Source organism: Streptomyces sp. NPDC003011 (assembly GCF_053591515.1).
This window is the reverse complement of sequence record NZ_JBSFTY010000044.1, coordinates 1-57671: the sequence shown is the minus strand read 5'-3', so window position 1 is coordinate 57671 and position 57671 is coordinate 1. Positions and strand designations below refer to the sequence as shown.

Below are 57671 nucleotides of genomic sequence, written 5' to 3'. Positions count from 1 at the left end.
CGGCACGCGGGTGTGCCCGATACGAGTCACTGCCCATCATCGCAAAGTGACGAAAGAGCTTCCGGAATGTTCCGTGTCGGCATACCCTGCGGGAATTACCGCACGTCAGACCGCGGCGGTCTGAAGCGCGGCGGAGGTGTCATGGGTGGGGACCCGTATGTATCAGCAACGGTTGACGAACGTGGGGGGCCGGGGGTGTCGTCGACGCTCCGCGACAGGGCACAGGTGCCTGATCCGTACGGTGACCGGCCCCTGTTGACCTCTGCAATGACGAAAGGCTATGACGCCGTACCCGACGAAGAACGGGATCGGTTGCGGCGCTATCTGGAAGCGGTTGTCGTGGCCCGCCCGGCGCCCGTGCACACTGCAGTCGCCTTCAACGCGGTGTACTTCGGGTATGACCTCGGCGGCGACGGCTACGGCGGCAGCCCGCTCTGTCTCGACGACTTCCCTGTGATCACCTTCGGCGAGTGCGCCCCCGTGCTCCCGGTCGGTGCAATGGTGTGTGTCGCCACCGGGTCGGACCCGTTGTACGCCGAGATCGTCTATCGGGAGGGTTCCCATCCAGAGGTGGGCACCCTCGGTGACGTACCCGCCTGGGTGTCGGGGGCGCCTGCAGGGGCCGAGGGCCCGGGGAGACCGGGAGACGGCGTCGCGCCACGGCGAAGGGAGCTCCTGGTCCCGGATCTCCATGCCTTCGGCCCGGCTCTGAGCCTGTCATCGGCCCAGCTCCTCCGCTTACGCACGCGCCGGCGCTGGATCAACGAGGACGGGCATGTCGTCGTCGACGTCCGCTACCCGTCTCCGGAGGCGGCACTGCGCGACGACCTGACGGCCTATGCGGAGCATCTCCTGACGACGGCACGGGAGCAGCTGCTCAGTCCTTTCGTCCCCGTGTCCCTCGCTGCACTGGTGGGCGGCACGCACGACGACGACCTGCGAGCGGGGCTGAGCGGTCTCCTTGGGACGGTGAGGGGTGTGCTCAACTCCAGTGCGGTCTGGCGTACATGGGGTGACTACACCATGACCCGGAGCTCCCTCGCGGACTGCTGGCGGGACACCGGGCCGCTGGGCGGCGACGACCTCAGGTCGCTTGCCGCAGCGGTCGAACGCGCGGCCACCCCGGGGAGGCGCCGTTACGGTCTCACCACGCCTGTCACCGTGTACACAGCGGTTGGACCGCGGCTTCGCGGGTTCCCGGGAGCTACGGAAGTGCTCAGGGGAGTGGGGTACGCCGCAGCGGTGTGCCGGGCGAACGTGGCGCTCGCCGACGTCGTCCAAGGGGACAGCGATCAGGGCCTGTTCGAGAACGGCTCCCGGATCACGCTCGACGACGCCTTCGAGGGCGGAGGCGTGTGGCGGTCCCATCATCCCGGTGACGCAGAAGCGCACGGAGATCCCCTGGCCCCGGCCGGACGAGGCTGGACGTCCACGTTGTCCGCGACATCGGAGCCAGAGCCGGAAACAGAGTTGAACCCGGTCGATCTGCCTCTGGGCGACGACGCCTCTCTCGGCTCCGGTGAACTCCTGCGGAGTGACGCACAGGAGATCGTCTGGCGGGCGCCCCTGCGGTTGTCTCAGCTCATCGACGGCTGGTTTCCCTTACATCCGTACGTCGTCGAGGAACTTCGCCGGTCTCACGGTGAGCGCCCCACGGTTCGCCTCGAACTCGACCATGCCGGCCAGGCGTTGGAAGAGAAGGAGGCAGTGCAGGACGTCATCGCCGAACTCGGTGACACGTCGGGCCGTTTGACCGGGATCGTATGGCCCGGCGACTTCTTCCCCGGCCTGATGCTTGAGCTGCGTAGCCTCCGCGGCGGCTCGGTGATCCGCATGGCCACGATGCCGCTCGAGGAACGCGTGCTGGTCGGCGACCGTGACACCGGGCATTCTTACGACCCTCGTGTGCTCACGAGGGAGGACGTCCCGGGAAGTGGCCGCCACGGTGACAGCGCGGTCGGGCTGGGCCCCCGGCAGCTGGTGATGCGCACGGTGCGCCGTTGCGGTCTGCTCACCCTGGACGGCCATGCTCTTATGGACCGTTCCGTCCTGCCGAGCGCGGTCTACGGGCGTCGGCCGGCCCGGTCACAGGCCGCCGCCCTGGAATCGGCCGTTGCGGAACTGCTCGCGGAACGGCTTCTGGAACCGGCGCTCGGCAGCCGAGACGCCTGGGGTCAGCCTCATTTCCCGCCGCGCGACGGACAGCGGACCATTCCCCTCATCGGCTACTGCCCCGCGCGGCTGCGGGTGATACGTCCCTGGGGCGGCACCGAACCGGGCGACGAGGGGCTTCGGGGGATCCAGTTCGTCCCCGGTCATCTGCGCCGCCTGCGACCGGGGTGCTCGCCCAGCGTCGTTCAGCGTGCGGCCTTTCGGGAGCACTGCCGCAGGCTCGGCAAAGCGGACGGCTGGGAACTGCCCTACGGATACACGTTCGTCACCGAGCACACGCGCGGCCGCTGATTCATCACGCGGGTCTGGCCAGCCTCTCCCGACTCCTTGGTGTCCACAGAAATGGAGTACGCGTACATGCAGGACCGCTACCGCGTCGTCACGGGGCCGCCGTGGTCCCCGTCGAGCGTCTCGGCCCAGGACCTCGAAGGCCTGGCCGCCGCGCTCAACGCCTTGGACCACCCAGCCGTCACCGCCCTCAACGACCTCACGGCCGACATGGTGGAACTGGCCTTCAACTCCCTGCGGCCAAAGGACCGGCAGGAGTTGCTCGGCCGGCTGGGCATCCGCATAGCGGCCCCTCGACGGGTGAGCAAAGCCCTGTGCCAGGACGTTCTCGCCAGGCTACGGCGTGAGGCACGGCAGCACACCTGCACATGCGGAATCAAAGAACTCACGGTCACTGTGAGGAATCAGGTGGGCAACTTCGTCGTCGCGCAGGACGGCGAGACGGTTTCCGACCCCGTTACCCGGTGGGGTGCGACGCTTGTCCGGGCCGCGGTGTTTGCGTCGTGCAACGCCTCCGTCACCGACGCCCACATCCTTGCGTGGGCGGCGGAGCAGGACTGGTTCGCGGTGACGGCCGACGACAAGGAGACGGCTCAGCTCGCCGCTGTCGGTGCCGCGGCGCGCTCCATCGTGGAGGCGAACCCGGACGTCACCCCCAGAGCAGTGGAAGGCGACGAACCGCCGGTCGCGGGCGACGGGAATCCTGTGCGTGCGGCCGAGGCCGACCGGCCAAGCACTCATACCCCCACTCCCGAGATCGTGGTATCCGACCCCGGCACCTCTCTCGAGGCGACCGCTACGGCGTCCGACAGCGCCGGAACCGATGAGGGGACGGATCCGGAATCGGCCTGCCGACAGTTGCAGTCAGCCCTCGCGCAAGCCCGGCAAGCCGCGGAGAAGGTGACCAGTGCGGTCCGGGACGGCTGCCCCCCGCAGGAGGAGGACCTGGCCCCGCTGGCCGCGCTAGGTGCCGTCTTCGACAGCGTCGACGCGGTGCTCCGCACGGCGGGAATCGAGGGGGTGCCTCGCCGCCTGGAGGATATGACGTGCGCCGTACGCGCGCACTGGGCTGCGCACGAGCGTGACCTCCGGGCACGGGAGCCTCTGCGGGAACTGTTGGATGTCGCCTCCCGCCCGGACAGCTCCGCCGCTGCCGCCTCTGCGGCTGAGGCCGTGCGCGGCGCGGCCCGCCGCTTGCTGGACACACCGGTGTGGGAGGAGCCGCAACGGGAGGAAAGCGCAGCGCTCGCCGCCTTGGCCCGGCTCATGAGGCTGGGCCGGCAGGCGGAGGCCGCGGCGGAAATCCTGGTTCTGCAGGAGCAGGTCGTGCGGGTGCTGCCCACGTGTGCCATGGCGGTGGTAATGGCCCCAGAGCTGACGTTGGCTCAGCCGGAGGACGCCGACCGCGAGCCCACCGGGGCCGGGGCGGACGGAACTCCTCAGCGTGCCGACGCAGAGACGACCGTGGAGTATGCGGCCGCGCAAACGGCGGAGAGCATTGGCCAAACCAACAAGGAGACCGCGCCCGAGCGTGCCTCCAAGCCGGAAGCTGCGACGGTCCCTGAGCCGGCCTATGCCCACGACGCAGAGGCCGCCCCACCTGCGGACACCGACCCGGTACCGCTCACGGACCCGGATGTGCCCGCCCTGACCACGGCCCGGAAACCGGTCCACGCTGCCGATGCGCATGCCACGCCTCCTGCCACGAGCGCCCCGGCACCCCCCACGGACCCGGGCGGGCCCGTCTCGGTGTTCGCGGCACCTACCATCTGTCTCAAGGAGGACACGCCCGCCCGGGAAGCGGGGCCAGCCGTGGGTGACGCCTCCGACGACGCCGTAGCCGAGCGGGCGTTGGCGCAGCTGGTCGCGGATCGACGCTTCGGACTCGCCCACCATCTGGCGCGGGCCACCGGCCACCCCGAACCCCAGGTGGCGGCGCTCCGCCTGGCAGGTGCCGCCGCGCTGCTCACATCCGGTGACAGCCAGGGCGCCCGGCTGACGGCGGACCTGCTCCAGCAGTACGGCGGATACGCGGGCCACCACACCGAGGGCAGCGAACTCCTCGTGCTGCCTGCCCTGCTGCGTACCGCGCTGATCACCGGCGACCACTCGGCAGGCGCTCAGCTCAAGGCGCTGGCACCCCGACTCCCGGACCGGCTCGCGGAGGCGGCGACCACCGTCGCGGACCGTGCCCTCAGCGGTGCCCTGCTGATCGCTTCCCCGCTGGTCGCCGACGCCTCCGAGACGGAGGTCCGGCTGCGGGAGCTGCGTGAGCAGAGCCGTGCCCTGCTCGTGCCACAAAGGCTGCGGTTCGCGCGGGCGACGGAGATCGCCAAGCGCTGGCTCGCCCCCGACGACGGGATGCTCGGATCGCTGCTCATGACCGTCGTCGGCGACAATCGCGACGCGATACAGCAGGTGCGGGAGCAGGCCGAGCGGCTGGCGAAACTGGCCGAGGTCAACAGCGAGATCGACCGCATGGACCGCAGACACCGCTCGTCCAGCGGCAAGCCGCTGCAGGGCTCAGGACGGCAGGATCTGGTGCACCTGGTGGAGCGAGCCGTCAGCCTGGTCAAGGAGTGGTGCCTGGCGGTCGAAGGTATCCGTCGCGGCGACCGTTTCGACGGCAACCGGGCGGCCAATGAGATCTCCTCCCTGCGCCAGTCCCTGCTGGACGGCAGGGTGGCTGCGCTGAGCGAGCTGGAGCAGATGGCGCGGCGCTCGGACGCCATCGCCGCCGCGACGGCCTGGGCGGCCCGCGCATCGATGGAGGAACTGTTCGCGATGCTGGCTGGTGGCACCGTGACCAGGCGTTCCGGCGCTCCGGTCGACCCAGAAATCGTCCTGGACGCGGAACTGCTGAAGGTGTGCGACACCTGTGACGAGCGGCCGTCGCTCAATGCGCTGCTGACCGCGGTCGACCGGAGTTGGCAGGAAGCCCTCGACGAGCGACTCTCCCACGACGCCTTCACCGCGGCCCGTGGCATCGTAGAGCTGGCCGGACAAAAGTTGCTGCCCGCCGCCCGGGCTGGTGAGTTCGTCCCGCCCGCGGACGCTGAGATCGACGACCGGGAAGCCGTCCGGCGCACTGAGTTGCGGAAGACACACGCCGATCTCGTCGCCGAGGTGCACCGCGCGCAGGCCGACGGTGCCGTGACCGAGGATCAGGACTTGGGCCTGCAGGAGCTGCTGGCCGACGCCCATGACCGCCTCGAAGGCGGCGACCGGCACGACCTGCTGGACGTGCGGCGGGCGCTCGACACGGTGCGAAGTGACCTGCCCGCCTTCCGGCAGCAAGCGTCCGACCGGATCCGCGCCCGGCTCGATGCCCTGGACCCCACCGCGGAGGAGCGGGCCCAGGTGCTGCGGCGCCTGGAGACGAACGACCTGGCTACCGCCGCCGACCTCGTCTACTTCCTGGAAATCGGCGAACCCGTCCCGGAGATCGAGGGAGGCGAGTCCCACCTGCCCGACTTCTTCCCGGCTGTGCCCGACGGCCTGCCGGGAGGCATCGACCACGACCTCATCGAACTGGTCCGGTCCGGCGGTAAGCATCCGACGCTTCCCGTCCTGGACTACGGCGGCCTCTCCACCGACGAGGCGGCACTCGCGGCCGAGGTCCTCGACGAGTGGCGCGCGCTGGCCGCCGTCGAGCGGAAGGACCGGCTCCAAGTGGCTCCGACGAGACAGGTGCCCCCGCTCCTTAAGCTCCTCGGGTACGACGCCAAGAGCGCCAGGCCGCTTGACGACCGGTCCCAGCACCGGCGGGAGTACCGTCTCTTCGAAGCGACCGGAGTGGAGATCAACGGCAGGGCGAAGGCGCCCGCGTTCGGCTCGCAGATCAGGGAGCAGGGCGGCAACCTGCGCGTGATGATGGTCTGGGGCAGACCGCCTGCCAAGGTCGTCATGAGCTGGGCAGAGCGCGACACCAGCGATGCGAGCCTCCTCGTCGTCTACTTCGGCACGCTGAGCCGCGAGGCCCGCGTCGAACTCGCCGTCGGCTCAAGCCGGTTGCAGCCGCTGCTGGTCGTGGACGACGCCGCCCTCGCCTATCTCGCTGCCCGCGGCAATCGCCAGGTCAGCACCGCCACGCAGACGCTGCTGCCCTTCTCGGGCGTCAACCCGTACATCAGGGAAAAGCGCGGCCGGATCGGCGGCGAGATGTTCTACGGCCGTGACGCCGAACGCAAGAGCATCCTCGACCCACGCGGCACCCAGGTCATCTACGGCGGCCGGGGACTCGGTAAGTCGGCACTGCTTGCCGACGCCGGGGAACGGTTCACGGAGCAACGCCCCGGCTACCACCAGGCGGTGTACGTCAACCTCGACCAGGAGAACATCGGCAAAGGCAGCTCGTTCGGTCCGGTGACGCTGTGGAGCGTCCTGGAGCGGGAGCTGACCGAGGCTCAGGTACTCGACGACCGGCCGCAGGGGCGAAGGAAACGGCAGGAGATCTCCGACCGGGTGCGCACCGGCATCCGCACATGGCTGGACGGGGATTCGCGCCGCCGTCTGCTGGTCCTGCTCGACGAGTGCGACCAGTTCTTCGAGGCGGACGCCCCGCGCTTCGACCAGACCAAGAAGCTCAAGGGCCTCGGGTCCGACACAAAGGACCGCGCCAAGGTCGTCTTCGCCGGACTGCACTCCGTGCAGCGCTTCTCCAAACTCGCGAGCAACGGGCCGTTCGGCCACCTCGCGCAGACCCCGAAGGTGATCGGTCCGCTGGCTCCCCAGTCCGCGGCCGAGCTGCTGGTCGAGCCGATGCGGGCGCTCGGCTTCGAGTTCAAGAACCTGGATCTCGTCAACCGGGTACTCGGCTACTGCTCCTACCAGCCCTTCCTGCTCCAGATGTTCGGGCACCGGCTGGTCGAGCTGATGCAGCGCAAGCGGGCGCGGCGCGGAGCCGAGGGGCCCCCTTATGAGGTGGAGGTGACCGACATCGAGGTCGTGGAGTCGGACGCCGCGCTCAGAGACGGCATCTCGGCGGCTTTCAAGGACACGCTGAGCCTTGACCACCGCTACGACGTGATCGCCAACGTGCTGGCGTACCACGCCCGCCATCACGGCCTTGAGGTGCGGCTGAGCGACACCGAGCTGCGCGAGGAGTGCGAGACGTACTGGCGCAAGGGGTTCGAACAGCTCGACACCGAGGGTTTCCGCGCGTACCTCTCCGAGATGGTCGGCCTCGGTATCCTCGCGCCCAACCACGACGGATTGGGCTGGCACCTGCGCGGACCCAATGCCCTGCGCATGATCGGGACCTCCCACGAGGTGGAGGCCCGCCTGCTCAGGGCCGAACAGGACTGTGAACTCCAGGAAAGTATCGTGCAGGAAGGCCGCCCAGAACTCCCCGACGGCCAGCCGGCTCCGCTGACCAACACTCAGCTCGACGACCTTCTGGGCGAGCGGTCCAGCCGGACCAGGGTCGTCCTCGGCACATCTGCTACCGGAGTCACCGACGTCGCCCGGACCTTGCGGACGATCGCCGGACCGATCGATGGCTGGACGCTGCCGCCCGTCGGTAAGCCCAGCGTCTACAAGCAGGAGCTCACCGGAGGACGCCCTCGCGAACGACGTGTCGTCATCAGTGACTTCGTCAACTATCGGGACCCGGTGCGGCCTGATACCTGCCGGGAGGCCGTCGACCTGGCCGAGACGCTGCTGCCCGTCACCCCGGGAGTCACCCGAGCGGTCGTCCTCGTCACTGACACCACCCAACTGGCTCTGTGGCGGACCTTACTGATGGGAACCGAACCCACCTCGGCAGCCCCGGTGGTCCTGCGCCGTCACGACCGCCGCAGCCTGCGGGGCTGGGCTCAGCGTGTCAACGTGTTCCACACGGAGGACCGTCTGGACCGTCTCCACGCGCTGACCGGTGGCTGGCCGCTCTTGGTCAGCCGAGCACATCTCCTGCATGGCGAACTGGGCGATCCCGACGAGGTGTTGTGCCGCCTGGCAAACCTACGCACGGACCGGGCCGAGGCCCGCGCCTTGGCCGAGGCGACCGGCGTGTACGCGGACCCGCTGCTTGCCGCTGGGTACCGGGCCCTCGACGACGAGTTCAAGGACGGCCCTTTCGATCTGGAGGGCGCGGTGACCGCTGTGGCGCTCAAGATCGAGGACGAGGACGAGGGGCGGTGGATCGTCAACTGCCTCGACGCCCTTCAGGTGTTCGACCACGAGAACACCCAATTGCGCCTGGAACCGCTGTTGCGCCAGTGCGTGGCGCTCCGCATGTGACGGTGCGTGACACCGGACCGGCCGCCCGCATGTCCGGGTGGCCGGTCGCCTGTCACGGTCACCTTGCCGATAGCCGACCAGACGCGGCGTACGTATCCCGGCGGCGCTCCGCCCTGTTCATGCCGCCTTCTCTGCAGCCGAGGCCCTGGAGACCAGGTTCATAGGAGCGCACGAGGGATGACCCCAGTTGGTCACCCGCCCCCGATGGGGCCGCAGCTTGCCTGGCGTGCTTGGTGTGACAAGCTCGCGACCTCGTTTGCAGCGGTGATCTCGTCCGGACGCGATCAGTCGACGTCCGGATCACCGGCCTCTTCAAGGAGCCGGGTCGCGAGGTCGTCGGCCCACCCAAGGCCCATGTACGGAGGGCACTGATGGTGGCCTCGTCCAGGCCGTAGGCAGTGAAGGCTTCGTCGTCGGTCCACTCAGCGCCCGTGAGGTTCGACTGCAGGTCCTCACGCTCGAAGCGGCCACGCGCGTGACGCCGACCGAACTCCTCGAGCTCGGCATTGCTCCAGCGGCGGGAGGCCGCGAACACGTCGATCAGGTCGCGGGGCGCCCCGCGGTCGGCGAGCGCGCGGACCTTGGTCCCGATCACGTCCTCCTCGCGAGGACGGGCCCGTACCGGCTTTGGGTGACCGGTCGCCAGAAGATCTCCTTGAGGATGTCGACCTCGCATACCTGCCCGGTGGGCGGGTCGGTCACGGTGAAGCGGGCGGACAGCGGGGCGGTCTCCAACGCGTGCACCTTCCAGCCGCGGGCTTCCAGGCCGGCGCGGAGCGTGGCCGCGATGTCGGCCATGGGCGCCGGGTTCTCGGTGGCGACATCGAGGTCCTGGCTGGGGCGGTTCACGAGGCGGTGCGCCCGCACGGCATACCCGCCGGTTTGAACCAGGGGGTATGGGGAGCCGAGGGCGATCACGTCCGCCAGGAGCCGCGTGTGCAGCTCCGGCATGTCCGTCACGCGGCTGCCCGGGTGCGGGAGGCGAGCTGGGGGAAGGTGTCTTCCCATACGGCGCGCACGGTGCGGCCGGCGAGGGTGCGCAGCACCGGCCACAGCTGGAGGAGCAGGTCCCGGTTGAGGTACCGGGGCAGGTCATCGCGCAGGCCCTCGTGCAGGACGGTGCGGTACAGGCCCATGCACTGGCGAGGCTTGCCCAGGTCGTACGACGTCATCCCGGACCAGGCCATGTGCAGCGGAAGCTCCACGACCCCGTGGGTGGGGCCCTGCAACTCGTCCAGCGACTCCGGCAGGCGCCGCCGGAATTTCTCCCGGTAGAGCGCGAGGTCCTCGGCCTGCGCCCCCGAGAGGTTCTTCGGCGTGGATGCGGGGTGCTGTGTGCTGGAGGGCATGGCTCCATTATCGCGGCCGGAGAAGTCGCGACTGCTCCGGGTCTGGTGGGTCAGAGAGACGTAGGAGGGTGACGGTGGCTGCGCCTGTGATCCAAGCGACAGGCGATTAGGTCGGTGGCCGTGCGAGTACGGTGGAGTGGCCTGCCCAGGTGGACTTGGGGGAATTCATGACGTTCGAGCAAGAGTGGGCCGAACTGCGCGCGGCGGCGGCCGAGCGGACTGCCATGCAGACCAACAGCATTCCGGCCGACGGCGGCGGAGGCGGTGGTGGCGGGAACGGCCTGGTGGTCAATCGGGACGACCTCGGCGCTATCGGCAATGACGCGCATGACCTGCTGGGACGGCTGGCGAAGGAGGGCGACATCGCCCGTTCCTCCACGTTCGACGCGGCGACGGCGCTGACCAACGGGAACTTCGTCAGCGGTTCGGCCGTGCTGAAGGTGCATGACTTCTGGCAGACCCACCTGAAGACGCTGCTGGACGCCTGCGCGCAGATCTCGAATCACCTTGATTACAGCAAGGCCCAGCATGCCAAGGACGAGGCGAAGATCGAGGGAGATCTGATGCGGATCTCCGTGCTCACGGAATACATGAAATAGGGCTCGGGGGAGCGCGCAACATGCTGAAGTACGAGGACGTGATCGACGCTCCGGTGGCGAAGCTGAAGGCCGCCGCCGACGACTGGTCGGAGATGGCGGGGAAGCTGGACAAGCTCGCCACCGACGCCGCCGACGGGATGAAGGCCAAGGCGGACGGCGCGGCCTGGGAGGGCGTGAACGCAGGGGTCACCAAGGCGTTCATCGGCAAGACGGCCAAGGAGTTCGCAGACGCCGCGGCCGAGGCCAAGGGTGTGCAGCGGATCCTGGAAGAGGGCTACGCGGCCATCAAGAAGGCCAAGGACGACCTGGTCAACATCCGGGACCACGAGGGGCCCGCAGCCGGTATCCGCGTGGACGGCAACGGCAAGGTCGCGGCGCGGAACCCGTTGTCCGAGAGTCCCGCGGCGCGGCACGACCCCGACTACAGCGAGTTCGTGCGGGAGGAGAGGCGGAACATCGAGTCGTGGCAGAAGAGGATCGACCTCATCGTCGACAACTGCAACGACACCGACCTCGCCCTCAAGAACACCCTCGAGACCAACGTCACCGACCGCAAGGACTTCAGCGCTCCGACGTACACCAAGCTGGACCAGGAGGAGGCCGCCCGCGCCGCCGCTCTGGCAGCCAAGGGTCGGGACATCACACACGCCGAACTTCAGCAGCTCAACGAGCTGCTGAAGGACAACAGTTCGTCGGTGGAGTTCTCCAAGGGCTTCTACGAGAAGCTCGGCCCCGAGAAGTCGCTCGCGTTCTTCGGCCAGCTCTCCATGGACACGTACGAGTACACCAAGGTCGACGCGGAGCGCCTCAAGGACGTCCAGGAGCTGCAGAAGAACCTGGGCCTCAATCTGGCCACCGCCTCCCACGACAAGGAGTTCACCGACAAGTGGGGTCCGGAGCTCCGCAAGTTGGGTACGGAGCGCATTCCGCTGGCCAAGCACGACTACAGCGGGCCGTTCGGATACCAGCTGCTCGGCGGGATCATGCGGTACGGGAACTACGACGCGAAGTTCCTCAACCCGATCGCCGAACACGTGGCGCAGCTGCACCAGAAGGACCCGGGCATGTTCGCCGACAGCAAGGTGCTGAACAGCCCCTATAAGAACCCGTTCAACCCCTCCGGCGTGAACGGAGCCGGCTACGACCCGGCCACCGCCATGCTGGAGGCGCTCGGCAACAGTCCGGAAGCGGCCAAGAAGTTCTTCGCCGACCCCCCGACCGCGTACAACGAGGACGGTACGGTCAACCACGGCGCCACGGTCGACCTCGGCAAGGACAAGGACGGCGAGCGGATCGACAACTACCTCGACTTCTTCGGCAACGAGAAGTGGGAGTCCTTCCCCGACGTCAACTCGCTCGACCAGAAGGAGCACGAGGCGTCGCTCAGCCAGATGCCCGACGCCCTCGGCCACGCCCTGGAGGCGGCGACCCTCGGCTACCCGGCAGGGCATCCGGACGCCGGCGTGGTGCGGGACGCGGACAACGCCGCGGTCATGCAGCAGGTCATGGAGAAGTACGGTGCGGACCCTGGTCTGCTCAAGAAGCACGAGGTGATGGCCGACAGCCTGGGCGTCATGGGCGCCGGCTACATCGACGACATCAACTGGGCCTTGGCCAAGAACGATCCGGACAGCGTGTTCGCGCCGGGGAAGAACCCGGACGGGCACGTCGACTTCGCGGACACCGCGGACGGGAACGGACGGAGCATCGTCCGGGGCTTCCTCAGCACCCTGGGGCAGCACCCGGACGCCTATGCGACGGTCTCGACCGCGGAGCAGGTCTACACCCGCAGCGCGCTGGAAGAGACAGTGGGCCCGGACGGAAAGATCCACGACGAGGGCGCTGCCAGGGCCAGGGCGACCGTGCGTGTGGGCGCCGAGGTGCAGGGCATGCTCGACCAGTCCCGGGCCGACCAGGTGGAGGCGACGAACCTCAAGACCCACGAGGACTACGAGAAGGCGGTCGCCAAGCGGTCGGGCTGGATCGAGTTCGGGGCCACGGCGGGCATCGCGGCAGGCGTCGCCTTCCTGCCCGTGACCGCGGCCGTGGGCACGGCCGCGGTGCTCATCCCGCTGGCGACCGATACCGCCAGTGGTGCTGCCGAACAGGTTATCGGCCAGATGATCGGCGACATGTCCGACAAATCAGTGGACGAGCACAAGGAGAAGATGGAGGACCTTACTGACAAGGAGAAGGACAAGATCTACTCCGCCGGTGAGAGCATGGCCGAGGCCCCGATGGAGGGGTTCCTGGAGCTGCACGGTGTGGGCGAGGATGACGAGTTCAGACAGGACCTACAGGAATCGATGCTGATCGGCTACGGGGTCGGCAACGACCGGGAGAACCAGCAGGGCAACGACCCGGAAACGGGCTGAGGCCGGTGGACGGCCGAGGACACGTGAGGATGCGGACAGTGATCAGTCGTAGGTCGGTACGCGGGGGACTCCTCGCCGCGGCCGTGGCCGGCTCGTTGTTTCTCGGGGCCACGGGTTGTGGAGGGGACGGAGACGTGGACGGAACTCCGAAGACTCCGAAGGACTACAAGGTCGTTGCGGGGACACAACTGTGCGGTGGCAGGGCGGTGTCCGCCGACGCGTCCCGGGCGCTCAAGGTGATCACGGGGTCGTCGCGGTTCGAGGCGTCGGCGGAGGAGTACACCGTCGCGCAGGCCGCGACGGACCTGGTCGAGGCGTTCCCGGCCCCCACCGTCGGTAGAGAGGACGCCTGCCGTGTCTACACGCCCATCGGCACGCCGGATTTCAATCTCAGAATCACCTGGAGTCTGGAAGACGGCGCCCCGACGGGCGCCTCGGCCCCGAATTTCACTGTGCTGAAGATGGGGGAGCGGGCCGTGGCGGCGGCGGACAAGGCGTACGTCTTTTTCGCGTGCCGGAGCCCCAGATTGTCCGACTCGTCGAGAGTGGCCCACATCGTCATCGGCGTGGAGCATTGGGATATGCCGAAGGAACCCGAGGGCGACGTCGAGGCGTTGAAGGACGCCTACGCGACCGTGGCCCACTCCGTCTCGCTGGCCATGGCCAAGGAACTGCGCTGCGAGAAGAACGGCGGGCTCCCCGCGCGGCCCGTGCTGGATCCCGCGTAACCACCGGCGTGTGCGGGAACGACCATGATCAGGCGGCCCTTCCTGTCCGGAGGAGGGGTCATCCGCTGTATGCGGTCCGCCGCGGATGAGCGGTGCACGGACCTTGTCTCCAGGGGAGGGGGGAGCCGACCTCGCGCGTACCGGTCGCCCTACCCCTCGCCGGCCGGGCCGTGTTGACCCGCCAGGACCTGATCGGTGAACGCTGGGGCACCCCTGGCCGACGGTGGCGAGTGCGACAGTGGGTCCTGCTGCCTATGCGGACCGCAGTCGTGACGGCATCACCACCGCCGAGCGGAGCCTCTTCGGCCAGATCCTCACCGGCGGCATCCGCCGTCACCTCGCCGCCTCAACCGCGGCGGCGAACGTCAGGCCAACCACGCCCTCTACACCGAAAGGCAGCGACCACCATGCCGTTCATCACCGTCGGCCAAGAGAACTCCGCCTCCATCGACCTCTACTACGAGGACCACGGCACCGGGCAGCCGGTCGTGCTGATCCACGGCTACCCGCTCGACGGACACTCCTGGGAGAAGCAGGCCGCAGCCCTGCTCCAGGCCGGCTACCGCGTCATCACCTACGACCGGCGTGGCTTCGGCCGGTCCAGCCAGCCCACCACCGGCTACGACTACGACACCTTCGCCGCCGACCTGAACACCGTCCTGGAGACCCTCGACCTCAACGACGCCGTCCTGGTCGGCTTCTCCATGGGCACCGGCGAAGTAGGCCGCTACCTGGGCACCTACGGCTCCGCCCGGATCGCCAAGGCCGCCTTCCTCGCCTCCCTGGAGCCGTTCCTGCTCAAGACCGACGACAACCCCGAGGGCGTCGACGGTGGCATCTTCGAGGGCATCGAGCAGGCCGTCACTGCCGACCGGTACGCCTACTTCACCGCGTTCTACCAGGACTTCTACAACCTGGACGAGAACCTCGGCACCCGGATCAGCGAGGAGGCCGTCCGCAACAGCTGGAACGTCGCCGCCGGTGCCTCCTGGTACGCCTCGCTGGCCTGCGTGGCGACCTGGACCACCGACTTCCGCGCGGACCTTCCCAAGATCGACGTACCCACGCTGATCCTGCACGGCACCGCCGACCGCATCCTGCCGATCGAGGCCACCGCCGAGCCGTTCCGCCGGGCGCTTCCGCAGGCCGAGTACGTCGTCGTCGAAGGCGCCCCGCACGGCCTGCTGTGGACCCATGCCCAGGAGGTCACCGACGCCCTGCTCGCCTTCCTGGCCAAGTGACCGGCGGGCGGCCGGCCGCTTTCCGCCGGTGACGGACGCGGCGGGCCCGGCGGTGGCCGTCGCCCGCCCCTCTCCGGAGTGTGCGGCCGGCCGCCGAACGGGCCCGCCGATGCCGCCCGGCATGCGCGTCGGGGACGGGGAGAAGGCGGAGTCCGCGCGCCGGCGGACATGTCCGGCCGGCGCCCCGGCGCAGCCCCGGGACCCGCTAACCCGCCCTGAGGAACGGAGCTCGCGCGCAGGATCGCCACTCGCCGGAGTCGGCATCCGATGGCTGCCGACGGCCCTCTCCGGCGTGACGGGCAAGGCGTCCGCTTCCGGGTCCAGGGCGGCGAGCCGGTCCCGGCGACACCCCGCAATGGCGCCGCGCCGAACTCGGAGCCGTCAACGGCCACGGCAACGCACGAGGCGTGGCCTGCGCCCTCTCCGTGATCTCACGACGCGGCGAGGCGAACGGCCTGCGGCTGCTCTCCGCGGACTCGGTGGACAAGATCTTCGACGTCCAGGCCGACGGAATCGACCTCTTCCTGGGCGTTCCCGTGCGCTGGGGCGTCGGCTACGTGCTCGCCGACCCCCGGACGATGCCGCACATGCCCACCGGAACGATCTGCTTCTGGGTCGGCCGGGGCGGCTCGATCGTCCTGATGGACCTCGACCGGCGCATCACGTTCGCGTACACGATGAACCGCCTCGGCGACGGCATCCTCGGCTCCGAGCGCACACACGACTACCTCAAGCGCGTCTACGAAGCTCTCGGCGCCGCGAACTGAGACGCGCGCCCCCCGAAGGCCCGCTCCATCTCGCGCGGGTCGCTCAGGTCTGTGACTCGGTGATGATGTCGACCATCCAGGGGATGCCGAAGCGGTCCGTGCACATGCCGAACACGTCGCCCCACATCTGCGTCTCCAGCGGGACGGACACGGACCCGCCGGCGGACAGCTTCTCCCAGTAGCCGCGCAGTTCCGTGCCGTCGTCGCCGCTGAGGCTCACGGAGAAGTTGGTGCCCGGTGTGTGTGGCATGTCCGGTGGGGTGTCGGCGCCCATCAGGGTGAAGCCGCCCGGGGTCTCCAGCATGCCGTGCATGATCTTGTCGGCCTGCGGGACGTCCGGCTGGCCGAACTCCCCGTACGTGTTGAGTTTCAGCGTGCCGCCGAAGACCTCCTGGTAGAACTCCATCGCCTGTCGGGCGTCGCCGGCGAAGCTGAGATACGGGTTGAGGCGCGAGGCCATGACTACCTCCGGAGGGGGTGGACCGTCACTCCTGCGCACGCTAACGCCAGACCCAGACAACGGCCTGCTGTGTTCCCCCGCGCAACCAGCGGCGCGGGCGGCAGGACCGGGGCCGGACGGACGAACACTGACGAACACTGACGAACACTGATGGGTGCCGCGCAGGCACACCCTGACCATGGCCTTCGTACGCATCGGCGCCGGGGCCGACGCGTCGACGGGGCAGGCCGTGGCGTGGTGCGGGACGCGTGGTGCGGGACGCGGCGGCCTGGCGCCGCGGGCCGGCCGGCGGCGGAGCCGTCACCTCCGTCGAGGGCCGCCCCCCCCTGACCGGGAGCCGAAGGGCGGCTGAGAGGCCGGTGAAGCCGGGGTCCGTCAGGCGTGCCGGCGCATGTCGCTGCGCGTGGACCCCGGCCCGCCCGCTCGTGTCAGGCGGGGACGCCCGGTCGCTGCCGTTCCGTCTCGGCGAGGCGTGCCGAGCGGGTCAGGGGGCCGAAGACGGCCAGGGCGATCGCGCCGACCATCCAGGTGCCGGCGATGAAGTAGAAGACGCTGCGGTACCCGTGGCCGTTGTAGAGCGCCGCGACGATCAGGGGGCCGGCGGCGTTGGACAGCCGGCCGAGGCCGTAGGAGACGCTCGTGCCCAGGGAGCGGCTGCGCGTGTCGAAGAGCTCGGGGGAGTAGGCGTAGGCGAGGGCCGTGTAGCCGCGCTCGAAGAGGTTCACCAGGAAGCCGAACACGATGATGAAGACCGGGTCGAAGGTGAGCCCGTAGAAGAGCCCGCACACCGCGATCACCGCACCGAAGGCGACCAGGCACCACTTGCGCTCGAACCGGTCGGTGACCAGGGACGCGAGATAGCAGCCGAGGGGTGCGCCGACCGTGGTGAGCGCCACGTAGAAGACGGACTTCTCGACGCTGAAACCCTCCTTGGCCAGCAGGGTCGGTGCCCAGCTCGAGTAGCCGAAGAAGCCGATGGTCTGCGTCATCCACAACACCGTGAGCAGCAGGGTCGGGTACAGGTACTTCTTCTGCAGGAGCAGGCGCAGCGGAGCCCTGGTCGACGGCGTCTCGGCGACGGGGGGCGCGGGCTCGGGCAGCGGGCCCGTCTCCGCGGCGACGCTCGCCTCTATCTCGCGCAGGACCGCGTCCGCCTTGGCGTGCTCTCCCCGGCTCTCCAGCCAGCGGGGCGATTCCTTGAGGTGCCGGGTGAACAGGACGAGCAGGACGCCCAGGGAACCCCACAGGTAGACCAGCCGCCACGACCAGTCGCTGAGCGGCACGACGGCGCTGGCGATGAGGTTGGTGACGGGCGTGCCGCAGATGCCGATGACGATGGCGTACGCCTGGTACTTGCCGCGGATCGCCGACGGGTACATCTCGTTGATGTAGACCACCCCGACGACGGTCATCGCCGACAGGCCCGCCGAGGTCAGGACGCGGAACACGCCCAGGGACACGAGGTCCCAGGAGAACACCGCCGCGAACGAGGAGAGACCGAAGAACAGCGTCGTCCACAGCAGGGCCCGTTTGCGGCCCCACCGGTCGGAGATGCCCCCGGCGGCGAGCGCCCCGATGAACATGCCGACGAACGACAGCGACGTGACGTAGGCGACCTGGTCGACCGTGATGCCCCACAGGTCGATCAGTTTCGGCGCGGTGGTGGCGAAGCTGTTGATGTCCGCGAACTCGAAGAAGTAGGCGAAGGCGACGGCGAGCATGGTCGTCTTGTGGAACCGGGAGACCGGGAGCCGGTCCAGCCTGTTCAACGCGTTGGAGGTCTGCATGAGCGGCCCTTTGTCGAAGTCGGGGAGCGGGGCGGTGCGGGGACTGGGGAGCTGGGGAGCTGGGGGTGGGCAGGTGGCCGGCCGGTGGCTCAGACGTCCTCGCCCGGCCAGTACAGGCGCATGGGGTTGCCGACGAGCAGCTTGTGCTGCTCCTCGGCGGTCACCGCGACCTGGGGGACGTGGTCGACGAGGAGCCCGTCGTCGGGCATGTGGCCGGTGAGGTTGGGGTGCGGCCAGTCGGTGCCCCACAGGACCCGGTCGGGGAACTCCCGCACCACACGACGGCCGAACGGGACGACGTCGGCGTAGGCGTGCCGCTCACCGTCGAGGGCGGCGGGGCCGGTCAGGCTGAGGCGCTCGGGGCAGGTCACCTTCACCCAGACGTCGCCCGCCTCGACGAAGCGCAGGAACCGGGTGAACTCCGGACCGTCCACCGGCCGGGTCACGTCCGGCCGGCCCAGGTGGTCCACCACCAGCGGGGTGGGCAACGAGCGGAAGAAGCCCTCCAGTTCGGGCAGGTCGGCGCTCTCGAAGTAGAGGACGATGTGCCAGCCCAGCGGGGCGATCTTCCTCGCGATCGTGCGCAGGCCGTCCTCGGGCGAGGCGTCGACCAGCCGCCGGACGAAGTTGAACCGCACCCCGCGCACACCCGCCGCGTCGAGTGCGCGCAGTTCGGCCGCGCCGATGTCCGGCCGGACGGTCGCGATGCCGCGTGCCCTGCCGCCGGACGCCCGGACGGCGTCGGCCATCGCGGAGTTGTCCGCGCCGTGGCAGGTGGCCTGCACGATGACGTTGCGGGCGACACCCAAGTGGTCGCGGAGCGCGAACAGTTCGTCCTTGCCGCCGTCGCAGGGCGTGTACTTCCGCTCCGGCGCGAAGGGGAACTCGGCCTGCGGGCCGAAGACATGGCAGTGGGTGTCGACGGTGCCGGGCGGCAGCCGGAACGTCGGCTTGGAGGGGTTCCGGTACCAGTCCAGCCAGCCGGGGGTCTTGGGGGAGAGGGGAGACGAGGGAGACGAGGGAGACGAGGGAGACATGGCGGAGGGGATGTTCACGCGGCTCACCGGCCCTGGCGCTTCAGCAGTGCGTCCAGGCGCGGGTACGCGGCACGCGCGTTGTGCTCCTGGATCGCCGCCAGGTCCTGAGCGGGCAGCTCGGCCGCCTCCGCGTAGCGACGGGTGTCGTCGAAGTGGTGGCCGGTGCACGGGTCGATGTCGCGGACGGCGCCGATCATTTCCGAGGCGAAGAGGATGTTCCTGGCCGGGATGACCTCGAACAGCAGGTCCGAGCCGGGCTGGTGGTACACGCACGTGTCGAAGTAGACGTTCCCGAGGACGTGTTCCTCCAGCGGAGGCCTGCCGAGCGCCATCGCCAGGCCCCGGAAGCGGCCCCAGTGGTACGGGACCGCGCCGCCGCCGTGCGGGATGACGAACCGCAGGGTCGGGAAGTCGGCGAACAGGTCACCCTGCACCAGCTGCATGAACGCCGTGGTGTCGGCGTTGAGGTAGTGCGCGCCGGTGGTGTGGAAGGCGGGGTTGACGCTCGTACTGACGTGGATCATCGCCGGGATGTCGTACTCCACCATCTTCTCGTAGACGGGGTACCACGAGCGGTCCGTCAGCGGCGGGGCGGTCCAGTGACCGCCCGACGGGTCGGGGTTCAGGTTCAGGGCCACCGCACCGAACTCCTCGACGCACCGGGTGAGTTCGGGAAGACAGGTCGCGGGGTCGACGCCGGGCGACTGCGGGAGCATCGCGGCGGGCACGAACCGCCGCGGGTACAACTCGCTGACCCGGAAGCACAGTTCGTTGCAGATCGCCGCCCAGGCGGCGGAGGTGTCGAAGCCGCCGATGTGGTGCGCCATGAACGACGCGCGGGGCGAGAAGATCGTCACGTCGACGCCGCGCTCGTCCATCAGCCGCAGCTGGTTCGACTCGATGCTCTCGCGCAGCTCGTCGTCGCCGATGCGCAGGTCCGCGCGGGCGGGGGCGGCCGAAGGGTCGGTGAGGGAGGCGATCTGCCGGGTCCGCCAGGCCTCCAGCGCCGGCGGCGCGGTCGTGTAGTGACCGTGACAGTCGATGATCATTACGGTGTCCTTCTCCAGGTGCCGGGTGCCCGGGTGCCGGATCCGGGTTGCCGTGCAGCCTGGCTCCGTCCGGCGCGGCCCGGCGAGACACCGGAACACAGAACTAACGTCCCCTTAACACTCCGGCCGGCCCCCCGACCATGTGGTTTACATTCGGAACCGGCGGACCAGGGAAGCGGCTGAGAGGAGGCGGGCAGGGTGCAGATACTGCTGGCCGAGGACGACGACGGGGTGGCCGCGGCGCTCGTGGAGGTCCTGTACGACCATGGGCATGTCACCAGGCGGGTCCGGTACGGCAGTGCGGTGATGACCTACCACCGCAGCTCCGACCTGCTGCTTCTGGACCTGGGCCTGCCCGACATCGACGGTCTGGACGTGCTGCGCGCGGTCCGTGCGGTCAGCGACCTGCCGGTCGTCGTGCTCACCGCGCGCGGCGACGAGCGCTCGGTCGTGCGCGGCCTGCGGCTCGGCGCCGACGACTATCTCGTCAAGCCGGTACGCCTGGCCGAACTCCTCGCCCGCATCGAGACCGTCACCCGGCGCACCGCCGCGAAGGGCGCTCCGCCGGTACGGACGGTCCGCGCCAAAGACGTCGAGGTCGACCTCGACGCCCGCCGCGTCCGGGTCGCCGGGACGGCGGTCGAGCTGACCACCAAGGAGTTCGGCATCCTCGCCGTGCTGGCCGGCCGGGCGGGCACGGCGGTCAGCCGGGAACAGCTCCTGGACGAGGTGTGGGGCGACGCCCACCACTCCGTGTCCCGCTCCCTCGACGTCCACCTCACCCAGCTGCGCGCCAAACTGCGCCGCCCCGAGCTGCTCACCACGATCCGGGGCTTCGGCTACCGTTTCGGGGACTCCGAGGACTGAGGAGCCGACGCGTGCGCACCCGGGTCCAGGCCGCGCTGCTGGTGTTCGCCGTCCTCGCGGTCGCCGCGTTCGCCGTACCGCTGCTGCTGTTCACCGCCTCCGACCGCACCCAGCAGCTGGTCCTCTCCCGCAGCGCCGACCTCGACCGCTTCGCGTCGCTCATGGACCAGGCCGCGGCGACCGGCGACACCTCCGCGCTCACCGCCGAGGCGCGCCGCTACACCCGGCTGTACGGCGAGCCGCTGGTCGTCACCGACACGCGCCGCAGCCCCGTCGTCCAGACCGGCGGCATGAGGGCCGCCGATCCCGCCGTCGCCCGGCTGCTCGACGCGGCCCTGCGCAACCAGACCGCGCACCCCGCGGGCTCGCTGCGGCCCTGGTCACAGGGGTACCGGATGTTCGCCGAACCCGCGGGCACCGGGACCCGGGTCTCCGGTGCCGTCGTGCTGCGGGCCTCGGTGGGGACCGCCGCGCAGGACATCGCCCGGCGCTGGGCCGCGGTCCTCGCCGGAACGGCTCTGGTCGCCCTCGCCTGCACGGTCCTCGCCCGGGCCGCGACCGGCTGGGTGGTCAGCCCGCTGCGCCGCCTCGACCGCGCGGTCGGCCAGCTCGCGGCGGGCCTGCCGCCCGAACAGACCCGGGCCGGCGGCCCGCCCGAGCTCCGCCAGCTGGCCATCGGCTTCAACCGTATGGCGCGTACCGTCACGGCGGCCCTGGAACAGCAACGCCGGCTCGTCGCCGACACCTCGCACCAGATGCGCAACCCCATGGCGGCGCTCCGGCTGCGCGTCGACGCCCTGCACGCCCATCTGCCCAGGTCCGCCGACCGTACCTACACCGGCGTCACCACCGAGCTCGACCGCCTGGAAACGCTCCTCGACGACCTGCTCGCCCTGGCCGCGGCGGAACACCGGGCCGGGGAACTGACCGTGACCGACGGCTCGGACGCGCACTGCGACGCGATGGCGGTCGCGGCCGACCAGTACCGGCTGTGGGAGCCGGTCGCACGCCGCGCCGGCGCCCGCCTCACCCTCCGGGACGCTCCGGCGCCCGTCACGGCCGCCTGCACCGACCGCGAACTCGCCCAGGTCACGGACGTCCTCCTGGACAACGCCATCAAGTACGCGGGCCGGGACGCCGAGATCTCGCTGTCCTGTACGACCGAGGGCCCGCTCACGGTCCTCACGGTCACCGACGACGGCCCCGGCCTCCATCCCGGCGAACTCACCCTGGCCACCACGAGGTTCTGGCGCTCGGGCCGGCAGAACGGCACCACGGGTACGGGACTGGGGCTGGCCATCGCCGAACAACTGCTGGCGGGCCGCGACGGCCGGCTGGAACTGGCATCGGCACACCCCCGGGGACTGCGGGCCAGGGCGGTCCTGCCGGGAAGCCGGGCGGACGGGGGCGCGCGGTGAACGGGGGACGCGGTACCGCGCACGGCGGCGGGCCGGGTGTCGCGTGGCGCGGGGCACGCCTGGGTACGTCGCCTCGGTTCTCGCCTCGGCGCGCTCACGGGGACGCGCCGTGACCCGCCCCGTCGACCGCCGCACGGCGGTGCGTGCCGCTCTCGGCACGGCGGCCGTCGCCGTCCTCGGCGGCGCGCTCACCGGTGACACCTCGTCGCAGCGTCCCGGACCGAGCGGTGTCCTGCGCTTCGCGACCGGTGAACCCACAGCGTTCTACGAGGCCTTCGGCCGCCTTCTGGCCGCCGAACTCCAAGCGGAGTACCCCCGCCTGGGCTGCCGCGTGCGCACCACCGCGGGCAGCGTCGCCAACATCCGGCTGCTGCGCGACCGCCAGGCCGACCTCGCCCTCGTCCTCACCGACACCGCACGGGCCGCCCAGGGCACCGCACTCTTCCCGCGCCCGGTGCCCCTGCGCGCGATCGGCCGGGTGTACGAGACGTATCTCCAGTTCGCCGTCCGCGCCGATTCGTCCGTGCGGGCCGTGTCCGACCTGGCCGGACACACCGTCTCGCTCGGCGCGGCCGGATCGGGCGCGGCTGAACTCGGCGAACGGCTCCTGCACGCCGCGGGTCTGTCGCCCGGCACCGACGTGCCCGTACGGCACCTCCCGCTGGCCGTCGCGGCAGACGCCGTGCGGGCGGGCTCCGTGGACGCCCTGCTCGTCGCGGGCGGGGTACCGCTGCCCGTCCTGTCCGACCTCGACGAGAGCCCTGGCCTGCGCTTCCTGCCGCTGGCCGGCCTGCTGCCCCGGCTCAGCGACCGTGCCGGCCGGGCCGGCTCGGGCCTGGAGGAGGTGACCTTGCCGCAGGGCGCGTACCGGACGGCGGGCGGCGTCGCCACGATCGGGGTGTCCAACCTGCTGGTGTGCCGCCCCGACCTCTCCCGCACCGTGGCCGACGCGCTCACCCGCCTGCTGGTGCTGCGCGCTACCGCGCTCGTCCCCGGCAACGCCGTCGGCACTCAGTTCCTCGACGTCCGCAGCCTGATCGGTACCGGCAGCATCGCCCTGCACCCCGGAGCGGCAGCGGCGTACCGCTCGCTGCACGGCTGAACGCCGGGGAACGGACCGTCCGGCGCCTGCGGTACGCCCCGCCCGCAGCCGGCGGCGACACGATCCCGCCATGGCCGGCTCGCGCCCTTCTCACACCCCGCCGGGCTGCTCAGACTGCGAGACAAGGAGACAGAGGGGGGCGGATCATGGCCGGGCGTGGACGGGGCACGGCTGCTCGCCGCCGGCGGGCGGCACGGCTGAAGCGGGGCGCGGCGGGCGGTGCCCTGGCGCTGGCCCTGTCGGTGGTCTTCTGGTCGACGGTGTGGCCGTACGTCACGGGAGCCCTGCTCCTCGGCGGTGCCGCGGCGGCCGGGTGGTGGCTGTGGCGCACGGACCGGCTCGTCCGCGGGCGGGACCGTGCCTGGCGGCGGGAGGAGGCGCTGCGCGCCGGCCGCCGGACACTCGCCGAGGCCGACGCGATGACGGGGACCGAGTTCGAGGACATGGTCGCGGGCCTGTGCCGGCGGGACGGATGCACCGAGGTCCGGCGGGTGGGCGGCGCGAACGACAACGGCGCCGACGTCGTCGGCCGGCTCCCGGACGGCCGCACGATGGTGATCCAGTGCAAGCGCTACGCCCCGAGCAGCACGATCGCCAGCCGGGAACTGCGCGATCTGCTGGGCGCCCGGGTGCACTTCGGGGCCGACCTGGCCGTGTTCGTGACGACCACGCGGTTCAGTCGCCCCGCCGAGACCTTCGCCCTGCGGCACGGCATCCTCGCCGTCCACCGCGACCACCTCGGCCTGTGGAACAACGGGGCCTCCCTCCTGTCCCTGAGCGAGGTCAACGGCCGCGGACAGGGCGACTGTCGCCATCGGGCGCGCTGGAGGCAGGCGTACGGGAAGTGACGGGGGAGACGGGGCGACGAGGAGTGACGGGGGAGAAAGGCAGACGTCCGGGCCGGCCCCCCGGGCCGGCCCGGACGTTCCGCGTGACGATCAGACCAGGTCGAACCGGTCCAGGTTCATGACCTTGTCCCACGCGGCGACGAAGTCCTTCACGAACTTCTCCTTCGCGTCGTCGCTCGCGTACACCTCGGCGAGCGCGCGCAGCTCGGAGTTCGAGCCGAAGACGAGGTCGGCACGGCTGCCGGCCCACTTGATCTCACCCGTGGCGGCGTCGCGGCCCTCGAAGGTGGTCTGGTCCTCGGACGTCGCCTTCCACGTCGTGCCCAGGTCGAGCAGGTTGACGAAGAAGTCGTTGGTCAGCGACCCGGGGGTCGTGGTGAGGACGCCGAGCTGCGACTGCTGGTGGTTCGCGCCCAGCACGCGCAGGCCGCCGACGAGGACGGTCATCTCGGGGGCGCTGAGGCTGAGCAGGTTCGCCTTGTCGAGCAGCAGGAACTCGGCCGGCAGGCGGTTGCCCTTGCCGAGGTAGTTGCGGAACCCGTCGGCGGTCGGCTCCAGCGCGGCGAACGACTCCACGTCGGTCTGCTCCTGCGAGGCGTCCACCCGGCCCGGCGTGAACGGCACCTCGACCTGGAAGCCGGCCTCCTTGGCGGCCCGCTCGACGGCCGCGACGCCACCGAGCACGATCAGGTCGGCCAGGGAGACCTTCTTGGCGCCGGAGTTGAACTCCCGCTGGATCCCCTCAAGGGTGCGCAGCACCGTGGCGAGCTGGTCGGGGTCGTTGGCCTCCCACGCGCGCTGCGGCTCCAGGCGGATGCGGGCGCCGTTGGCGCCGCCGCGCTTGTCGCTGGCGCGGAACGTCGAGGCCGACGCCCACGCGGTGGACACCAGCTGCGAGACGGACAGTCCCGAGTCGAGGAGCTTGGTCTTGAGGACCGCGATGTCCTCGGCGTCGATGGCCTCGCCCTCGGCCTCCGGCAGCGGGTCCTGCCACGGCAGGGTCTCCTCGGGGACCTCCGGGCCGAGGTACAGCGACTTCGGGCCCATGTCACGGTGGGTCAGCTTGAACCAGGCGCGGGCGAAGGCGTCCGCGAACTGGTCCGGGTTCTCCAGGAAACGACGCGAGATCTGCTCGTAGACCGGGTCGAAGCGCAGCGCCAGGTCGGTGGTGAGCATCGTCGGGAGGTGCTTCTTCGACGCGTCGTGCGCGTCGGGGATGATCGCCTCGGCGTTCTTCGCCACCCACTGCTTGGCGCCGGCCGGGGACTCGGTCAGCTCGTACTCGAACTCGAACAGGTTCTTGAAGAAGCCGTTGCTCCACTGGGTGGGCGTGGCGGTCCAGGTGACCTCCAGACCGGAGGTGATGGTGTCGCCGCCCTTGCCGGTGCCGTAGGCGTTCTTCCAGCCCAGGCCCTGCTCCTCCAGCGAGGCGGCCTCGGGGTCGTCGCCGACGTTGTCCGCCGGGCCCGCGCCGTGGGTCTTGCCGAAGGTGTGACCGCCCGCGATCAGGGCGACCGTCTCCTCGTCGTTCATCGCCATCCGGCGGAACGTCTCACGGATGTCACGGGCCGCGGCGAGCGGGTCCGGGTTGCCGTTGGGGCCCTCCGGGTTGACGTAGATGAGGCCCATCTGGACCGCGCCGAGGGGGTTCTCCAGCTCACGGTCGCCGGTGTAGCGCTGGTCGTCGAGCCAGGTGGTCTCGGGACCCCAGTACACGTCCTCCTCGGGCTCCCAGACGTCCTCACGGCCGCCGCCGAAGCCGAAGGTCTCGAAGCCCATCTGCTCCAGCGCGACGTTGCCCGTGAGGATCATGAGGTCGGCCCAGGAGATGGACTGGCCGTACTTCTTCTTGACCGGCCACAGCAGACGGCGGGCCTTGTCGAGGTTGGCGTTGTCCGGCCAGCTGTTGAGGGGGGCGAAGCGCTGCTGGCCGGCGCCGGCGCCGCCGCGGCCGTCGCTGATGCGGTAGGTGCCCGCGCTGTGCCAGGCCATACGGATCATCAGCGGGCCGTAGTTGCCGAAGTCGGCGGGCCACCAGTCCTGCGAGGTGGTCAGCACCTCGGCGATGTCCTGTTTCACGGCCGCGAGGTCGAGGTTCTTGAACGCCTCGGCGTAGTCGAACTCCTCGCCGAGCGGGTTGGCCACGGCCGGGTTCTTGGCGAGGATCTTCAGGTTGAGGCGCTCCGGCCACCACTGGCGGTTCCCGCCGCCCTGGGTCGGGTGCAGGGCGCGTCCGTGCGCGACCGGGCAGCCTCCCGTCTCCTCGGGCTTCGGATCGGTGACGATCGCGTCGTGGTTCTCAGTCATGGGGAATCCTTCCGAACGGGGTGGACCCAGGTGCTCAGGTCTTGCTGCTCAGGTCTCGGTACTCAGGTCTCGGTACTCAGGCACTGCGGCTGGTGGAACAGGCGGGGCACAGGCCCCAGTAGGTGACCTCGGCCTCGTCGATCGAGAAGCCGTGGTCCGCCGAGGCGGTCAGACAGGGGGCCTCGCCGACCTCGCAGTCGACGTCGGCGACGACACCGCACGACCGGCACACGACGTGGTGGTGGTTGTCCCCGACGCGGCCCTCGAACCGGGCCGGGCTGCCGGCCGGTTCGATACGGCGTATGAGCCCGGCCGCGGTGAGCGCGTGGAGGGCGTCGTACACGGCTTGGAGGGAGATGTGGCCGACACGGTCGCGCACTCCGGAGGCGAGGGCCTCGACTCCGAGGTGGTCACCGCCCCGGACGGTCTCCAGCAGCGCGACACGGGCGGCCGTCACCCGCAGGCCGGCACCGCGCAGCTCATCGGCGGTGGTCCGGCTCTGGGGCGAAGTCATGGCGCACAACCTACCGGCACAAACACGAATGGTTCAAGAAATGGATTCATTCCAATTCTGGGGGTCGTGTCGGACGGCGGCGGGGCGGGCGGTCAGGACGGCTGCGCCCCGGTGGCCCCATGGGGCACCGGGCCGTGAGCACACCCGTCCCATGTGTCGGGGATCACAGGTTTGGGGATGAGTTCCAGGCCGGGGGGTTGTCCGTACCCAGGCGTGACGAACCGCGCGTGGATGCGAGGATGAGGCGCCATGACAGCCGGGTGGTGTGCGCGCACGGTACGGGCCGCGGTGTTCGCGGCCGTCTGTGTGCTGCTCGCCGCCCTGGGGCACGTGATGATGTCCGGCGGCCGGGTGCCCGCGTGGACACTGGCCGCCGGATTCGGTGCGACCGGAGCGGCCGGCTGGTGCCTGGCGGGCCGTGAACGCGACCTCCCGCTGATCGTGTCCGTCGTGGTCGCCGCCCAGACGGCCCTGCACTGGTCGTTCTCCCTCGCGCAGCCGGCGGCGGAGGCGACCCCGCCCGTCACGTCGACGCGCATGGGCTCGGCCCACATGGGCATGGCCCACATGCATCACACGCCTCCGATGGAAGCCATGGAAGCCATGGAAGCCATGGAAGTCATGGGGGCTGTGCAGGCCGTGCAGGTCGTGGGGGACGCGCAGGGTAGGGGTGGCGACGGTTCGTCGTCCTTCGGCATGCTCGCCGCCCACCTGCTGGCCGCGCTGCTGTGCGGGCTGTGGCTGGCCTACGGGGAGCGCGCCGCGTTCCGCGTCCTGCGGGCGGTGGCCGGGTGGCTGGCCGCTCCGCTGCGGCTGGTCCTCGCCCGGCCCGCCACGCCCTACCGTCCGCGTCCGCAGGGGCGCCGCCCTCGCTCCGGCCGGGCGCCGCGCCTTCTCCTTCTCGTTCACGCGATCAGCTCTCGCGGTCCTCCCGTGGGGACGGCCGTCGTCTGACGACAGCCCGTGTCCCGAGGCGGCCCCCGTGCGCCTCGGGCCTCGGCCGTACGCCCGCACAGGCGCCGTACGGCCGGATCCCCACGCCCACCGGACCGCCGTGCCCTCGCAGGCCGACGGCGGTCCGGATCCCGGATGACCGACAAGGACACCAGGTGATCACTTCCGCCCTGCCCGCAGCACCGGACGAGGACGAGACGGGGAGGTCGGCCGACGAGTCGGCGACCGCCTGGGCGCTCGCCGCGCGGACCGGTGACCCGGACGCCGTGGAGCACTTCGTCCGCGCGCTCCACCGTGACGTCCTGCGTTACGTCGCCCACCTGTGCGCAGATCCGCAGACCGTGGACGATCTGGCACAGGACACGTTCGTACGGGCGCTCGGCAGCCTGCACCTGTTCGAGGGCCGCTCCTCGGCCCGCGCCTGGCTGCTGGCCATCGCCCGCCGTGCGGTGATCGACGGCTACCGGTACGCCGCCGCCCGCCCCCGTCCCTGCGACGCGCCGGACTGGCAGCTGGCGGTGGAGCGGGCCCAGCCGCGAGGGCTGCCAGGCTTCGAGGAGGGCGTCGCGCTCCTCGACCTGCTGGCCACGCTCCCCGAGGAACGCCGGGAGGCCTTCGTCCTCACCCAGCTGCACGGCCTGCCCTACGCGGAGGCGGCGGCCCTGAGCGACTGCCCGATCGGCACGGTCCGCTCCCGGGTGGCGCGGGCCCGCTCCACCCTCATCGCCCTCATCACGGCACCGGACGCACCAACACCCGTGGCGGCCTGAACCGCCGCCCGGACTGGCCGCCGCCTGGACCGACTGCCGACTGCCGACTGCCGACTGCCGACTGCCGACCGGCCGAGGCCCGGCCGCCCGGCCGCCGCCGTGACCGGCCGGCGGTCGGGACCGGCACTGGCGGCAGCCGCTCAGTAGACATCGCGGACGTACCGCTTCGCCGCCGCCAGCTGCTTCACCCACGCTGCCGCCTCGGCCTCGTCCAGCCCGCCGTGCGCGACGGCGATGTCCCGCAGGGCCCGGTCCACGTCCTTCGCCATCCGGGAGGCGTCCCCGCAGACGTAGAAGTGGGCGCCGTCCTGGAGCCAGCGCCACAGCTCGGGGCCGTGCTCGCGCATCCGGTCCTGCACGTAGACCTTGTTGCGCTGGTCGCGGGAGAAGGCGGTGTCGAGGCGGGCCAGGGTGCCCTCGTCGAGCAGCTCGGTGAGCTCCTCCTCGTAGTAGAAGTCGCTGGCTCGGTGCTGTTCCCCGAAGAACAGCCAGTTGGGCGCCCGGTGTCCGAGCGCGCGCCGCTCCTGGAGGAAGCCCACGAAGGGCGCGACCCCGGTGCCCGGGCCCACCATCACCATCGGCGTGGAGGCGTCGGCGGGCGGCCGGAAGTGCGGCGAGCGCTGCACGAACACCGGCACCCGGGTGTCCGCCCCGGTGTCGGCGAGGAAGGGTGAGCAGACCCCGCCGCGCGGCCGGCCCCGCAGGTTCTCGTACCGCACCACGGACACGGTGAGGGAGACCCGGTGCGGGTCGACGAGCGGGCTGGACGATATGGAGTACAGGCGCGGTTGCAGCTTCTTGAGGACGCCGGCCCAGTCCCGCGCGCCCGCCCGCACCGGATGCTCCGCGAGCACGTCCACCGCCTGCCGCCCCCAACTCCACTGCGCCAGGCCGTCCTTGTTGTCGGGCCGCAGCAGCCTGCGCAACTCCCGGTCGTCCCGCACATGTTCGGCGACGAACCGGAGCAGGCCGGGGGTGATCCGGGTGATGTCGAGATGCCGGCGCAGGGCCTCGGCGAAGGACACCTCGCCGACCCCCTCCACGGACACGGCGGCCGATCCGTCCACCCCGGTCACCGCCAGCCACTCCTCCACCAGCGCGGACGAGTTGACCGGCCGTACGCCGAGCGCGTCCCCCGCCTCGTACGTCAGCGGGGTCCCGCTCGTGTCGAAGGTGAACCGCCTGACCTCCTTGCCCGCTCCGGCCCGGCTGAGCAGCCGGTTGCCGACGAGGCGGGCCGTGATGGGGGCGGGCTTGGAAGAGCGCGTGGGCTGTGGCGGAGCCGTCTCGACGGTCGGCGTGCCGACGGCCGGCGTCCCGGCCCGCGCCGCAGTCCCGGCTGTCTCCGTGCCGGTGTCCGGGGCTGCCTTGGTCCCGGTGCCCGGAGCAGCTGTCTCCGTCCTGGTGTCCAGCGCCGAGAGCACCTGGTCCAGCCAGGCCCCCGCCTCGGAGTCGTAGTCGGGTTCGCAGTCCGTGCGCGGCGCCAGCCGTACCGCGCCCAGCTCGTCCAGCCGCTTGTCGAGCCGGCGCCCGTGCCCGCAGAAGTCGTCGTACGAGGAGTCGCCGAAGGCCAGGACGGCGTACCGGACGCCCTCCAGGCGCGGCGCCTGCTGCCCGGCCAGCGCCTCCCAGAAGCCGGAGCCGTTGTCGGGGGCGTCGCCGTCGCCGAAGGTGCTGGTGATGAGCAGCAGGTCGGCGCCGGACGGGAGCGTGCCCGGGTCGGTCTCGTCCATGCCGACGAGCTTCGCCCGGTGCCCCCCGGCGGACAGCCGGTCGGCGACGGCCCCTGCGAACTCCTCGGCGTTGCCGGTCTGCGACGCCCACAGGATGACGACCTCACGGCCCGGGGTCTCGCGGCCCCCGCCCTGCCGGGTCGTCCGCGAGTACATACCGGCGAGGACGCCGTTCACCCACAGCGCGTGCTCGGGGCTGAAGGGCGCGTCCGGCGGCAGCACGGGCACACCGGGGGCGCCGGAGTCGATGCCCGCGAGGAACCCGCTGAGATACAGCCGCTCCTGGGCGGTCAGCACGGGCGGCGGGGCGGGGGCGAGCCCGAACGGGTCGGCGCCCGGCGTGACGGCGGTCGGGACCAGTACCTGCGCGGGCGGGGCGGCCGGGGCCGGCCGCGCGGGTTCCGCCGGCGCGGCCACCTTCGCCAGCGACACCGCGCACACCTTGAACTCCGGCTGGAAGGACACCGGATCCACCGCGTCGCTCGTGACGGCGTTGACGCTCAGGTACTCCCCGAACAGGTCGTTCCAGTGGAACGGCGCGAAACACGCCCCCGGCCGCACCCGGTCGGTGACCACCGCGGGCAGCACGGCCCGCCCGCGCCGCGAGGCGACCTCCACCCGGTCACCCTCCACGACCCCCAGCTCCCGCGCGTCCTCGGGATGCAGCTCCACGAACGGCCCGGGGTTCAGCTTGTTGAGCTTGGCGACCTTCCCGGTCTTGGTCAGCGTGTGCCACTGGTGCTGCACCCGCCCGGTGTTCAGGACGAAGGGGTAGTCGCCGTCCGGCATCTCGGCGGCCGGCAGGTGCGGCCGGGCGTGGAACACGGCCCGCCCGCTCGCGGTGGGGAAGCGCAGCCCGCCCTCGCCCGTCCGGTACCGGATCGGATTGCGGGCCGGTCCGTTCTCGTCCGAGGCCGGCCACTGCACGGGCGTCGACCGCAGCCGCTCGTACGTCACCCCGCGCAGGTCCCACCCGGTGACGGGGTTCCAGAAGCGCCGGATCTCCTCGAAGACGTCCTCGGCGCTGTCGTACGAGAAGCCCTTCTCGTAGCCCATCTCCCGGGCGACGGCCGCGATGATCCGCCAGTCCGCCATGGCCTCACCGGGCGGGTCGGACACGGCCCGGGTCAGGGTGAGGGTGCGCTCGCTGTTGACGAAGACCCCCTCGGCCTCCGTCCACATCGCGCCGGGCAGCACGACATCGGCGTACGCGTTCGTCTCGGTGTCGCCGAACACGTCCTGGGTGACGACGAACTCGGCGGCCTCCAGGCCCTCGATGACGGTACGGCGGTTGGCGACCGAGGCGACCGGGTTGGTGCAGATGATCCAGCAGGCCTTGATCTCCCCGTCGGCCATCTTCCGGAACATCTCGACGGTGCCCTTGCCGACCCCGTCCGCCCGCAGCGTGCCCGGCGGCAGCTCCCACACGTCCTCGGTGAACGCCCGCTCCCCGTCCACCAGCACCGACCGCTGCCCGGGGAGCCCCGGCCCCATGTAGCCCATCTCACGGCCGCCCATGGCGTTCGGCTGGCCGGTGAGGGAGAAGGGGCCGCTGCCCGGACGGCAGATCGCGCCCGTCGCCAGATGCAGGTTGACCAGGGCGTTCGTGTTCCAGGTGCCGTGCGTGGACTGGTTGAGCCCCATCGTCCAGCAGCTCATCCACTCACCGGCCTCGCCGATCAGCCGGGCGGCCGCGCGCAGGTCGTCCTCGGCGAGCCCGGTGATCTCGGCGACGGTGGCCGGCGGGTAGTCGGCGAGGAACTCCTCCATCGCCTCCCAGCCCTCGGTGTGCGCGGCGACGAACTCGGGGTCGGTGTGCCCGTTCTCGACCAGCAGGTGCAGCAGCCCGTTCAGCAGCGCGAGGTCCGTACCGGCCTTGACCTGGAGAAACAGGTCGGCCTTGGCGGCGGTGGCGGTGCGCCGCGGATCGACGACGATGAGTTTGGCCCCGGCCTTGACCCGCTCCATCATCCGCAGGAACAGGATCGGATGGCAGTCGGCCATGTTCGACCCGATGACGAGGAAGACGTCCGCCCGGTCGAAGTCCTCGTACGATCCCGGCGGCCCGTCGGCGCCCAGCGACAGTTTGTATCCGGCACCCGCACTCGCCATGCACAGCCGGGAGTTGGACTCGATCTGGTTGGTCCGCACGAACCCCTTGGCCAGCTTGTTCGCCAGGTACTGGGCCTCCAGGCCCATCTGCCCGGAGACGTAGAAGGCGACCGCGTCCGGCCCGTGCTCGTCGATGACCGCGCGCAGCCGCCGCGCGGTCTCGGCGATCGCGTCGGCCACGGGCGCGGGCACCGGCTCCTCGCCGCGGTCGTCCCGGACCAGCGCGCTGGTCAGCCGGCCGGGCGCGGCGAGCATCTCGGCCGTGGTCGCGCCCTTCGTGCACAGCCGTCCCGCGTTCGCCGGGTGCGCCTTGTCCCCGGACGCCTTCAGGACCGTACGCCGGCCGTCCGGACCCGCCCCGACGTCGAGCACCAGGCCGCAGCCCACACCGCAATACGAGCAGACCGTCCGTACCTGCTGCGTCCGGGGGGTCGTCGTCATGCCGTCGACAGTACGAAATGCCCGTTACGCCGATGTGACGCGGCTTGATCATGAGGGGTTACGCCCGCTGCACAGCCGTCCGGCCGCCGGTGTGAGGTGGGCCGGGATCGCGGAGCGTGTCGCTGGTGGGCCGAACGGGTGACCATGCGTAAGAATTGGCCGATGCAGACAGCAGTGCGAGCCAAGGACGGAGCATGCCGGTGAACAGCCACGATGTCACCGACGAACAGTGGGAGGGGCTCGCCCAGGTCGTACCGCTGCGAGGCCGGGACGCCTGGCCGTCCCAGGTCGACCACCGGTCCCTGCCCGAGGCCGAGACCGAGGCCAGGCGCCGTTTCGTCGTGCTGCGGATCAACGTGTTCGCGGACGCCCGCGAGGTCGCCGAGACGCTGATGGCGGGCATTCCCGTGCTGCTCGACCTGACCAGCGCGGAGGCCGACGTCGCCAAACGGGTCCTGGACTTCAGCACGGGAGTCGTCTTCGGCCTGGCGAGCGGAATGCACCGCGTCGACCGGAACGTGTTCCTGCTCACACCGGCCGGCACCGAGGTGACCGGGTTGATGGAGGGGGCGGAGATTCCCGGGGTGTAGGGGCCGGGGGACGGCGGGGGGACGGCCGGGGGCCGGGTGCCTCGGGATGAGAGGTGAGGCCCGGGCGGTCAGGGCGATGACGCTGGTCCCCCGATCGTAGGAAGGTCCCTCGGGCGGAACGGTTCGCCCGTCGGCGGAGCCCTACCGTCCGGATATGACCCTGCCCTCCGCGCGGCCCGTGCCGTCCTCGTCGCCCCCGGCCTCACCCGGCGCCGGCGAGGGCCGTCCGGACCGCCCGCACGTCACCGAACTGCGGCTGTCCGCCTTCGCCGGACACCGCCGCGCCGGCCTCCCGCTCGGCCCGCTCACCCTGTTCGCCGGCCCGAGCGGCTGCGGCAAGACGAGCGCGCTGCGGGCGTACGAGGCGCTCGCCCGGCTCGGCGGCGGCCTGTGCCTCGGCGAGGTGTTCCCGGACCCGCTCGCCTGTGTGCCCGAGCGGGCCCGGCCCGACGCCCAGCGCCGCCGCGGCTTCCGCATCGGCTGCACGGCCGACGGCCCCGAGGGCCCGGTCCGGCTCGACGTCGCCGTCCAGGCCGAGCCCGGCCTGCGCGTCGTCGGGGAGCGGCTCAGCGCGGGCGGCCTGGTCCTGCTGGAGACCGCCCTGCGCGACCCGGGCCGCCGCCAGGTGCAGGCTGCCTGGCACACGGCGGGCACGGCGCCGGTCACCCACGCCCCGCTCCCGGACGACCGGCTCGGCACCGCCCTGCTCCCGTTGCGCGTCGCCGGCCGGACGGACGGACAGCGCCGGGTCCTCGCCGCCGCCGAACAGATGGTGGTCGCCCTGCGCTCCGTCTTCGCCTGCGACCCGCGCCCCGGCCGGATGCGCGCCCCCGTCCCGGCCGGTTCCGGACGGCTGCTCGGCGGCTGCGACAACCTCGCCGACGTGCTGTGGCGCACCCGTGCGGAGTGCGGAAGGCGGCACGCGCAGCTCGTCGCCGCGGTGCGCGCCGGATGCGCCGGCCCCGTCACCGACGTGCTCGCCGAACCGCTGCCCGGCGGGACGGTCCGGGCCCTGCTCGACCGGGGCGACGGCACCCGTACGGACTGCGGGCGGCTGGGCGACGGCGAGTTGCGGTACCTCGCGCTGGCGCTGGTCCTGCTCACCGGGCCCGGCGTGCTGGAGGTCGACGCGGCCGGCGAGGTACCGGCGGCCAGGCAGACGCTCACGGTGCTCACCGACCACCTCGACCGCGGCCTCGATCCCCGGCAGCGGGCCGAACTGCTGCGGCTGGCCGCCCGCATGTGCGACCGCGGGCACATCCGGCTGGTCGGCGCGGTGAGCGACGCGTCATGGACCGCCGGGGTGGACGGCGTCACGGTGGTACACCTGAAGCCGTGACAGAACCTCTCGACGTGGCGAAACTCCAGCGCAGGCTGGCCGAGTTCGCGGCGGCGCGCCACTGGCAGCCGTACCACACGCCCAAGAACCTCGCCGCCGCACTGAGCGTGGAGGCCTCCGAACTGGTCGAGATCTTCCAGTGGTTGACGCCCGAGGAGTCGGCGCGGGTCATGGACGACCCCGATACCGCGCACCGCGTCACGGACGAGGTCGCCGACGTGCTCGCCTATCTGCTCCAACTGTGCGAGGTGCTCGGCGTCGACCCGCTGGCGGCGCTGGACGAGAAGATCGACCGGAACGAACGGAGATTCCCGGCCCCGTAGCCGACCTGCCCCGTAGCCGACCTGCCCGGTGGCCGACCGGTCCGGTGACCGGCGGCCCGGTAGCCGACCGGTCCGGTGGCCGACCGGTCCGCAGCGGCCGGTCCGTCGTCGGCCGGCCCACCACCGGAGTGACTGACTCCGCTATTACTCTCCGCAGTCGAAATTCCGCCCGAGACCGATTTGTTGTCCGAAGATTCCCGTCTTCCTCTGGTTTTCCGTCTCAACCGCCCTCACTCTGGGTAGTGAACAGGGGAGTTCAGGTGGCGTGCCGAGGGCGCGTCGGACAGACGGGGGCAACGCATGGACGCGGTGCGGCTCATCGTGACGAGCAGGCGTGCCCTGGTGGGGAGCGGCGACGCGCCTCAGATCATGGCGGAGGTGTGGCAGGCACAGGCCCTGGCGCAGGCGATAGGCAGTCGCCTCGCGGTCACCGGCCCACCCGAACTACGGGGCGAGGCGCTGGGGCTGACCGAGCTGGCGGGCCGGGGCTGCGGCGTCCTGGACCGCCCGGACATCGACACCGAGGCCCTGCGGGCGGCCCAGCTCACCGATCTGGGCGACGCCCGCCAGGCCCTCACCTACCTCGGCGGTCTCCTCGGCGAGGTGGGCATCGCGCTGGTCGGCCTCGCCTCCGCCGCGGACGACGAGAGCGCGTACTGGCAGTGCATGGAGGCGATCGACGCCGCGGACGAATCGAGAGACCGGGTGCGGGAGATGCTCCGCAAACTGGCCGACCGGGACGAGGCGTTGCCGGCGTAGCCGTGCGGGTTCGCCCAGGCGCGGCAGTCGTGTCGCTCACAGCGGTGAGGGTCGGTGAGGGCCGGTGAGGGTCCCTGGCTCGGTGGCTCGCGCGGAGCCGGGAGCGAAAGGGACGGCCCGCAGGCGGCACCCCGCGAGGCGGCACCCCGCGAGCGCCGGCCGTGCGACGCCGGCCGCCGCACCGCGCTCCCGCCGGCCGGCCCGGCGGCTCAGTCCCTCTCCTCGCCTGCTCCCCGCCCGGATCCCCCAGCCGACTGCAGATCCGCGTCCAGCGCCGACAGATCCGCGTTCAGCGCCGCCATCAACTCCTCCATCTGCTGGAGCAGTCCCTTGGGCTGACCGGCACCGGCATCCTGCTGCGGCACAACCTCTTCGTCCATGACGGCCTCCTGGGCCCAGGGCCCAGGAGGCCGACGCGGGTGACGGATGACGCCCGGGCGGCGACCGCCCCGGCGCGGGCACCGGACGCTCCGGCACCGCCGGGCCAACGATCATCGCCGGACCGGGTCACTGGCGAGATCACGCCCGCGCACGCCGTTGACGGATTTTCACCCGGCCGGGGAGGCGGCGGCCCGGGGGACCGATGCGGCCGGCCGTCACCCCGGCGTGCAGGATGGAAGCATGGATCTTCGCATCTTCACCGAGCCCCAGCAGGGCGCCACCTACGACACCCTCCTCGCCGTCGCCAAGGCCACCGAGGATCTCGGCTTCGACGCGTTCTTCCGCTCCGACCACTACCTCAAGATGGGCTCCGTGGACGGCCTTCCCGGTCCCACCGACGCCTGGATCACCCTCGCCGGGCTGGCCCGCGAGACCCGGCGCATCCGGCTCGGCACGCTGATGACCGCCGGCACCTTCCGCCTGCCCGGCGTGCTCGCCATCCAGGTCGCGCAGGTCGACCAGATGTCCGGCGGCCGCGTCGAACTGGGGCTGGGCGCGGGGTGGTTCGAGGAGGAGCACACGGCGTACGGCATCCCCTTCCCGAAGGAGAAGTTCGCGCGCCTGGAGGAGCAGCTGGCGATCGTCACCGGTCTGTGGGAGACCGAGGCCGGCCAGACCTTCGACTTCCACGGCCAGTTCTACGACCTCACGGACTCGCCGGCGCTGCCCAAGCCCGCGCAGCGCAAGGTCCCCGTCCTCATCGGCGGCCACGGCGCCGTCCGCACCCCGCGACTGGCCGCCCGGTACGCCGACGAGTTCAACATGCCGTTCGGCTCGGTCGAGGACAGCGAGCGCCAGTTCGGCCGGGTCCGCGCCGCCGCCGAGGCGGCCGGTCGCCCGGCGGACGAGATCACCTTCTCCAACGCCCTCGTCGTCTGTGTCGGCAAGGACGACCAGGAGGTCGCCCGCCGGGCCGCGGTGATCGGCCGCGAGGTCGACGAGCTGAAGGCGAACGGCCTCGCCGGCACCCCGGCCGAGGTCGTCGAGAAGATCGGCCACTACGCCGGGATCGGCTCCGAGCGGATCTACCTGCAGGTGCTCGACCTCTCGGACCTGGACCACCTGGAGCTGATCTCGTCCCAGGTGCAGTCGCAGCTATCGTAGCACCCCGACCGGAGACTGTGACAAGCCTGTGGCCGGAACTGTGGCCTCCGTCACGGGCGGTGCGACCGAATGCTGGTGGGGTGGCCCGATGCGAAGAGCCGCCCCCCTGGTCCTCCCCGTCCTCGCCGCCGTCCTGCTCGTCGCGGGCTGCGGATCCGAACGCGCCGGTGCAGGGAGCGGCACAAGCGGCGGGGGAGAGGCGGGCGGCGGCAGTGCGTCCCCGCGGGGCCCCGTCTCCGATCCGGGCGTGGACGGGGTGCGGATCACCGGTGTGACCGTTCCGTCCCCGGGCGGCGCGTCCGATGTCTCCGCGACCTACGAGATCACCAACGACGGCACCGAAGCACTCACGTACACCGTCCTGTTCGACTTCATGACGACCACCGGTGAGGTCATGACCAACACCCGGCAGACCGTGCGCGACGTCGAACCGGACCGCACCGCGCGGGGCACCGTCGCGATGCCGCCGTCGATGGTGGGTGTCCACGACGTGACGCGGGTCAAGGTCTCCGAGGTCACCAGCGTCCCGGCGGAGGAGGCGCCGGCCGAGCCGGGTGACTGCCCGGAGTCCGGGGTCCGGGTCACGGCCGACGAGGGGGACGCGGCCATGGGACTGCGGGTCGTGGGGCTGTGGCTGGAGAACTGCGGAGCCGGCGTCCACCAGGTCGACGGCTACCCCCGGCTGACCCTCCTCGACGACGAGCGGCAGCCGGTCGACGGCGTGAGGATCCTCCGGGGCAGCGGCGGCATCACCACCGCCGTGCCCGGCGTCGACGACCCGCCCCGGCCCGTGGCCCTGCGGCCCGGCGAGCGCGCGCGGGCCACGCTGGTGTGGCGCAACACGGTCCAGTCCGGCACCGCCGTCGACGTCCCGTACGTCAGGGTCCGGGCGACGGCCGGCGCCGACCCGGTGACGGTGACGCCCCACCTGGACCTCGGGACCACCGGGAAGCTGGGGGTCGGCCCCTGGAGGGCCGAGGAGTGAGGGCGTAGCGCTTCCCGCTCCTCGCCCGGGCGGCGCCTCAGCCCGTGGCGAGCATGCTCTCCCGCAGACGGGCCAGGAGCCGGGACAGGAGACGGGAGATGTGCATCTGGGAGATGTCGAGGCGCCGGCCGATCTCCGCCTGGGTCAGCTCCTCGACGAACCGCAGGTGGAGGATCAGGCGGTCCCGGTCGCCGAGATCGGCGATCAGCGGGGCGAGTGCGTGGAAGTTCTCGACGAGTTCGAGGGCGGAGTCCTCCTCGCCGATGAACTCGGTGAGCGTCGCGTCGTGTTCGTCCGGGTCACCGCTGATGGCGGCGTCGAGGGACGCGGAGGTGTAGCCGTTCGACGCGATCCGGGCCTCGATGACCTCCTCCTCCGTGAGGTTCATCAGGGCCGCCAGCTCGGACACCTTGGGAGCGCGGCCGAGACGCGTGCCGAGTTCCTCGGTGGCCTTGGCGAGTTCGGTGCGCGCCTCCTGAAGGCGACGCGGCACGTGCACGGCCCAGGAGGTGTCGCGGAAGAACCGCTTGATCTCACCGACGATGTACGGCACCGCGAAGCTGGCGAACTGGACCTCACGGGAGATCTCGAACCGGTCGATGGCCTTGATCAGGCCGATCGTGCCGACCTGGACGATGTCCTCCATGTCCTGGCCGCTGCTGCGGTACCGGCCGGCCGCGAACCGGACCAGGGACATGTTCATCTCGATGAGGGTGTTGCGGGCGTACTGGTGTTCGGGCGTGCCCTCTTCGAGGGTGGTGAGCCGGTCGAAGAACAGCTTGGACAGTTCGCGAGCGTCCTTGGGCGCGATCTTCTGCGGGTCTGCGATCTGCGGCAGCTCCGTACCGGCATCCGCCATCGTGTCGACGCGTGTTGTCGCGGTCACAGCCTCTCCCCTTACTGTCCCGGCCTGTCCTGATCCCTGACGGGCGGCCCGTGGCGGGCTGTTACCCGCCCTGGCCCGACTCATGCCCCTTGACCATGCCAAACATGACAACCATCACTTTCGGCGATGCGCTCGGCGGCGCGTTCGCCCGCGCGTTCCGCAGCGCTTTCGGCTTCGCCCCGGCTTCCCCGAGACATCTCCCGTCGGCCGCGCAACTCGTCCGCGTCACGGGGTAGCAGGTTCCGGGACGGAAGCGACAGACGGCCGGATCGGCGGGCCGGGAGACCGGCACCGAACAGACAGTTGCCGTTTGACAACAATAGCGGCGAGGCAAGAAAGTGGAGGGCGGACGTGTGCGGGGAAGGATCTGGAATGTTCCGGTGGTCGCGGGGCGCTCCGCGCGCTGATCACCGGCACCGGACAGTGCTGCACCCGGTCCCGAGGCGTGCCACTCAGGCCGTCCGGCTGCCGGAGTCCTGGGTCTCCTCGTGTATCTGTGCGGCCGCCGCGTCGCAGAACGCCTCCAGCCCCCGCAACAGCGCGGTCCGCTGGGCGACGGGCATCTGGTCGAGGACCGCCTGGACCTCACGCTCCCGGCGCGCCCGCAGATCCGCGAGGAAGTCGCGGCCCCGGCTGCTGAGGTGCAGGTGCACTTCGCGCCGGTCGGCCGGACTCGTCACGCGCTCCACGAAACCCGTGGCCTGCAGGCGGTCGCACAGCCGGCTGGTCGAGGGCGGCGTGGAGGCGAGGCGGTCGGCGAGGGTGCGCAGGTTGATGCCGTCCTGGTGTTCCAGGATGAGCAGCACGCGCAGTTGGGACGCGGAGGCGGGAGCGGTCGAGGCCCGGCCCCACAGGACTTCCAGCAGTTCCGCGGCCGTGGAGGTCACGCGCGCGACCTCGGCCGGCTGGGGGCGGGGGCGGAAGGAAGTCACAGTCACACTCTCGCAGGCGCGGGGATGGCCGTCAGCGTACTAGGCGCGCGGACCGGTCGGAGAAGGGCCGGTCGACCGCTCGGACGGCCTCGTCGCGTGGCGGAGTTCTGTGTGCCCCCCAGCAGAAGGATTGGTGTGTTTGCCATCGTGAACAGATTTGTGGCCGCTGAGCGTGCTCTGCGCACGGCGGAGCCCCACGAGTTGCCCGACGCGGTCCGTCGTGTGCTCATCGAGGAGTACGCGGCGGACTCCGTCGAGCTCTTCATGGCCGACTACAGCCTGACCGTGCTGCAGCCGGTGTCCGTGCTGCCGCACACCCTGGAGCCGGTGTCGGTCCACAGCAGCCCGGCCGGCCGGGCCTTCGGTGCCCAGCAGCCGTTCGTCGAGGACGTCTCGGACGGCTCGGTGCGCGTGCACCTGCCGGTCACCGTACGGGGCGACCGGCTCGGCGTACTGTCGGTGACCCTGCCCGGTGAGGCGTGCGCCCGGGACTGTCTGGCGGAGCTGGCGGAGATCGCCCAGGTGCTCGGCCATGAGGTGGTCGTGGCCGAACGGGACACGGACCTGTACCTCCAGGCGCGCCGCAAGGACCGGCTGACCCTGGCCGCCGAGATGCAGTGGCAGCTGCTTCCCGGCCGGTCCTGCGCGCGTCCCGAGTACGAGCTCGGAGCGCAACTGGAGCCCGCGTACGCCATCTTCGGCGACAACTTCGACTGGTCGGCCACCGCCGACCGGCTGATGCTGTACGTCTCCAACGGCATGGGGGAGGGGATAGAGGCCTCCCTGCTGACGAACCTCGCCGTCAACGCGCTGCGCAACGCACGGCGGGCCGGCATCCCGATCGCCGACCAGGCGGCCCTGGCCGACCAGGCGGTCTACGCGCACTACCGGGGCCGCTGTTATCTGTCCGTCCTCATGTTCGACTTCGATCTCGCCACCGGGCGTGCCCGGGTGGTGGACGCCGGCTCCCCGCAACTGCTGCGGCTGCGGGACGGCGTGGTGGACCGCGTCCCCTTCGAGGCCCAGCTGCCGCTGGGCATGTTCGAGGAGACCGACTACGTGGCGCAGGACTTCCAGGCCGAGCCGGGGGACCGGCTGATCTTCGTCAGTGACGGTGTCTACGGAGTCGCCTCCCCGGGCGGCGAGGCGTACGGCGACGCCGCCCTGGCCCGGGCGATCATGGCGACCCGGCTGCTGCCGGCCGCCGAGGTCCCCCGGGCCGTCCTGCGGGAACTGACGGGTCATCGCGGCCGGTCCCTGCCCGACGACGACGCCCTGATCGTCTGCCTCGACTGGCACGGGCGGTGACCGCGACGGCCGTCGGCCCGGCCCGGCCAGGTTTTGACGATCAAGTGTTGTTTGCGCCGCACGGCGGGCGCTAATGTTTGTCATGCGGCAACTATTGGCTGATCGCCTGCCGCCCGGTGGCCACGCGGCCCTGTGCGGAGGGAGTCGAGCAGGTGTCGGAACACGACGTGGCCTCCGAGCCGGCGGCACTGCGGGTGGGCGCGTTCCTCGGCAGCCGCCGGGAGCAGATCGCCCAGCGGTGGGCGGACGCCGCCCTGTTCCGGACCGTGTTCACGGTCTCCCGGGACGAGGCGGTGGAAGCGGGCAAGGCGGTGGTGGACGCGCTGGCCGCCGTGGCCTCTTCCGGCACGGTGGAGGACGTCACGGCACCGGGCTTCGGGCCGGTGCGCGAGCAGCTCGCGCGGATGGTGGCCGCCCGGACCCGCGGGGGAGCCACTGCGGCCCGCGTCGCCAACGAAGTGGCCGGCCTGCGGGAACCGGCGACCAGCCTGCTGCGCGCCGAGTTCCCGGACCCGTCCGACGCGCACGCCCAGGAGTGCCTGCTGTCCCTGACCGTGCTGCTGGGCACCTTGCGCCTGGTGGTGATGGAGACGACTCTCAGCGCGGGCGAGGAACTGATCGAGCGCCAGCGCCAGCAGCTGCTCGAAGTGGCCACCCCGGTGATCAGCCTGTGGGAGGGCGTGGTCGCCGTGCCGCTGATCGGCACCCTCGACAGCGCCCGCAGCCAGGTCGTGATGGAGAACCTGCTGGAGGCGATCGTCACCCAGCGGGCCCGGTACGCCATCCTCGACATCACCGGCGTGCCCACCGTCGACTCCCTGGTCGCCCAGCACCTGATGAAGACCGTGGCCGCGGCCCGGCTGATGGGCGCCGAATGCATCGTCTCCGGCATCCGCCCCGCCATCGCGCAGACCATCGTCCATCTCGGCATCGACCTGGGTACGGTGCCCACCCGGGCCGGCCTGGCCGGCGCCCTGGCGTACGCGCTGGGCCGGCAGGGCGTCGAGGTCTCCCCAGGCCCGGCCGGCCGCGCGAGCCTGCGGTGAACGGCCCGGCCCGCGGCCACGCCACCTCCGTACCGGTCCCGGCACCGGGCGACACCTCGCGGGTCACCCCGCCGGTCACCCTGCACGGCGGGCCGCACGAAGGGACGCACGGCGGTTCGCACGAAGGGATGGCCGGGCGGCTCCCGCAGCCCGTCACCCGTCGTCCCGTCCACAGCGGGACGGCCGGTGCGCCGGTCGGCGTCTCCGGCCGTCCCGCTGTGGACGTCGCCGGCCCGTTCCGGGGACGAGTCCGCGCCGGGCTCACCGCCACCACCGGCCCGCCGACCGCACGGACGGTGCCGGCCGCGGCCGGGAGACGGCCCGCCACCGCGGTCGCCCGTGTCGGATGGGGGCGCGACCGCGCCGGACGGACGGACGACTGTGCCGGACCGGGGCTCGACCGGTCCGGCCCGCTCACCGCCCCGGGCGCCGGCCGCGTGGGGGAACAGCTCGCGGCCCGGACCGTGTCGGCCGCAGCCGCGTGGGAGGCCACGTGACCCAGGCCTTCCGCCACGCGGTCGCGACGAGCCTGCCGATCGGCTCGGACGCGGACCTGGCCTGGGTGCGCCAGCAGGTGCGGCAGGCAGCGGCCGAGCTCGGGTTCGGGCTGGTGCAGCAGACCAAGCTGGTCACGGCGGCCAGTGAACTGGCCCGCAACACCCTCGTCCACGGCGGGGGCGGACGCGTGCGGATCACGCCGCTGGAGAGCGGACGAGACCGTGGACTGCGGCTGGCCTTCACCGATTCCGGCCCCGGGATCCGCGACCTCGACCTGGCGATGACCGAGGGCTACACCTCCGGCGGCGGCCTGGGGCTGGGCCTGAGCGGGGCCAGGCGGCTGGTGCAGGAGTTCACCATCGACAGCCGGCCCGGTCAGGGAACCACCGTCACGGTCGTGGCCTGGGTGTCCGGCATGCCGCCGCTCCGGCCGGGGCCCGGGTGAGCCGGGTGTGGGACATCCCCGTGGACGACTCGTCCCGGGTCGGGGATGTCCGCGCGGCGGCCGAGACGGCCTGCGCGCACACGGGACTGGACCGCCACCGCACCGCGGCCGTCGCGCTGGTGGCCACCGAGCTGGCGACCAACCTCGTCCAGCACGCGGGCGGCGGCCGTGTCGTGATCAACCTGGTCGGACGCGGGCGCCCCGGCACCGACGGCCCCGGGCCGTCCCTCCAGCTCGTCGCCCTCGACGACGGACCCGGCATCGCCGACGTCCGGGCGGCCCCGCGCGACGGCTGCACCACCGCCGCCTCGCTGGGCGCCGGCCTGGGAACCTGCCTGCGGGTGTCCGACGACTTCGACCTGTACAGCACCCCGGGACGGGGCACGGTCGCGGTGGCCCGCTTCGACCACGAACCCCTCACCGGGCCGGCATCGCGGGAGTCCCGACCGCCCGGCCCGCGCGTGGGCGGAATCAACGTCTCCCTCGCCCGGGACGAGCACTCCGGTGACGCCTGGAGCTGGGTACGTTCCGGTGCGTGCCTGACCCTGATGCTCGCCGACGGGCTCGGCCACGGCGCCAAGGCGGCGGCGGCCTCCACCGCCGCGGTGGAGGAGCTCCGCCGCGCCGCCCACACCCCGCCCGACGAGATCCTGCGGCGCCTGGACGCCGCCCTGCGCCCGACCCGGGGCGCGGCCGTCGCGGTGGCCCAACTGGACGAGGACAGCGGGCGGCTCCGCTTCGCCGGGATCGGCAACGTCGGCGGGCGCCTGCGCACCGCCGACGGCTGGCACTCCCTCGTCTCCCACCCCGGCATCGTCGGCGCGCACCCCCTGGCCACCCGGCGCGTCCAGCACCTGCCGTGGCGGCGGGACAGCCTGCTCATCCTGCACAGCGACGGGCTGCCCGGCCGCTGGCGGCCGCCCGACGACGCGCGGCTCCTGGCCCGCGACCCGGCGGTGGTGGCCGCCGCCATTCTGCGGGACGCCGGCCGCGACGGGCACCTCGTCCGCGACGACACCAGTGTCGCCGTCCTGGCCCCCCGACCGCCGGACCCGGGCCCATGACCGCGGCCTCCGGAGCCTGGATGATCGGCTCACCCGCTGACGCGGCCCGCGCCAGGACCGTCGTGGCCCGTCTCACGGCGGACACCGACGTCCCCCTGGTCGAGCGCGCGCGTTTCCTGACCGCTCTCACCGCCCACCTGCGCCACTGCCTGGCCCAGGGCGGCGTATGGGAACTCCTGCTGAGCACCCGCCTGCCCGCCGACGGCCGTCGGTCAGGACCGGGCCGGCCGGCTGACGCAAACCCGGCCGACGCGGACTCGATCGTCGCGGACCCGGCCGACGCGGACCCGGGCGGCCGGGTGAGGGTCGCCGTCCGCCGGGCCGGAGGCCCGCCGAGCGAGACGGCGTCGTGGCAGCTCACGCTGGCCTGCCCCGGCCTCGGACAGCCCGAAGACGTCCACCCGGCCGACGTGGACCACGGAGCACTCGCCGAAGCCCTCCTGGCCGCCGACGAGGACACCGCCTCGATCCTGAACAGGCTGGAGGAGCAGGACGGGTGGACCCGCCTGCACCGTGAGGAGCTGCACCAGACCAACCAGGGTGTGCTGGCGCTGCACGCCGACCTGGAGGCCGCCGCGCACGTCCAGCGCGAACTGCTCGACGCCGAACGGGCCGCCCGTGCCGAGGCGGAGAAGGCGCGGCGCCTGCTCACCTCGCTGGCCGACGCCGGTGCCGCGGTGACCTCCTCGCTGAACCAGGAGGACATCCTCCGCCGGGTGCCCGGCCTCCTCGTCCCGGAGTACGCCCGTGACGTCGACGTCTGGCTCTTCGACGACGAGGAGGTCCCGCGCGGCGGTCACCGTCCGGCCGCCGCGATCGCCGCCGCCCGCAGCGGCCGTCCCCAGCACGCGGCCGCCCACCCCGGCGGCCTGTCCGGCGTCGACGACCTGCCGCCCTCCGCCCTGGCCCCCGACCGGGCGCTGCTGTGCATCCCCCTCACCGTCCGCAACACCCTGGGGGTGCTCACGCTCACGGCTCCCGGTCCGCGGTTCGACCCGGACACCTGCGTCATGCTGGTCGAACTGGCCCGCCGCATCGGCATCGCCCTGGACAACGCCCGCCGCTACGAACAGCACCGGGACACCGCCGAGGCCCTCCAGCGCGCCCAGCTCACCGACCTGCCCCCCACCGAGGGGCTGTTGCTGGCCGCCCGCTACCTGCCCGCGACCCGCGGACTCAACATCGGCGGCGACTGGTACGACGCCTTCCGCCAGCCCGACGGGAGCCTGCTGGCCGTCATAGGGGACGTCACCGGACACGGGCTGCCCGCGGCCGTCATGATGGGCCAGCTGCGGACCGCGCTGCGCGCCTACGCCGTCGAGGGCGACAGCCCCGCCCAGCTCCTCACCCGCCTGCACCATCTCCTGCGCCACCAGCAGCCGGACCTGTACGCCACCGCCGTCATCGCCCGCTTCCGTCCCGGCGACCCCACCGTGGTCTGGGCCGCCGCCGGACACCCGCCACCCGTGATGCGGACGCCCGGCGCAGCGGTGCGCGTCCTGGACACCAAACCGGGGATCATGCTGGGCGTTCCCCTGCCCTACGTCTACCAGGACCACCGCGTGGAGCTGCCGGCCGGCTCGACACTGGCGCTGTACACCGACGGACTCGTCGAGCGCAGGGCCACCGGCATCGACAACGGGATCCAGCGGCTCGCCCGGGCCCTGGCGGCGCTGAGCCCGACGGAACTGGAGCGGGATCCGCAGAGCGCGGCCGAGTCACTGCTCAGGCCCCTGCTGCACGACTCCGAACGCGACGACGACGTCTGTCTGTTGCTCTGCCACACCACGCCCACGCCGTCGGCCCGCCCGGTACGGGGCGACCGGGTCCGGGTGCCGGGCGCGGACACCTCGCCCGCCGCGGTACGGCTGAATCGATCCGTCGCCCGCTCCGAACAGCTCGGCGACGGCCTCCGTCGCGGCGGTGGGGAGCGAACGAGCGCGGAGGGCGGACGCCCGTGACGGCTGCCGCACCGGCCGCAGCCGCCACCGGACCGGCCGTACGCGCCACCGGACCGGCCGCAGCGGGATGGTGACGCCCGGTCGTCACCGGCAGCCGGGGTCCTGGGGGCGGGGCAGTGCGACGTCCTGAGTCGTGAGAAAGGCGGTCAGGCCGCGGCTCAACGCGGCCCGCTCGCCCGCCGCCATCGCCCCCAACGCGGCAGCCAGTGCCTGGGCCCGCCGTCCGGCCACGTCGTCGAGCACATGCCGGCCATGAGCGGTCAGCCCCAGCCGTACCTCGCGGCGGTTGTGGGGGCGCGGCACCCGTTCCAGCAGCCCGGCGGCTTCCAGCCGGTCGCACAGCCGGCTGGCGGTGGGCAGCCCGATGTCCAGCCGTTCCGCCAGCGCCGTGAGGTTGAGGTCCGACGTCACCTCCACCGCCCGCAACGCTCTCAACTGGTGCGGGGACAGCCGCAGGGCCGCCTCCTGCGCCGCGACGGTCCACAGGGTCGTCAGGCTCTCCACGGCATCGGCGATCTCCGCCGCTGTCGCGTCAGGGTCGTCGGCTGACTCGTTCGCCCGGTCGTCACCGGGACCGCCGAGATGAGTCACGAAGGCGTCACTTTCAGTCAAAACCGGGTACTGCGCATGCCGTGGTCATTCAAACGCGGTACCCGAAGCGCCGTCGAGCACGCAAGTGTCCCGGGACGCCTCCCCGTCACCTCGTTCGCCTCGCCCCGGCACGGCGTCGGACCGTCAGGACCGCGGCACGGTGTCAGATCGCCAGGACCGCGCGCACCCGCTTGCCGCCCCCGCTGACCGGGGCCACCTCCAGACGCTGCGCCAGGCACCGGACCATGGCCAGGCCCCGCCCGCTCTCGCCCCCGTCGGTCAACGGCCGCACGCGCGGCGGGACCGGACTGTCGTCGTAGACCTCGACGGTGACCCGCTCGGCGGACACCTGCAGCCGCAGGCGGCACGCGCTGCGGCCGTGCCGGGTGGCGTTGGCGACGAGCTCCGACACGATGAGTGTGGCGTCGTCGATCTGCTCCGCGTCCACCTGTGCCATCCGGTGGCGGGGCCGGGCGAGGAACGCGGACGTCAGCTTCCGCGCCCTTCCGGCCGACGCCGCCTCGTCGGGCAGCAGGTACTCCACTCGTACGGAACGCCGATGGGTACGCCGGTGCGTACGCATGGCGGATCACTTCCCCTCCTGGGACACCCGGCTTCCCCGCGGTCCGACCGCCTGCCGGGGCCGTGGCACGGCGTGCCCGGCCGGTCCTGCCCACTCGTGATGCCCCGTGCCGGTGATCGGCAACCCCGTAGGTGAGGGAGTGGTGCACATGGGGCAACCGGAGCATCCCCGCCGGCGGACCGGGTAGCGGAAGGAAACCCACCGCAGGGAGGCGCATCTCATGACACCGCCCCAGGACGTCGTCCAGTTGATCCTCGAGGATCACCGCACGATGGAAGACCTGCTCCGCCTGATGCGCAGCGTCGAGGCCGACCGCCGGGCCGCGCTGCACGCGTTCGCCGACCTGATGATCGCGCACGGCGAGGCCGAGGAGACCACGGTGCACCCCGTTCTCATGCCCTTCGAGGGCACCGAGACCGTCGAACACGTCGAGGCGTCGCACCGGGAAGCCGCCAAGGTCCTCCTCGCCCTCCTCAACGTGGCCGAGGTCGGCTCCGTCGAATGGGACTGGCGGCTCAAGCAGTTGGCCGCGGTCACCGCCAGGCACACCGACGAGGAGGAACGCACCCTCGTCAACCGGGTGTGCGAAAGCCTCAGCCGGCACTGCCGGGCGGAACTCGCGGCCGACTTCGCAAGGACCCGCGCCGACCTGCTCGGGGCGCGGTGCGGCAGCGTCGACAACGTGCACCGCATGGTGTTCACCGACGCGTACGCGTGAGTCCCGTCGTCGCGACGCGTCGTGCGGCGTCCGGTGCACGACGGCCGCCCGGCACCGCCCGGCACCGCCCGGCACCTCCGACGCCGTACGCCGAACCCGTATGGGCGCGTGTGCCGAGCGTCGCGGCGGGCAGCGGGGCCGGATGAGATGCCTCATCGGCCTGGAACGCGTCATGGAGCGGTACATCACCGCCGTCTGGAAGGTGCTGGTCCCGCCCGCCGGCCGGCCGGCCGAGGTGGTGGGGATACTCCGCCGTGAGTGCGACGACCGCGCTCTGATCCTGGACCGCCGGCGCACCCTGGTCCCCAACGCCTTCGTCATCGAACTCCCCCTGGCCTCCCACGACCGGCTGGCCGAGGACGGCGAGCGGGTGTCGGGACATCTCGCGGCACAGATCCGCCGCCACGCCGCGGAGCAGGGGTACACCTTCGCCGGTCCCGTGACGGTCCGCCTGGCCCAGACCGACGACGCGGGCGTCGGCCGCTTCCGCGTGCGCAGCCGCGTGGTGCCCTTGCAGCGGTAGCGCGTGGACGGCGGACGGCGGACCCCGCACACGGGCGCCCGGCGGGACAGGACGGCTCCCGGGCAGCCCGCTCCCGGGAGCGGGAGCCGGAGCCGGAGAGGTCAGCCCATGCTCTTCGCGCCGTCCAGGGACTCGCGGATGATGTCGGCGTGGCCGGCGTGCTGAGCGGTCTCGGCGATGACGTGGAGCAGTACCCGGCGGGCCGACCACTGCGTCTCGGCTTCGAACCAGGGAGCCTTCGGCAGCGGCTGGGCCGCGTCCAGGTCGGGCAGGGCGGCGATCAGTTCGTCGGTCCTGCGGGCCGTCTCGGCGTAGGCGGCCAGGACACCGGCCAGCGTCTCACCGGGCAGCATCCGGAACTCGTCGTTGCGCTGTGCCCAGTCGGCCTCGGTCATCTTGGTGAAGTCCCCCATCGCGGACGGGCCGTCCACGATGAACTCCCTCCAGGCCCGCTCGACCGAGCAGACGTGCTTGACGAGACCGCCCAGACACAGCTCGCTGGCGGTGGTCCGCAGCCCGGCCTGCTCGTCGGTGAGGTCGCGGGTGGTGAAGCGCAGGAAGTGCCGGTGCTTGGCCAGCATCGCCAGCAGATCGGCGCGCTCGCCGGTGACGGCCGGGGCGCTCGCCAGGTCGGGTGCGGCCTGCTCATGAGTGGTCACGGTCTCTGCCTTCTGTCGTTCCTGCTCGGTCGGTCAACAGACACACTAGGAGCCATATAGGTCAGATCCTGACCTCGATGGCAGGCGTATCGGCCGTCGCTCGCACCGACGGCCGGCCGGCCGCCCGCGGGCCGGAGCGACCGCGTTCCCGGACGAAAAAACCCCGCGTGCGGCGGGAGGGAGCGAGGTACGTTGTGCGAGCGCGCTGAAGAACGGCGAACGCTCCCGTGGACGACCCACCGACCGACCGCAGCGCGGCGCGGCGCAGCGTCGGCTGCGAGGAAGCCAGAGCCGTGACCACCCCAGCGCGTTCCTCCCTCGCGGGGCCGCACCGTGACGCACGGGGCGACGAAGGCCCCCGGCTCAGAAGGTATTCCGAGGTGTCACCACAGTGTTCCTGACGATCAGTACCACCGGCACGCCCGAACGCCCCGCCACCGACCTCGGCTACCTGCTGCACAAGCATCCCGGGAAGGCGCAGGCGTTCTCCACCTCCTACGGCACGGCGCACGTCCTCTACCCCGAGGCGGACGCCGGGCGCTGCACGGCGGCGCTGCTGCTGGAGGTCGACGCGGTGGCACTGGTGCGGCGCGGCAAGGGCAAGGGCCGCGGCGGCGCACCGGACGCCGCGCTCGCGCAGTACGTCAACGACCGCCCCTACGCGGCCTCCTCGCTGCTCGCCGTCGCGCTGAGCGGCGTGTTCTCCAGCGCGATGCGGGGCGTGTGCGACGCCCGGCCCGAGCGCGCCGCGCTGCCGCTGCCGTTGCGCGTCGAGGTGCCCGCGCTGCCCGCCCGGGGCGGCCCGGATCTCGTACGACGGCTCTTCGAGCCGCTCGGCTGGGCGGTGACCGCCGATCCGGTGGCCCTGGACAGCGAGTTCCCGCAGTGGGGCGACTCGCGGTACGTACGCCTCGTCCTGGAGTCCTCGCGGCTCACCCTCGCCGAAGCCCTGCGCCACCTGTACGTCCTGCTCCCGGTCCTCGACGACGCCAAGCACTACTGGGTCTCCTCCGACGAGGTCGACAAGCTGCTGCGGGCCGGTGAGGGCTGGCTGCCGGACCACCCCGAGCAGCATCTGATCACCCACCGCTACCTGTCCCGCCGCTGGTCGCTGACGCGCGAGGCGCGCGAGCGGCTGGAGCTGGTGCGGCTGGCCGAGGCCGACGACACCGAGGTCGAGGAGATCGACAACGCGGTCGCGGCGGAGACCGAGGCCGAGGAGAAGCCGAGCCCGCTCGCCGTCCAGCGCCGGGACGCGATCGTCGCCGCGCTCCAGGACTGCGGCGCCGCCCGCGTGCTCGACCTCGGCTGCGGGCAGGGCCAGTTGGTGCAGGCGCTGCTCAAGGACCCGCGGTTCACCGAGATCGCCGGCGTCGACGTGTCGATGCGGGCCCTCACCATCGCCTCCCGGCGGCTGAGGCTGGACCGCATGGGGGAGCGGCAGGCCGCACGCGTCCAGCTCTTCCAGGGCTCGCTGGCCTACACCGACAAACGGCTCAAGGGATACGACGCCGCCGTGCTCAGCGAGGTGATCGAGCACCTCGACCTGCCCCGGCTGCCCGCCCTGGAGTACGCGGTGTTCGGCGCCGCCCGTCCGCGCACGGTCCTGGTGACGACCCCGAACGCCGAGTACAACGTCCGCTGGGAGAGCCTCCCGGCCGGCCACGTCCGGCACAGCGACCACCGCTTCGAGTGGACGCGCGAGGAGTTCCGTCTCTGGGCCGCCGCGGTGGCCGGACGGCACGGCTACGCCGTGGAGTTCGTGCCGGTCGGGCCCGACGACCCCGAGGTGGGACCGCCCACGCAGATGGCGGTGTTCACGATGAAGAGCGTGACCGAGAAGGAGGCGAAGGCGGCATGACCCAGACCCAGACGCAGAACAAGGGGCGGGTCCTCCCCGTCACCGACCTCTCCCTCGTCGTGCTGATCGGCGCCTCCGGCTCGGGCAAGTCGACCTTCGCCCGACGGCACTTCAAGCCCACCGAGGTGATCTCCTCCGACTTCTGCCGAGGTCTGGTCTGCGACGACGAGAACGACCAGAGCGCGACCAAGGACGCCTTCGACCTCCTGCACTACATCGCGGGCAAGCGCCTGGCCGCCGGCCGCCGTACCGTCGTGGACGCCACCAGCGTGCAGCAGGACGCCCGGCGGCAGCTGATCGACCTGGCCAGGACGTACGACGTCCTGCCCATCGCCATCGTGCTCGACGTGCCCGAGGAGGTGTGCGCCGAGCGCAACGCGCACCGCACCGACCGGGTCGACATGCCGCGCCGGGTCATCCAGCGCCACACCCGCGAACTGCGGCGCTCCCTGCGGCACCTGGAGCGTGAGGGCTTTCGCAAGGTGCACGTCCTGCGCGGGGTGGAGGACGTCGAGAGCGCCACCGTCGTCACCGAGAAGCGCTTCAACGACCTGACCCACCTCACCGGCCCCTTCGACATCATCGGCGACATCCACGGCTGCTCCGCCGAACTGGAGGCCCTGCTCGGCACGTTGGGCTATGCCGACGGCACGCACCCGGACGGCCGTACCGCCGTCTTCGTCGGCGACCTCGTCGACCGCGGCCCGGACAGCCCGGGCGTGCTGCGCCGCGTGATGTCGATGGTCGCCTCGGGCGACGCCCTGTGCGTCCCCGGCAACCACGAGAACAAGTACGGCCGCCACCTCAGGGGCCGCAAGGTCCAGCCCACCCACGGACTCGCCGAGACCATCGAGCAGATGGAGGGCGAGAGCGAGGAGTTCAAGCAGCGGGTACGGGAGTTCATCGACGGGCTGGTCAGCCACTACGTCCTCGACGGCGGCCGGCTGGTGGTCTGCCACGCCGGTCTGCCGGAGAAGTACCACGGCCGCACCTCCGGCCGGGTCCGCTCGCACGCGCTGTACGGCGACACGACCGGCGAGACCGACGAGTTCGGGCTGCCGGTGCGCTACCCGTGGGCGGAGGACTACCGGGGCCGGGCGGCCGTGGTCTACGGCCACACGCCCGTCCCGGAGGCGACCTGGCTCAACAACACCATCTGCCTGGACACCGGTGCGGTCTTCGGCGGCAAGCTCACCGCGCTGCGCTGGCCGGAGCGCGAACTGGTCGACGTACCGGCCCAGCGGGTCTGGTACGAGCCGGCGAAGCCGCTGCGCAGCGAGGCACCGGGCGGGCACGACGGGCGCCCGCTCGACCTCGCGGACGTGCACGGCCGCCGGGTCGTCGAGACCCGCCACCAGGGCCGGGTCGCCGTCCGGGAGGAGAACGCGGCGGCGGCCCTGGAGGTCATGAGCCGCTTCGCGGTGGACCCGCGGCTGCTGCCGTACCTTCCGCCGACCATGGCTCCGACGGCCACCTCGCACGTCGAGGGCTATCTGGAGCACCCGGCCGAGGCGTTCGCGCAGTACCGCGAGGACGGGGTCGCGCGGGTCGTGTGCGAGGAGAAGCACATGGGGTCGCGGGCGGTGGCCCTGGTGTGCCGGGACGCGGAGGCGGCGCGCAGGCGCTTCGGCGTGGACGGCCCCACGGGATCGCTCTACACCCGCACCGGGCGCCCCTTCTTCGACGACGCGTCGGTCACGGAGGAGATCCTCGACCGCCTGCGCACGGCGATCGGCGAGGCCGGCCTGTGGGCCGGACTCGACACCGACTGGCTGCTGCTGGACGCCGAGCTGATGCCGTGGTCGCTGAAGGCCGCCGGCCTGCTGCGGTCCCAGTACGCGGCCGTGGGCGCCGCCTCCGGGGCGGTCCTCCCGAGCGTGCTGGCCGCCCTCCAGGGCGCGGCGGCACGCGGGGTGGACGTGTCGGACCTGCTGGACCGCCAGCGCGAACGGGCCGACGCGGCCTCGGCGTTCACGGACGCCTACCGCCGCTACTGCTGGCCGACGGACGGTCTGGACGGCGTACGCCTGGCCCCGTTCCAGATCCTGGCCGTCCAGGGCCGCAGCCTGGCCGCCCTGCCGCACGACGAGCAGCTCGCGCTCCTCGACCGGCTGGTGGAGCACGACGCGAGCGGTCTGCTCCGGACGACGCGCCGCCTGTACGTCGACACCGCCGACCCCGGGTCGGTGCGGGCGGGCGTCGACTGGTGGCTGGAGATGACCGGACGGGGCGGCGAGGGCATGGTCGTCAAGCCGGTCGGCGCGGTGGTGCGCTCGGGGCCGCCCCGCCCGGGCGAAGCCCAAAGCGGGCCAGGGCAGGGCCGCCTGGTGCAGCCCGGCATCAAGTGCCGCGGCCGCGAGTACCTGCGGATCATCTACGGCCCGGAGTACACCCGCCCCGAGAACCTCGCCCGCCTGCGCGGCCGGCACCTCGGCCACAAGCGCTCGCTCGCGATCCGCGAGTACGCGCTCGGCCTGGAGGCCCTCGACCGGCTGGCCGAGGGGGAGCCGCTGTGGCGGGTGCACGAGGCGGTGTTCGGGGTGCTGGCGCTGGAGTCCGAGCCGGTGGACCCGCGGCTGTAGTGCGGCCGGGAGACTCGGCGAGGAGCGGTTTTCGGCCGAGTCGCCCACCTGGGGGGCGCTCGGCCGGACTTCGCGCCCCCGGGTCCCGCTTGTCCCTGGTGGACCGTCAGGTGCCGTGCTAGCTTCGCAGGTCCGTCAGAAGGCGTACCGGCTCATGGGGGACAGTCGGTGGAGACAGGCGCGGGGTCGGGCAGGGCCATCGACGATGCCGTGCGCCCGCGGGGACTCGCGCTCATGGTCGACCTCACCGACGGCCTGTGCGAACTGAGCTGCACCGAGGACGCCCCGGCGCGCATCCAGTTCGCCGCGATCCTCGCCGAACAGCTCGGCCGGCCCGTCGACCTGCGCGGTGTCCGCCAGCGCGAGGACGTCGCCGCCCTGGTGCGCGCCGCTCTGAACGTGGCGGGCGGGGAGCACGTACTCGTCGGCGTGGTCCGGATCCTGGAGGGAACCCCGGCGGGCGACGAACTCGACCGGCTCATCACCCCCGCCCCGGCCGCGGTCCCCGACGCCCCGTGGGGCCCGCCCGGCCCGCTCAGCCGCGACGACGAGAACAGCGCCCGCGCGGTGCTGGCCAAGGGCGACCTGCCCGCGAGCCGGCTGCGGGACGACCTCGTCGCCGAGCTCAACGGCCTCGACCTGCCGCTCGGCCTGGCCCCGGACCAGCTCTTCGCGCACGTCCTGGAATGGAACACGCAGCCCGACGGCCTGCCGCCCGCCGTCCTCCTCATGGACCGCGCGGCCCGGCTGGCCGCCACCCCCGCCCACCGCGCCGCCCTGGCCGGCTGGGTGGACGACTGGGCCGCACGCGCCGGCCTGACCGGAGAACTGGAGCGCCGCAGGACCGCGCGCGCCGGCGTGGCGAGCGACCCCGACATCCCGCGCTGCCTGATCGTCGCCGTCGAACCGGCCCGGGACGGCAGCGACGAGATCGTCGTACGTTCCTGGCTCAACACGGTCCCCGGCCACTGGAACCCCCAGCCCGGCGAACCGTCCACCACCACCCTGGACGCCCTCGGCACCGCCGTGGAACAGGCGCTGGGGCAGGGTGCCCGGCTCTGGTCGCTGCCGCACGAGCCGGATCCGGGCGGACGGCTGCAGTCGTTGCCGTGCATCGAGTTCGTCCTGCCCTACGACCTCCTCAACCACGATGTGGCCGGGCTGACGTACCGGATCGGTGACGGGAGGGCGCTGCCCATCGGCCTCAAGCACGGGGTGCATCTGCGGAGCCTGGAGCGCATGCGCAGCGACGACACACTGGTTCGGGAGCAGTGGCGGGAGCGCTGGCGCACCCTGCGGGAGCACGGGGTCACGGTGCACGGCTGGAGTGAACCGGACGGCGGGCGGCTCGACGCATGGCAGGCCACCCTCGCCGGGGAGAACAGACATACGGCCGTGGTGCTGGACGCTCCCGACGACCACCTCGCCCTGGAGGCGCTCAAGGCCGCCATCGCGGAGGGGATCGGACTCGCGGTCTGGGACCGCAGAGGGGTTTTCGACGAGGAACGCCGGGAGGTGGTGACCGCCGTGTTCGCCGCTGTGCCGATGCCCGTGCAGATCCCGATGGCCATCCATCGCCTGCGCCGGAACGCCGAGGTGCACACCCAGGGGCCGAGCCGGTTCCTCGGCCGCCACATCGGCTTCTTCTGGGACGACCCCACCCGGCTCGTTGACATCGACCCCGGCGATCTCGCCGGCGAGGAGGCACCGGCATGAGCGCGCAGGAGCAGACGTCCCCGAACGGCTGGCGCGTCTTCCACGCCACGGGCCACGCCCCGGCCGTCCCGCCCCGGCTGCCGGAGCCCCCGCCCTGGCGCCGGTTCCGCGGCGGCCCCGCCCAGCCCGCCCCGCCGGACGACCCGGAGGCCGCCGAGCGGCGGCTGGGCCCGCGCGAGATCACCCCGCTGCTCGGCCAGGACGAGATCGACGCCGTCAACGCGGCGCTGCTGCTGCGCCGGCCGCTGCTGGTCACCGGCCCGCCCGGGGTCGGAAAGTCCACCCTGGCCTACCTGATCTCCCGCGAACTGGGCCTGGGCCGGGTCCTGGAGTGGAACATCGTCAGCCGCACGACGCTGCGGGACGGCCTGTACGTGCACGACAACATGGGCCGCGCCCAGGCCATCGCCGCCTGGCAGGCCGGCCTGCGCGACGCGGCGGCAGCGGCGGACGTCAACTCGGGTCCCGAGTCAAGGGATCGTCAACTTCCGCCGTCCTTGGGCGACTTCATCACCCTGGGCCCCCTGGGCACCGCCCTGCTGCCCTACGATCGTCCCCGTGTGCTTCTTGTCGACGAGCTCGACAAGAGCGACATCGACCTGCCGAACGACCTGTTGCACGTCCTGGAGAACGGAAGCTATGACGTTCCGGAACTGGTGCGCGACGCCGCGGACACCGCGAGCGTCCACACCAGCGACCCCGGAGGCCGTGTCGACGTGGACAACGGGCGTGTCGAGTGCCGGGAGTTCCCGGTCGTGGTGATCACCAGCAACGGGGAACGCGAGTTCCCCGCCGCCTTCCGCCGGCGCTGTCTGCCGCTGGAGATGCGCACGCCCACCCGGGAACAGCTCCTGGCCATGGTGGAGGGACACCTCGGCACCCGCCCGGCGAGCACCGAAGACCTGGTGGACCTGTTCGTGCAACAGGTCCAGGCCGGCGGTACACACTCACTGGACCAGCTGCTCAACGCTGTCCAGATGACTACCGCGGGTGGTTTCCAGGTGCACGGTGACGGGCGTAAGCTCGTGGAAATGCTGCTCCGCGACCTCGCGAAGGGCCGCTGAATGACCGGCTTTCCCAGGGAGCGCGCGTCCGGGCTCGGCGACGGAGGTCCCGTATCGGGGTCGTCGCCTCCTTCGGCGTTCCCCGAGTCCGTCGAGCACGCGCGCGAACCCGGAGCGCGGCTCCCCGCCGACCTGGAACGGACCGTCCCGGCCGGCGCCGGCCCGTCCGCCGAGGAACACGCCGCGCCGCGCTGGCAGGAGATCGGCGACGCGGTGTGGCTCGCCGCGTACTGGTCCCGCCACGGTGGCCCGGCCGCCGGCCGGCCTCCCGGTCCGGCCCACGACCACCCGCCCCCGCACTCCGCCCCGGCCCAGCCCGCCGAGGAGGTACGGCTCCCCGATCCGCCCCCGGCCGGCGCCGACGAGGAGCGCCCCGCGACCCCGCCCGTCACCGATGCCGTACGCCCGACGCGGTGGCCCGCGGCCGACCTCACCGGCGACGGTCAACCAGTACAACGTCGACTACTCCGTGCTCGGCACCGGCCGCATCGAGCCGCTGCTGCGCCGCATCCGCAACGAGATGGCCGCCGCCGGC

At 72.0% G+C, this 57671-nt stretch carries 45 protein-coding genes and 2 pseudogenes; 32 read left to right on the top strand and 15 right to left on the bottom strand.

Features of this window, described 5'->3' with window-relative positions:
* The first annotated feature begins 66 nt into the window (after nucleotides 1–66).
* Together ACWD0J_RS22980 and ACWD0J_RS22975 are read left to right on the top strand one after the other, a co-directional pair.
* Nucleotides 67–2463, top strand: coding sequence for a hypothetical protein (locus ACWD0J_RS22980; RefSeq protein WP_451497675.1), 2397 nt, complete (start codon nucleotides 67–69; stop codon nucleotides 2461–2463).
* Nucleotides 2464–2529: 66 nt separating this feature from the next.
* Entirely contained in the window at nucleotides 2530–8700 is a 6171-nt protein-coding gene (locus ACWD0J_RS22975; RefSeq protein ID WP_451497697.1) for a hypothetical protein, read from the top strand.
* A 284-nt stretch (nucleotides 8701–8984) separates the two neighbouring features.
* Here the strand turns inward: ACWD0J_RS22975 and ACWD0J_RS22970 are convergent.
* Together ACWD0J_RS22970 and ACWD0J_RS22965 are read right to left on the bottom strand one after the other, a co-directional pair.
* Nucleotides 8985–9651, bottom strand: a pseudogene (locus ACWD0J_RS22970) (nucleotidyl transferase AbiEii/AbiGii toxin family protein).
* Nucleotides 9652–9656: 5 nt separating this feature from the next.
* Complete coding sequence (locus ACWD0J_RS22965; RefSeq protein ID WP_451497674.1) at nucleotides 9657–10049, bottom strand: hypothetical protein; 393 nt, start codon at nucleotides 10047–10049, stop codon at nucleotides 9657–9659.
* A gap of 167 nt (nucleotides 10050–10216) precedes the next feature.
* Between ACWD0J_RS22965 and ACWD0J_RS22960 the strand changes: the two genes are divergently transcribed.
* From ACWD0J_RS22960 to ACWD0J_RS22940, 5 genes and pseudogenes are all read left to right on the top strand, one after another.
* Nucleotides 10217–10648, top strand: a complete 432-nt coding sequence (locus ACWD0J_RS22960) for a hypothetical protein (RefSeq protein WP_451497673.1) — start codon at nucleotides 10217–10219, stop codon at nucleotides 10646–10648.
* Between the two features lie 20 nt (nucleotides 10649–10668).
* Entirely contained in the window at nucleotides 10669–13023 is a 2355-nt protein-coding gene (locus tag ACWD0J_RS22955; RefSeq protein WP_451497672.1) for a hypothetical protein, read from the top strand.
* Nucleotides 13024–13229: 206 nt separating this feature from the next.
* Nucleotides 13230–13751: a hypothetical protein gene (locus tag ACWD0J_RS22950; protein WP_451497671.1), complete on the top strand. Its 522-nt coding sequence runs from the start codon at nucleotides 13230–13232 to the stop codon at nucleotides 13749–13751.
* A 407-nt stretch (nucleotides 13752–14158) separates the two neighbouring features.
* Nucleotides 14159–14992 (top strand): alpha/beta fold hydrolase, encoded by an 834-nt coding sequence (locus ACWD0J_RS22945; RefSeq protein ID WP_451497670.1) that lies wholly within the window; start codon nucleotides 14159–14161, stop codon nucleotides 14990–14992.
* A gap of 380 nt (nucleotides 14993–15372) precedes the next feature.
* A pseudogene (locus ACWD0J_RS22940) lies at nucleotides 15373–15759 on the top strand (serine hydrolase); the annotation flags it as partial.
* 43 nt (nucleotides 15760–15802) lie between these two features.
* Here the strand turns inward: ACWD0J_RS22940 and ACWD0J_RS22935 are convergent.
* From ACWD0J_RS22935 to ACWD0J_RS22920, 4 genes are all read right to left on the bottom strand, one after another.
* Nucleotides 15803–16219, bottom strand: a complete 417-nt coding sequence (locus tag ACWD0J_RS22935) for a VOC family protein (RefSeq protein WP_451497669.1) — start codon at nucleotides 16217–16219, stop codon at nucleotides 15803–15805.
* Between the two features lie 428 nt (nucleotides 16220–16647).
* Nucleotides 16648–18006 (bottom strand): MFS transporter, encoded by a 1359-nt coding sequence (locus tag ACWD0J_RS22930; protein ID WP_451497668.1) that lies wholly within the window; start codon nucleotides 18004–18006, stop codon nucleotides 16648–16650.
* A gap of 89 nt (nucleotides 18007–18095) precedes the next feature.
* Nucleotides 18096–19043: an amidohydrolase family protein gene (locus ACWD0J_RS22925; RefSeq protein WP_451497667.1), complete on the bottom strand. Its 948-nt coding sequence runs from the start codon at nucleotides 19041–19043 to the stop codon at nucleotides 18096–18098.
* A gap of 23 nt (nucleotides 19044–19066) precedes the next feature.
* A complete protein-coding gene (locus tag ACWD0J_RS22920) occupies nucleotides 19067–20092 on the bottom strand; it encodes an amidohydrolase family protein (RefSeq protein ID WP_451497666.1) in 1026 nt (341 codons plus the stop codon).
* 198 nt (nucleotides 20093–20290) lie between these two features.
* Between ACWD0J_RS22920 and ACWD0J_RS22915 the strand changes: the two genes are divergently transcribed.
* From ACWD0J_RS22915 to ACWD0J_RS22900, 4 genes are all read left to right on the top strand, one after another.
* On the top strand, nucleotides 20291–20959 hold the full coding sequence (locus ACWD0J_RS22915) for a response regulator transcription factor (protein ID WP_451497665.1): 669 nt from the start codon (nucleotides 20291–20293) through the stop codon (nucleotides 20957–20959).
* An 11-nt stretch (nucleotides 20960–20970) separates the two neighbouring features.
* A complete protein-coding gene (locus ACWD0J_RS22910; RefSeq protein WP_451497664.1) occupies nucleotides 20971–22377 on the top strand; it encodes a sensor histidine kinase in 1407 nt (468 codons plus the stop codon).
* A gap of 109 nt (nucleotides 22378–22486) precedes the next feature.
* Nucleotides 22487–23479, top strand: coding sequence for a TAXI family TRAP transporter solute-binding subunit (locus ACWD0J_RS22905; protein WP_451497663.1), 993 nt, complete (start codon nucleotides 22487–22489; stop codon nucleotides 23477–23479).
* Nucleotides 23480–23625: 146 nt separating this feature from the next.
* Complete coding sequence (locus ACWD0J_RS22900; RefSeq protein WP_451497662.1) at nucleotides 23626–24327, top strand: restriction endonuclease; 702 nt, start codon at nucleotides 23626–23628, stop codon at nucleotides 24325–24327.
* A 90-nt stretch (nucleotides 24328–24417) separates the two neighbouring features.
* Here ACWD0J_RS22900 and katG read toward each other — a convergent pair whose 3' ends face one another.
* Both katG and ACWD0J_RS22890 read right to left on the bottom strand, forming a co-directional pair.
* A complete protein-coding gene (gene katG / locus ACWD0J_RS22895) occupies nucleotides 24418–26634 on the bottom strand; it encodes a catalase/peroxidase HPI (protein WP_451497661.1) in 2217 nt (738 codons plus the stop codon).
* 76 nt (nucleotides 26635–26710) lie between these two features.
* Nucleotides 26711–27148, bottom strand: a complete 438-nt coding sequence (locus tag ACWD0J_RS22890; RefSeq protein ID WP_451497660.1) for a Fur family transcriptional regulator — start codon at nucleotides 27146–27148, stop codon at nucleotides 26711–26713.
* 249 nt (nucleotides 27149–27397) lie between these two features.
* On the opposite strand from ACWD0J_RS22890, the gene ACWD0J_RS22885 reads away from it, so the two are divergent.
* Both ACWD0J_RS22885 and ACWD0J_RS22880 read left to right on the top strand, forming a co-directional pair.
* Entirely contained in the window at nucleotides 27398–28102 is a 705-nt protein-coding gene (locus ACWD0J_RS22885) for a hypothetical protein (protein ID WP_451497659.1), read from the top strand.
* 155 nt (nucleotides 28103–28257) lie between these two features.
* A complete protein-coding gene (locus tag ACWD0J_RS22880) occupies nucleotides 28258–28872 on the top strand; it encodes a sigma-70 family RNA polymerase sigma factor (RefSeq protein ID WP_451497658.1) in 615 nt (204 codons plus the stop codon).
* A 140-nt stretch (nucleotides 28873–29012) separates the two neighbouring features.
* Here ACWD0J_RS22880 and ACWD0J_RS22875 read toward each other — a convergent pair whose 3' ends face one another.
* Nucleotides 29013–33158, bottom strand: a complete 4146-nt coding sequence (locus ACWD0J_RS22875) for a molybdopterin-dependent oxidoreductase (RefSeq protein WP_451497657.1) — start codon at nucleotides 33156–33158, stop codon at nucleotides 29013–29015.
* Nucleotides 33159–33352: 194 nt separating this feature from the next.
* On the opposite strand from ACWD0J_RS22875, the gene ACWD0J_RS22870 reads away from it, so the two are divergent.
* The 4 genes from ACWD0J_RS22870 to ACWD0J_RS22855 all read left to right on the top strand — a co-directional run bounded on the left by ACWD0J_RS22870 (nucleotide 33353) and on the right by ACWD0J_RS22855 (nucleotide 36169).
* Nucleotides 33353–33748 carry a cell division protein SepF gene (locus ACWD0J_RS22870; protein ID WP_451497656.1) on the top strand — a complete coding sequence of 132 codons (396 nt, stop codon included), beginning with the start codon at nucleotides 33353–33355 and terminating at the stop codon, nucleotides 33746–33748.
* Between the two features lie 154 nt (nucleotides 33749–33902).
* Nucleotides 33903–35087 (top strand): AAA family ATPase, encoded by a 1185-nt coding sequence (locus ACWD0J_RS22865; protein ID WP_451497655.1) that lies wholly within the window; start codon nucleotides 33903–33905, stop codon nucleotides 35085–35087.
* Nucleotides 35084–35410 carry a nucleotide pyrophosphohydrolase gene (locus ACWD0J_RS22860; RefSeq protein WP_451497654.1) on the top strand — a complete coding sequence of 109 codons (327 nt, stop codon included), beginning with the start codon at nucleotides 35084–35086 and terminating at the stop codon, nucleotides 35408–35410. Before ACWD0J_RS22865 ends, ACWD0J_RS22860 begins: the two co-directional genes overlap by 4 nt.
* A gap of 300 nt (nucleotides 35411–35710) precedes the next feature.
* Nucleotides 35711–36169, top strand: coding sequence for a DUF6099 family protein (locus ACWD0J_RS22855; RefSeq protein WP_451497653.1), 459 nt, complete (start codon nucleotides 35711–35713; stop codon nucleotides 36167–36169).
* 209 nt (nucleotides 36170–36378) lie between these two features.
* Here the strand turns inward: ACWD0J_RS22855 and ACWD0J_RS22850 are convergent, their stop codons facing one another.
* Entirely contained in the window at nucleotides 36379–36549 is a 171-nt protein-coding gene (locus ACWD0J_RS22850) for a hypothetical protein (RefSeq protein ID WP_451497652.1), read from the bottom strand.
* 241 nt (nucleotides 36550–36790) lie between these two features.
* On the opposite strand from ACWD0J_RS22850, the gene ACWD0J_RS22845 reads away from it, so the two are divergent.
* On the top strand, nucleotides 36791–37714 hold the full coding sequence (locus tag ACWD0J_RS22845) for an LLM class F420-dependent oxidoreductase (protein ID WP_451497651.1): 924 nt from the start codon (nucleotides 36791–36793) through the stop codon (nucleotides 37712–37714).
* 88 nt (nucleotides 37715–37802) lie between these two features.
* The gene (locus ACWD0J_RS22840; protein ID WP_451497650.1) at nucleotides 37803–38699 is read left to right on the top strand and encodes a DUF4232 domain-containing protein; all 897 of its coding nucleotides are present in this window, start codon (nucleotides 37803–37805) and stop codon (nucleotides 38697–38699) included.
* A gap of 37 nt (nucleotides 38700–38736) precedes the next feature.
* Here the strand turns inward: ACWD0J_RS22840 and ACWD0J_RS22835 are convergent, their stop codons facing one another.
* Complete coding sequence (locus tag ACWD0J_RS22835) at nucleotides 38737–39558, bottom strand: SigB/SigF/SigG family RNA polymerase sigma factor (protein WP_451497696.1); 822 nt, start codon at nucleotides 39556–39558, stop codon at nucleotides 38737–38739.
* A gap of 131 nt (nucleotides 39559–39689) precedes the next feature.
* Between ACWD0J_RS22835 and ACWD0J_RS22830 the strand changes: the two genes are divergently transcribed.
* The gene (locus ACWD0J_RS22830; RefSeq protein WP_451497649.1) at nucleotides 39690–39821 is read left to right on the top strand and encodes a hypothetical protein; all 132 of its coding nucleotides are present in this window, start codon (nucleotides 39690–39692) and stop codon (nucleotides 39819–39821) included.
* Between the two features lie 216 nt (nucleotides 39822–40037).
* Here the strand turns inward: ACWD0J_RS22830 and ACWD0J_RS22825 are convergent, their stop codons facing one another.
* Entirely contained in the window at nucleotides 40038–40523 is a 486-nt protein-coding gene (locus ACWD0J_RS22825) for a MarR family winged helix-turn-helix transcriptional regulator (RefSeq protein WP_451497648.1), read from the bottom strand.
* Nucleotides 40524–40664: 141 nt separating this feature from the next.
* Here ACWD0J_RS22825 and ACWD0J_RS22820 point away from each other — a divergent pair, with 141 nt between their 5' ends.
* The 6 genes from ACWD0J_RS22820 (at nucleotide 40665) to ACWD0J_RS22795 (ending at nucleotide 46839) form a co-directional block, all read left to right on the top strand.
* On the top strand, nucleotides 40665–41825 hold the full coding sequence (locus ACWD0J_RS22820; protein WP_451497647.1) for a PP2C family protein-serine/threonine phosphatase: 1161 nt from the start codon (nucleotides 40665–40667) through the stop codon (nucleotides 41823–41825).
* Nucleotides 41826–41977: 152 nt separating this feature from the next.
* Nucleotides 41978–42871, top strand: a complete 894-nt coding sequence (locus ACWD0J_RS22815) for an STAS domain-containing protein (RefSeq protein ID WP_451497646.1) — start codon at nucleotides 41978–41980, stop codon at nucleotides 42869–42871.
* Entirely contained in the window at nucleotides 42868–43368 is a 501-nt protein-coding gene (locus tag ACWD0J_RS22810; RefSeq protein ID WP_451497645.1) for a hypothetical protein, read from the top strand. Before ACWD0J_RS22815 ends, ACWD0J_RS22810 begins: the two co-directional genes overlap by 4 nt.
* Nucleotides 43365–43814, top strand: a complete 450-nt coding sequence (locus ACWD0J_RS22805) for an anti-sigma regulatory factor (protein WP_451497644.1) — start codon at nucleotides 43365–43367, stop codon at nucleotides 43812–43814. The genes ACWD0J_RS22810 and ACWD0J_RS22805 overlap by 4 nt, the downstream gene beginning before the upstream one ends.
* Nucleotides 43811–44878, top strand: coding sequence for a SpoIIE family protein phosphatase (locus ACWD0J_RS22800; protein WP_451497643.1), 1068 nt, complete (start codon nucleotides 43811–43813; stop codon nucleotides 44876–44878). The genes ACWD0J_RS22805 and ACWD0J_RS22800 overlap by 4 nt, the downstream gene beginning before the upstream one ends.
* Entirely contained in the window at nucleotides 44875–46839 is a 1965-nt protein-coding gene (locus ACWD0J_RS22795; protein ID WP_451497642.1) for a PP2C family protein-serine/threonine phosphatase, read from the top strand. Before ACWD0J_RS22800 ends, ACWD0J_RS22795 begins: the two co-directional genes overlap by 4 nt.
* Nucleotides 46840–46923: 84 nt before the next feature.
* Here the strand turns inward: ACWD0J_RS22795 and ACWD0J_RS22790 are convergent, their stop codons facing one another.
* Together ACWD0J_RS22790 and ACWD0J_RS22785 are read right to left on the bottom strand one after the other, a co-directional pair.
* A complete protein-coding gene (locus ACWD0J_RS22790) occupies nucleotides 46924–47430 on the bottom strand; it encodes a MarR family winged helix-turn-helix transcriptional regulator (RefSeq protein ID WP_451497641.1) in 507 nt (168 codons plus the stop codon).
* A 163-nt stretch (nucleotides 47431–47593) separates the two neighbouring features.
* Nucleotides 47594–48013, bottom strand: a complete 420-nt coding sequence (locus tag ACWD0J_RS22785; protein WP_451497640.1) for an ATP-binding protein — start codon at nucleotides 48011–48013, stop codon at nucleotides 47594–47596.
* A gap of 220 nt (nucleotides 48014–48233) precedes the next feature.
* On the opposite strand from ACWD0J_RS22785, the gene ACWD0J_RS22780 reads away from it, so the two are divergent.
* Both ACWD0J_RS22780 and ACWD0J_RS22775 read left to right on the top strand, forming a co-directional pair.
* Nucleotides 48234–48731: a hemerythrin domain-containing protein gene (locus ACWD0J_RS22780; RefSeq protein ID WP_451497639.1), complete on the top strand. Its 498-nt coding sequence runs from the start codon at nucleotides 48234–48236 to the stop codon at nucleotides 48729–48731.
* Between the two features lie 142 nt (nucleotides 48732–48873).
* Nucleotides 48874–49254, top strand: coding sequence for a DUF3662 domain-containing protein (locus tag ACWD0J_RS22775; RefSeq protein WP_451497638.1), 381 nt, complete (start codon nucleotides 48874–48876; stop codon nucleotides 49252–49254).
* Nucleotides 49255–49355: 101 nt separating this feature from the next.
* Here the strand turns inward: ACWD0J_RS22775 and ACWD0J_RS22770 are convergent, their stop codons facing one another.
* On the bottom strand, nucleotides 49356–49835 hold the full coding sequence (locus ACWD0J_RS22770; protein WP_451497695.1) for a DinB family protein: 480 nt from the start codon (nucleotides 49833–49835) through the stop codon (nucleotides 49356–49358).
* 469 nt (nucleotides 49836–50304) lie between these two features.
* On the opposite strand from ACWD0J_RS22770, the gene ACWD0J_RS22765 reads away from it, so the two are divergent.
* The 4 genes from ACWD0J_RS22765 (at nucleotide 50305) to ACWD0J_RS22750 (ending at nucleotide 57136) form a co-directional block, all read left to right on the top strand.
* Entirely contained in the window at nucleotides 50305–51774 is a 1470-nt protein-coding gene (locus ACWD0J_RS22765; RefSeq protein ID WP_451497637.1) for a 3' terminal RNA ribose 2'-O-methyltransferase Hen1, read from the top strand.
* Nucleotides 51771–54356 carry a polynucleotide kinase-phosphatase gene (locus ACWD0J_RS22760; RefSeq protein ID WP_451497636.1) on the top strand — a complete coding sequence of 862 codons (2586 nt, stop codon included), beginning with the start codon at nucleotides 51771–51773 and terminating at the stop codon, nucleotides 54354–54356. The genes ACWD0J_RS22765 and ACWD0J_RS22760 overlap by 4 nt, the downstream gene beginning before the upstream one ends.
* 168 nt (nucleotides 54357–54524) lie before the next feature.
* Complete coding sequence (locus ACWD0J_RS22755; RefSeq protein WP_451497635.1) at nucleotides 54525–56072, top strand: VMAP-C domain-containing protein; 1548 nt, start codon at nucleotides 54525–54527, stop codon at nucleotides 56070–56072.
* The gene (locus ACWD0J_RS22750) at nucleotides 56069–57136 is read left to right on the top strand and encodes an AAA family ATPase (RefSeq protein ID WP_451497634.1); all 1068 of its coding nucleotides are present in this window, start codon (nucleotides 56069–56071) and stop codon (nucleotides 57134–57136) included. The genes ACWD0J_RS22755 and ACWD0J_RS22750 overlap by 4 nt, the downstream gene beginning before the upstream one ends.
* The last annotated feature ends 535 nt before the right edge of the window (nucleotides 57137–57671 follow it).

Coding starts and splice junctions, on each gene's coding strand:
- ACWD0J_RS22980 (WP_451497675.1), top strand. CDS start 67: ATGTTCCGTGTCGGCATACCCTGCGGGAATTACCGCACGTCAGACCGC.
- ACWD0J_RS22975 (WP_451497697.1), top strand. CDS start 2,530: ATGCAGGACCGCTACCGCGTCGTCACGGGGCCGCCGTGGTCCCCGTCG.
- ACWD0J_RS22965 (WP_451497674.1), bottom strand. CDS start 10,049: ATGCCCTCCAGCACACAGCACCCCGCATCCACGCCGAAGAACCTCTCG.
- ACWD0J_RS22960 (WP_451497673.1), top strand. CDS start 10,217: ATGACGTTCGAGCAAGAGTGGGCCGAACTGCGCGCGGCGGCGGCCGAG.
- ACWD0J_RS22955 (WP_451497672.1), top strand. CDS start 10,669: ATGCTGAAGTACGAGGACGTGATCGACGCTCCGGTGGCGAAGCTGAAG.
- ACWD0J_RS22945 (WP_451497670.1), top strand. CDS start 14,159: ATGCCGTTCATCACCGTCGGCCAAGAGAACTCCGCCTCCATCGACCTC.
- ACWD0J_RS22935 (WP_451497669.1), bottom strand. CDS start 16,219: ATGGCCTCGCGCCTCAACCCGTATCTCAGCTTCGCCGGCGACGCCCGA.
- ACWD0J_RS22930 (WP_451497668.1), bottom strand. CDS start 18,006: ATGCAGACCTCCAACGCGTTGAACAGGCTGGACCGGCTCCCGGTCTCC.
- ACWD0J_RS22925 (WP_451497667.1), bottom strand. CDS start 19,043: ATGTCTCCCTCGTCTCCCTCGTCTCCCTCGTCTCCCCTCTCCCCCAAG.
- ACWD0J_RS22920 (WP_451497666.1), bottom strand. CDS start 20,092: ATGATCATCGACTGTCACGGTCACTACACGACCGCGCCGCCGGCGCTG.
- ACWD0J_RS22900 (WP_451497662.1), top strand. CDS start 23,626: ATGGCCGGGCGTGGACGGGGCACGGCTGCTCGCCGCCGGCGGGCGGCA.
- katG (WP_451497661.1), bottom strand. CDS start 26,634: ATGACTGAGAACCACGACGCGATCGTCACCGATCCGAAGCCCGAGGAG.
- ACWD0J_RS22890 (WP_451497660.1), bottom strand. CDS start 27,148: ATGACTTCGCCCCAGAGCCGGACCACCGCCGATGAGCTGCGCGGTGCC.
- ACWD0J_RS22885 (WP_451497659.1), top strand. CDS start 27,398: ATGACAGCCGGGTGGTGTGCGCGCACGGTACGGGCCGCGGTGTTCGCG.
- ACWD0J_RS22875 (WP_451497657.1), bottom strand. CDS start 33,158: ATGACGACGACCCCCCGGACGCAGCAGGTACGGACGGTCTGCTCGTAT.
- ACWD0J_RS22870 (WP_451497656.1), top strand. CDS start 33,353: ATGCCGGTGAACAGCCACGATGTCACCGACGAACAGTGGGAGGGGCTC.
- ACWD0J_RS22865 (WP_451497655.1), top strand. CDS start 33,903: ATGACCCTGCCCTCCGCGCGGCCCGTGCCGTCCTCGTCGCCCCCGGCC.
- ACWD0J_RS22855 (WP_451497653.1), top strand. CDS start 35,711: ATGGACGCGGTGCGGCTCATCGTGACGAGCAGGCGTGCCCTGGTGGGG.
- ACWD0J_RS22850 (WP_451497652.1), bottom strand. CDS start 36,549: ATGGACGAAGAGGTTGTGCCGCAGCAGGATGCCGGTGCCGGTCAGCCC.
- ACWD0J_RS22845 (WP_451497651.1), top strand. CDS start 36,791: ATGGATCTTCGCATCTTCACCGAGCCCCAGCAGGGCGCCACCTACGAC.
- ACWD0J_RS22840 (WP_451497650.1), top strand. CDS start 37,803: ATGCGAAGAGCCGCCCCCCTGGTCCTCCCCGTCCTCGCCGCCGTCCTG.
- ACWD0J_RS22835 (WP_451497696.1), bottom strand. CDS start 39,558: ATGGCGGATGCCGGTACGGAGCTGCCGCAGATCGCAGACCCGCAGAAG.
- ACWD0J_RS22830 (WP_451497649.1), top strand. CDS start 39,690: ATGACAACCATCACTTTCGGCGATGCGCTCGGCGGCGCGTTCGCCCGC.
- ACWD0J_RS22795 (WP_451497642.1), top strand. CDS start 44,875: ATGACCGCGGCCTCCGGAGCCTGGATGATCGGCTCACCCGCTGACGCG.
- ACWD0J_RS22785 (WP_451497640.1), bottom strand. CDS start 48,013: ATGCGTACGCACCGGCGTACCCATCGGCGTTCCGTACGAGTGGAGTAC.
- ACWD0J_RS22780 (WP_451497639.1), top strand. CDS start 48,234: ATGACACCGCCCCAGGACGTCGTCCAGTTGATCCTCGAGGATCACCGC.
- ACWD0J_RS22775 (WP_451497638.1), top strand. CDS start 48,874: ATGAGATGCCTCATCGGCCTGGAACGCGTCATGGAGCGGTACATCACC.
- ACWD0J_RS22770 (WP_451497695.1), bottom strand. CDS start 49,835: ATGCTGGCCAAGCACCGGCACTTCCTGCGCTTCACCACCCGCGACCTC.
- ACWD0J_RS22760 (WP_451497636.1), top strand. CDS start 51,771: ATGACCCAGACCCAGACGCAGAACAAGGGGCGGGTCCTCCCCGTCACC.
- ACWD0J_RS22750 (WP_451497634.1), top strand. CDS start 56,069: ATGAGCGCGCAGGAGCAGACGTCCCCGAACGGCTGGCGCGTCTTCCAC.